Consider the following 56,989-nt stretch of genomic DNA (forward strand, 5'->3'; position numbering starts at 1 on the left):
CTTGTGCCGCTGGCCGCCACCGCCCCGGCGCTGATCCTGGTCGGCGCGCTGATGATGGCGCCGCTTGCCGAGATCGACTGGCACGATCCGGAGATCGCGCTGCCCGCCTTCCTGACGGTGGCGATGATCCCGCTGACCTTCTCCATCGCCAACGGGCTGGCGTTCGGCATCACCGCCTATGCGCTGATCAAGCTGCTGCGCGGCAAGATCACCAAGACCGACTGGCTGCTGCTGGTGCTGGCAGGGCTGTTCGTCGCGCGCTTCGTGTGGCTGTCGGCGGGATGACGCTCTCCACGGTTCACGGGCGGCGGGGCATGGTGACCGCGCCGCATCACCTGGCCAGCGAGGCAGGGCTGGCGGTGCTGAAGGACGGCGGCACGGCGGCGGAGGCGGCCGTGGCGGTCGCCGCGTGCCTGGCCGTAGTCTATCCGCACATGACCGGGATCGGCGGCGACAGCTTCTGGCTGGTGCGCGAGCCGGACGGGCGGGTCCATGCCGTCCACGGATGCGGCGCGGCGGCCGGGGCGGCGACGCTGGAGCGCTATGGCAGGCTGGGCGCGGTGCCGGCGCGCGGGCCGCTGGCGGCGAACACGGTGGCGGGCACGGTTTCCGCCTGGGAGGCGATGCTGGCGGGCGGCACGCTGCCGCTGGAGCGCATCCTGCGCGACGCGATCGGCCATGCCGCGGCGGGCGTGCCGGTGACGTGGAGCGGCGCCGACACGCTGGCCGCCAAGGGCGCGGAGCTGCGTGCCCAGCCGGGCGCCTGGGCCGCGACCTATGACGGCATGGGCGAGGGCGATATCCTGCGCCAGCCCGCGCTGGGCGACACGCTGCGCGCGCTGGCGCGCGAAGGGCTGGCGAGCTTCTACACCGGCAGCATCGCGGAGCGGATCGCGGAGGATTTCGCGGCGCTGGACGGGCTGGTGACCGCGGAAGACCTGGCCGCGCACCGGGCGGAACGGCCCGTGCCGCTGACCGCCGCGATCACCGGCGCGCGGCTGTGGAACAGCGCGCCGCCGACGCAGGGCGGATCATCGCTGCTGATCCTGGCGCTGTACGACCGGATCGCCGCGGAGGTGCCGGACGGGTTCGACCATGTCCACCGGCTGGTGGAAGCGACCAAGCAGGCGTTCCTGCGCCGCGAGCGCGACATCGACGATCCCGCTTTCAGCGCGGCCGATCCGCAGGCCACGCTGGACGACGCGCAGCTCCTGACGCAACTGGCCAACGCGATCGAGCCCGATTGCGCGCTGCGCTGGCCGCAGCCGCCCTCCGCCGGGGACACCTGCTGGTTCGCCGTGGCCGATGCGGAGGGGTGCGTGGTGAGCGCGATCCAGAGCGTCTATTTCGAATTCGGATCGGGCGTCACGCTGCCGCGGACAGGCATCACCTGGCAGAACCGCGGCAGCAGCTTCCGGCTGGCCGAAAGCGGATGGAACGCGCTGAAGCCGGGGCGGCGCCCCTTCCACACGCTCAACCCCGCGCTGGCGGAGTTCGCGGACGGGCGGGTGCTGGCCTATGGCACGATGGGCGGCGAGGGCCAGCCGCAGACCCAGGCGGCGGTCTTCACGCGCCACGCCCGCTACGGCATCGGCCTTCAGGAGGCGATCAGCGCGCCGCGCTGGCTGCTCGGGCGCACCTGGGGCGAGACGAGTACGACGCTGAAGATCGAGAAGGGCTTCGCGCCCGAGGTATACCGCCTGCTGCGCGCGGCGGGGCATGAGGTGGAGGTGCTGCCGCTCCATGCGCAGGCGATGGGCCATGCCGGCGCGATCGTCCGCCATCCGGACGGCGCGCTGGAGGGCGCCACCGATCCGCGCAGCGACGGCCGGGTGGCTGCGTGGTGAGCCATCCCCCCGGCGGCGGCGCGCGCGCGGTGGCGCGGTGCATCGCGCTGCGCGAACCGCCGTTCAGCGCCGAACCGGGCATGCTGTTCCGCGCCTATCTGACCCCTGCGCACGGCGCCGCGCTGGGCCGGCTGGCCGAATGGATGCGCGAGGCCGGGATGACCGTGCGGCTGGATGGCGCGGCCAATCTGATCGGCCGGTACGAGGGCTGGCGCGACATGCCGCCGCTGGTGATGGGCAGCCATATCGACAGCGTGCGCGACGGCGGCAGCTATGACGGGCCGCTGGGCATCATGCTGGCGATCGAGGCGGTGGAGGCGCTGGCGGCATCGGGCAAGCGCGCGCCCTTCCCCATCGAAATCTATGCCTTCGGCGACGAGGAGGGTTCGCGCTTTCCCGCGTCGATGCTCACCAGCCGCGCGGTGGCGGGCACGCTGGACGCGGCCGGGCTGGAGATGGCGGACCGCGAGGGCGTGACGCTGGCCGATGCGCTGCGCCAGGCCGGGGAGCGTTGGGAGATCGTCACGGGACGCGCGCCCTTCGGCGAGACGGCGCCCTTCGGCGATGCTGCGCAATATCTGGCCGCACGGCATCCCGGCGCGATCGCCTATCTGGAGGCGCATATCGAGCAGGGGCCGGTGCTGGAGGCCGCCGGGCTCGCCGTGGGCGTGGTCACCGGCATCGCCGCGCAGCTTCGCTACAACATCGCGGTGACGGGCATGGCGGGGCATGCGGGCACCACCACCATGCCCTTGCGCCGCGATGCGCTGGCCGCCGCGGCGGAGATGGTGCTGGCGGCCGAGCGGATTGCGCGGGAAGCCGCGTCGGACGTGGTGGCGACGGTGGGGCGGCTCAGCGCGCTGCCCGGCGCGCCCAACGTCATCCCGGGCCGGGTGGATTTCACGCTGGACGTCCGCTCGCTCGATCACGGGCGGCGCGATTCGGCGGCGGCGGCGATCCTGGACGCCTTCGCGGCGATTGCGGACCGGCGCGGCGTGGCGCTGGAAACCGGCCAGACCAATGACTTCGCCGCCAGTCCATGCGATCCTGCGCTGATGGACCTGCTCTCCGCATCGCTCGCCGCGGCGGGGCAGCCGGCGTTCCGTCTGCCCTCCGGCGCGGGGCACGACGCGATGAACATGGCCGCGCTTTGCCCCACCGCGATGCTGTTCCTGCGCTGTGCGGGCGGCATCAGCCACAACCCCGCCGAGCATGTCGATCCCGCCGACGCGGAGATCGCGCTACAGGTGATGCTCGGCTTCCTGGACCGTCTTGGAGAAACGCTTTGAACCCCGATCTGTTCGGCGAGATCGATCCGCCGCAGCGGCTGTTGATGGGCCCCGGCCCGGTGAACGCGCACCCCCGCGTGCTGCGCGCCATGTCCGCCGACATGCTGGGCCAGTTCGATCCCGAGATGACGGGATATATGGAGCAGGTGATGGCGCTCTACCGCCCCGTGTTCGGGACGGAGAACCGCTGGACCATGCTGATCGACGGCACCGCGCGCGCGGGGATCGAGGCGGCGCTGGTCAGCCTGGTTTCGCCGGGCGACACGATGCTGGTGGTCGATTTCGGCCGCTTCGGCCTGCTGCTGAAGGAAATCGGCGAGCGCGTCGGCGCGCGCGTGGAGATGCTGTCCGCCCCCTGGGGCGAGACGGTGCCGATGGAGGCGATCGCGCAGGCCATGGCGCGGACCGGGCCGAAGCTGGTCGCCTGCGTCCATGGCGATACCTCCACCACCATGGCGCAGCCGCTCGACGGGCTGGGCGCGCTTTGCCGCGACGCGGGCGCGCTGAGCTATGTCGACGCCACCGCCACCATCGGCGGGATGGAGATCGCGGCGGACCGCTGGGGCGTGGACGTGGTGACCGGGGGGCTCCAGAAATGCCTGGGCGGGCCATCCGGATCGGCGCCGATCACGATATCCGATCGCGCGGCCGAACATATCTTCGCGCGGCGCCATACCGAGCATGGCATCGCGCGCGCCGATCTGGCGCAGGGCAGCGGCATACGGATCGGATCCAACTATTTCGATCTGGCGATGGTGATGGACTATTGGAGCGAGAAGCGGCTTAATCACCATACCGAGGCGACGACGATGCTCTACGGAGCGCGCGAATGCGCCCGGATCGCACTCGGAGAGGGTCTGGAGGCGCGTTTCGCGCGTCACGCGGCGGCCGGCCGCGCGGTGGTCGCGGGCGCCCGCGCGATGGGGCTCACCGTGTTCGGCGACGATCGTTACCGCATGACCAACGTCACCGGCATCCTGATTCCCGCGGGCGTGGACGGCGAGGCGGTGCGGCGGCGGATGCGCGAGGATTTCGAGATCGAGATCGGCACCAGCTTCGGCCCGCTGCAGGGCAAGGTGTGGCGGATCGGCGCGATGGGATATAATGCGATGAAGCATAAGGTGCTGATCACGCTGGGCGCGCTGGAGGCCGTGCTGCGCGCGGAGGGCCACGCGACCCCGCCCGGCGCGGGCGTGGACGCCGCGCTGGAGGCATGGGGTTGAGGGGGCGGCTCCTTTCCTCCGTTCGCCACGGGCCTGTCGAAGGACGGCTCCGGCCCGCGCCGGTCGCAGGCATGGCGCTTCGACAAGCTCTGCACGAACGCTTTGGGATCGCCGAATGAGCCTTCCCCGCGATCTCGCCGGCTACGGCGCCAATCCGCCTGCCGCCCACTGGCCCGGCGGCGCGCGCGTGGCGGTGAACTTCGTCGTCAATTATGAGGAGGGCGCGGAAAACAGCGTCCTCAATGGCGACAAGGGCAGCGAGGGCTTCCTGTCCGACATGGTCGGCGCCGCCAGCCATCCGGCGCGGGCGATGGCGATGGAGAGCCTGTACGAATATGGCAGCCGCGCCGGCTTCTGGCGGCTGCACCGGCTGTTCGCGGAGCGGAACGTGCCCGTCACCGTGTTCGGCGTCGCCGCGGCGATGGAGGCGAACCCGGCGGCGGTGGAGGCGATGCTGACGGCCGGATGGGAGGTCGCGTCGCACGGATACCGCTGGATCGACTATCAATATGTGCCCGAGGAGGTGGAGCGCGAGCATATCGCCCGGGCGATCGCGGTCCACACCGGCCTGACCGGCAGCCGCCCGCTCGGCTGGTATCAGGGGCGCACTTCGCCCAACACGGCGCGGCTGGTGGCGGAGGAAGGCGGCTTTCTCTACGATGCGGACAGCTATGCCGACGACCTGCCCTATTGGGACCGGCGGCACGGACGGGCGCAGCTCATCGTCCCCTACAGCCTCGACACCAACGACATGAAGTTCGTCGCGCTGAACGGCTTTACGGAGGGGACGCAGTTCTTCCGCTACCTGGTCGACGCCTTCGAGCAGTTGCGCGAGGAGGGCGGGCGGATGATGTCGATCGGCCTGCACGGCCGCATCGCCGGGCGGCCCGCGCGCACCATCGCGGTGCAGATGTTCCTGGATCACGTGCTGCAATCGGGCGACGCCTGGGTGGCGCGGCGCATCGACATCGCGCGCCACTGGATGGAGGCGCACCCGGCATGACCCTGAACGATCCCGGGGTGGTGGCCGAGGTGACCGCCGCGTTCCACGAATATGAGCGCGCGCTGATGGCCGACGACATCGCGGCGATGGACCGGCTGTTCCACGAAAGCGAGGCGACCGTGCGCTATGGCGTGGGCGAGGTGCTGTACGGGATCGCGGCGATCCGCGAGTTCCGCAAGGGGCGCGGCGGTTCGCCGCAGCGGCGGCTGGGCCGGGTCGCCATCGCCGCCTATGGCCGCGACTTCGCCACCGCCAACGCCGAGTTCTTCCGCGAAGGCACGGACAGGCGCGGCCGCCAGAGCCAGAGCTGGGTGCGCTTCCCGGACGGATGGAAGGTCGTTTCCGCCCATGTCTCGATCGAGGGGAGCGGATCGTGAGCATGCGCGAGGCGCGGGAGAATTTCATCGAACGCCATGGCGCGCTGTTCGAGCACAGCCCCTGGGTGGTGGAGCGCGCGGCGGCGCGGCTGCCCTTCGACGATCTCTACGCCGGGCTGATGCAGGTGGTGCATGACGCGACGCCGGACGAGCAGCTCGCGCTGATCCGCGCGCATCCGGAACTAGCGGGCAAGGCCGCGATCGACGGCAGCCTGACCGAGGCGAGCGCCGCCGAACAGGCGAGCGCCGGGCTGGACCGCCTCACGTCCGGGGACTTCGCGCGGTTCCACGCGCTCAACGCCGCCTATGCCGAGCGCTTCGGCTTTCCGTTCATCATCTGCGTGCGGCTGACCGACAAGGCGGGCATCCTGGCGGCGATGGCGGCGCGGCTGCACAACGAACGCGACGCCGAGATCGCCGAAGCGCTGAAGCAGATCGGCGCGATCGTGCGCCTGCGGCTGGAGGCGATGGCATGACGCTGGCCGAACATAACGCCCGGGTGGCGCACGACCTGGCGTGCCTCAACTGGGGCGAGCCCGACTGGCTGGAGCCGCGCCCCGGCACCTATGACGCGATCATCGTCGGCGGCGGGCAGAGCGGGCTGGGGGCCGCATTCGGGCTGATGCGCGAGCGGATCGGCAACATCCTGGTGCTGGACGAAAACCCGGCGGGGTATGAAGGGCCGTGGGACACCTATGCCCGCATGGCCACGCTGCGCACGCCGAAGCACCTGACCGCGATCGACCTGGGGCTGGCCAGCCTCACCTTCCGCACATGGTGGGAGGCGCAGCACGGGGCCGAAGGCTGGGAGGCGATCGGCAAGATCCCGCGGCGCGACTGGATGGACTATCTGCGCTGGTATCGCGCGGTTCTGGCGCTGCCCGTGCGCAACGAGGCGCGGGTGTCGCTGGTCGAGCCGCTGGGCGGCGGCACGGGCTTCCGCGTGCATCTGGAGGGCGGCGATCCGCTGCTGGCGCGCAAGGTGATCCTGGCCACCGGCATCCAGGGCGGCGGCGATTGGCACACGCCCGGCTTCATCCGCGATGCGCTGCCGCGCCACCGTTATGCCCATACCAGCGAGCCGATCGATTTCGCCGCGCTGGCGGGCAGGCGGATCGCGGTGCTGGGGGGCGGCGCCTCCGCCTTCGACAATGCCGCCACCGCGCTGGCGGCCGGAGCGGCGGCGGTGGCGGTGCACGTCCGCCGGGCGGAGCTGCCGCAGGTCAACCCGATCCGCTTCATGGAAGGGTCCGGGCTGATCCCGCGCTATGCCGCGCTCGACGATGCGGCGAAATATGCGGCGATGGCGAGCTTCTTCACCCGCAACCAGCCGCCGACGGTGGATATGTTCGAGGCCGCTGCCGCCTATCCCGGCTTCGCGCTGCACCTGGGCAGCCCCTGGCTGTCGGTGGCGGAGAAGGACGGCGCGGTGGAGGTGGAGACGCCCAAGGGCCGCTTCGCCTATGATTTCCTGATCCTTTCCACCGGGCTGGTCACCGATCCCGCGCTGCGGCCGGAGCTGGCGCTGGTGCATGGCCGCATCGCGCGCTGGGCGGATCGCCATGCCCCGCCGCCGGAGATCGCCAATCCGCTGGTCTGCGCGCACCCCTATCTCGGCCCCGGGTTCGAGCTGCTGCCGCGCGATCCGGGCGATGCGGATGCGCTGCACGGGCTGTTCGCGTTCAACTATTCGGCGCTGATCAGCCTGGGGCTTTCGGCTTCGGCGCTGTCGGGGCTCAAGCATGCGCTGCCGCGGCTGGTGGCGGGCGTGGCGGACCAGCTATTCCGCGACGATGCGGCGGACATCCTGGCGCGCTATCATGGCTATGCCGAGCCGGAGTTCACCGCGCGCTGGACCCCCGCCGGCACGGGAGACGCGGCATGACATCGCTCAGCACCCATGTGCTCGACACCGCCCATGGCCGCCCCGCCGCGGGAATGGGGGTGCGGCTGTGGCGCGACGGCCGCCTGCTGTTCGCGGGCGAGACCAACGCCGACGGCCGCTGCCCCGCGCTGACCGAGGGGGCGGACTATGCCCCCGGCGGCTATCGCATCGAATTCGACGTCGCGGCCTATTTCCGCGCGCAGGGCGTGGCGCTGCCCGATCCGCCGTTCCTGGACGTGGTGGCGATCGCCTTCGGCATGGCGGAGGCGGACGGCCATTATCATGTGCCGCTGCTCGTCACGCCCTTCGGCTATTCGACCTACCGGGGGAGCTGAGTTGGCGGCATCCCCGATCACCTTCGCGCTGGACGGCACCACGGACATCCAGGCCGACGCGCCCGCCACGCGCACCGCGCTGGACCTGTTGCGCGAGCATCTGGGGCGACGGGGCACCAAGGAGGGCTGCGCCGAGGGCGATTGCGGCGCCTGCACCATCCTGCTCGGCGAGCTGGAGGGTGACGGGATCGCCTGGCGCGCGGTGAATTCCTGCATTCTGTTCGCGCCGATGCTCGACGGAAAGGCGGTGCTGACGGTCGAGAGCCTGGGGACGCCCGGCGCGCTGCATCCGGTGCAGCAGGCGATGGCGGACGGGCATGGATCGCAATGCGGCTTCTGCACGCCCGGCTTCGTCCTGTCGCTCTACGGCCGCAGCATCGGCGCGCGCGGTACCGAGGGGGCGGCGGTGCGCGACGTGATCGCGGGCAATTTGTGCCGTTGCACCGGATACGGCCCGATCCTGGCGGCGGCCGAGGCCACCCCGCCCGCCCCGCGCGACGACGCCGGCGCCATCGAATTGCTGCGCGGCATGACCCCAGCGGCCAAGGGCGAGAACTGGTTCAAGCCGCGGACCGCAGACGAACTCGCCGCGCTGCTGATCGCCCATCCGGACGCGCGGATCGTGGCGGGCGCGACGGACGTGGGGCTGTGGGTCACCAAGCAGTTGCGCGATCTGGGCACCGTGATCTTCATCGGCGACGTGGCCGATCTGCGCAGCATCGCGGAGGATGAGGGCGGGCTGACGCTGGGCGCGGGCGTGCGTTATTCGGACGCGCATGCGGCACTCGCCCGGCTGCATCCGGAGCTGGGAGAGCTGGTGCGGCGGATCGCGGGCGTGCAGGTGCGCAATTCGGGCACGATCGGCGGCAACATCGCCAACGGATCGCCCATCGGCGACATGCCCCCCGCGCTGATCGCGCTGGGCGCCACGCTGGTGCTGCGCCGGGGGGATGCGCGGCGGACGATGCCGCTGGAGGATTTCTTCCTGGAATATGGCCGGCAGGATCGCGCGCCGGGCGAGTTCGTGGAGCGCATCCACATCCCCCGCCCCGCCCCGGAAACGCTGGTGCGCATCGCCAAGCTTTCCAAGCGGTTCGACAGCGACATCTCCGCGCTGTGCGGCGCCTTCGCGCTGACGATTGCGGAGGGCCTGGTTACGCACGCCCGAGTGGCGTTCGGCGGGATGGCGGGAACGCCAAAGCGCGCCGCCGCGTGCGAGGCGGCGCTGACCGGGCAGCCCTGGTGCGAGGCGGCGGTCGAGTCCGCAGCCGCCGCGCTGGCGCAGGATTACCAGCCGCTGAGCGACCTGCGCGGATCGGCCGGATACCGCCTGGCCGCGGCCGCGAACCTGCTCCGCCGCATCTGGCACGAGACGCAGCATGGCGGTCCGGTGAGCGTGCTCGACGAGCGGCTGGATGGCTGACGCCGCGCCCCCGCCCGCCGGAGCGGTCCACGCCCCGCTGCGCCACGACAGCGCGGAGGGCCATGTCGCGGGCACCGCGCGCTATACCGACGACGTGCCGGAAACCGCGACGACGCAGCATCTGGCCTTTGGCCTGGCGGGCTGCGGCCATGCGCGGATCGTGAACATCGACCTGAGCCGGGTGCGTGCCGCGCCGCTGGTCACCGGCGTCTATACCGCGCGGGACATCCCCGGCATCAACGACGTCAGCCCCGTGGCAGGCGATGACCGGCTGCTGGCCGAGGACGAAATCCTCTATCCCGGCCAGCCGCTCTTCATCGTCGCGGCGATGACGCGCGACGCCGCCCGCGCCGCCGCCCGGCTGGCGGTGGTGGAGACCGGGCCGCTGCCCGCGATCGTCACCATCGCGGACGCGCGCGCGGCGGGATCGGTGATCGAGCCCGCCCAGCGCATGGCGCGCGGCGACGCCGCCGCCGCCATCGCCAACGCCCCCCGCCGCCTATCCGGCAGAGTATCCGTGGGCGGACAGGAGCATTTCTATCTCGAAGGCCAGATCGCGCTCGCCACGCCCGGCGACGACGGATCGATGCATGTGCTGAGCTCCACCCAGCATCCCAGCGAGGTGCAGCATCTGGTGGCCAAGGTGCTGGGCCTGCCCGATGCCAGGGTGACGGTGGAGGTCCGCCGGATGGGCGGCGCGTTCGGCGGCAAGGAGACCCAGGCCGCCGCCGTGGCCGCCGCCGCCGCGCTCGTCGCGCAACGGACCGGCCATCCCGCCAAGCTGCGGCTCGACCGCGACGACGACATGGCGATGACCGGCAAGCGCCATGATTTCGAGATCGGCTATGAGGCCGGCTTCGACGAGGAAGGGCGCATCGCCGGCATCCGCTTCGATCTCGCATCGCGCTGCGGCGCAACGGCGGACCTTTCGCCCGCGATCAACGACCGGGCGATGTTCCATGCCGACAATTGCTATTTCTATCCCGCCGTGGAGATCGTCAGCCACCGGCTGAAGACGCACACGGTTTCGAACACCGCGTTCCGCGGCTTCGGCGGGCCACAGGGGATGCTGGGCGCGGAACGGGTGATGGACGATATCGCCGCGCACCTGGGCCGCGATCCGCTCGATGTGCGCCGCGCCAACCTGTACGGCCCAGGGCGCGACGTGACGCCCTATCACATGACGGTCGCCGACAATGTGGCGCCCGATCTGATCGCCGAACTCGCCGCAGGCGCACGCTATGCCGAGCGGCGGGAGGCCGCCGCCGCGTTCAATGCTGCGCACAATATCCTGAAGAAAGGGCTGGCGCTGTCCCCGGTCAAGTTCGGCATCAGCTTCACCACCACGCACCTGAACCAGGCGGGCGCGCTGGTGCATGTCTATACCGACGGATCGGTCCACCTGAACCATGGCGGCACCGAGATGGGCCAGGGCCTGATGGTGAAGGTGGCACAGGTGGTGGCGGACGTGTTCGGCGTGGCTGTGGAGCACGTCGGCATCTCCGCCACGCGGACCGACAAGGTGCCCAACACATCGGCCACCGCCGCATCCTCCGGCGCGGACCTGAACGGCATGGCAGCGTTCCGCGCGGCCGACGCGATCCGCGCGCGGCTGGCGGAATTCGCGGCCGGGCGCTTCGGCGGGGCGGCGCAGGCGGTGCGCTTCACCCGCGACGGCGTGGAGGCGGGCGGCGAGCGCATCCCCTTCGCAGAGCTCTGCCGCATGGCCTATCTGGCGCGCGTGCCGCTGTCGGCCACCGGCTTCTATGCCACGCCCGGGATCGAATATGACCGCGCCAGCCACAGCGGGCGGCCGTTCCTCTACTTCGCCTATGGCGCCGCGCTGAGCGAGGTGGTGATCGACACGCTGACCGGCGAGCATCGCGTGCTGGCGGTGGACATCCTCCACGACGCGGGCCGCAGCCTGAACCCGGCGATCGACCTGGGCCAGGTGGAGGGCGGCTTCATCCAGGGCATGGGCTGGCTGACCACGGAGGAGCTGGTCTATGGACCCGAGGGGCAGATGCTGACCCACGCGCCCTCCACCTACAAGATCCCGACCGCGGGCGATCGGCCGCGCCGCATGGAGATCCGCCTGTGGGATCGCGGCCGCAACGCCGAGCCGACCATCCACCGCTCCAAGGCGGTGGGCGAGCCGCCGCTGATGCTGGCGATATCGGTGTTCAGCGCGCTGACCGACGCGGTGATGGCCGCGGCGCCCGGCCGCGGCCTGCCCGCGCTCGACGCCCCCGCGACGCCCGAGCGCATCCTGGCGGCGATCGCGGAGCTGCGGGGGCGTGCGCTTGCCTGACTGGCGCCGCCATGCCCGCGACGCGCTGGCGCACGGCCCGGCCGCGATGGTGACCGTGCTCGCCACCGAGGGATCGGCCCCGCGCGGCCCGGGTGCGCGGATGATCGTCACCGCCGGTGCCCAGTCCGGCAGCATCGGCGGCGGCGCGCTGGAGCATCAGGCGGCGGCGCAGGCGCGGACGATCCTGGGCCTGCCGCCGGGAAGCTGGCGCATCCAGGATTATCCGCTGGGGCCGCTGCTGGGGCAATGCTGCGGCGGGCGGGTGCGGCTGATGGTCGAGCGGCTGGCGGGGGTGCCGGAGGAAGACGGGCCGTTCGCGGTGAAACTGGGGGAGTTGCTGGACCGCTCCCCGGTCTCCGGCGATGGCCGGGTTCCGGCTTCCTGCGCGGGGATAGTGGAGCCGGGCCTTCGCCGGGGAACCGTGGAGGCCCGCGGGCCGCGCCCGGAAAAAGGCGACGGCTTCGTCGAGCCGGAGGAGACCGACACGCTGCCCGTGCTGATGTTCGGCGCGGGCCATGTCGGGCGCGCGGTGATGGCGCGTGCGGGCGGGCTGCCGCTCCACATCGGCTGGTATGATTCGCGCCCGGAGTTCACCGAAATTCCCGGCGCGGTGCTGGCGGACGAGGATGCGATGGCCGAATGCGCCGCCGCCGCCCCGGCGGAGGCCGCGGTGGTGATCCTGACGCACGACCATGCGCTCGACTATCGCCTGGCCGCCGCCGCGCTGCGCGGCCGGGCCGGCCATGTCGGGCTGATAGGATCGCGCACCAAGCGCGCACGCTTCCAGTCGCGCTTCGACGCGGAGGGGATCGACGCCGCGCGGCTGGCCTGCCCGATCGGGCTGCCGGGGGTGAAGGGCAAGGAACCGGAGGTAATCGCCATTTCGATCCTGGCGCAATTGCTGCAACTAAGGGACGCAGCATGAAGGCGTTTCGCGGCGAGATACTGCGCGTGCCCCATGATCCCGCGACGGCCGGGGCGGATGCGGTGCGCCACGATCCGGACGGGCTGCTGATCGTCGAGGACGGCATCGTCGCGGCGGTGGGCACCCACGCCGATCTGGCGCCGCGCTTTCCCGGCGTGCCGGTGACACCGCTGGACGGGCTGATCGTCCCGGGCTTCGTCGATTGCCATGTCCATTATCCGCAGACGGGCCGCATCGCATCGCATGGCGAGCAGCTCCTGCAATGGCTGGAACGCCACATCTTCCCGGCCGAGGCCGCCTTCGCCGATCGCGCGCATGCGGACGAGACCGCCGCCTTCTTCCTCGACGAGCTGCTGCGCAACGGCACCACGAGCGCGCTCGTCTTCGCCACCGTCCATGAAGGATCGGTCGACGCGCTGTTCGAAGCGGCGCTGGCGCGCGACATGCGGGTGACGTCGGGCAAGGTGCTGATGGACCTCGGCCCGCCCGGCCTGCGCGACACGCCCGCCAGCGGCCGCGCCGAGAGCGAGGCGCTGATCGCCCGGTGGCGGGGGCGCGGGCGGCTGGGCTATGCCGTCACCCCGCGCTTCGCGCTTACCTCCAGCGACGCACAGCTCGCCGAGACGGGCGCGCTGCTCGCCGCGCATCCGGATGCGATGCTGCACACCCATCTGTGCGAAAGCCATGGCGAGATCGCCGCGGTGGAGGCGCGGTTCGGCGGCGATTATCTGGGCGCCTATGAACGCTTTGGGCTGGTCGGGCCGCGATCGGTGTTCGCCCATTGCGTGCATATGAGCGACGACGCCTTCGCGCGCATGGCGGCGGCGGGCGCGGGGATCGCTTTCTGCCCCACCAGCAACCTGTTCCTGGGTTCGGGCCTGTTCGATCTGGCCGCGGTGGACCGCCATGGCGTGCGCACCGGCATCGGCACCGATGTGGGCGCGGGGACCAGCTTCTCGGTGCTCCATACGCTGGGCGAGGCCTATAAGGTCTGCCAGTTGCGCGGATGCAGCCTTGATCCCTTCCGCGCGCTGCACCTGGCCACCGCGGGCGGCGCGCGGGTGATGGGCATCGGCGATCACGTGGGCGGGCTGGAACCGGGACAGGAGGCGGATTTCGCCGTGCTCGATTGCGCCGCCACCCCGCTGCTGGCACGGCGCACGGCGGGGGCATCGCTCCACGACCGGCTGTTCGCGTTGCAGGTACTGGGCGACGATCGTGCGATCGCCAGCACCTGGCTGCGCGGCAGCCGCGCCTATAGCCGCAAAGAGAAATAGATGCTGCGCAAATTCCTGTCGGTCTTCGAACCCTTCATCCTCACGCTGGTGGGCACCGTGGTGCTGGCCTCGCTGCTGCCGCCGCGGGGAGCGATGGTGGCGGTGTTCGAGGGGATTGCCGACGCCGGCATCGTCCTGCTGTTCTTCCTTCACGGCGCCAAGCTCTCGCGCGAGGCGATCGTCGCTGGGGCAAGGAACTGGCGGCTGCACCTGGCGGTGTTCCTTTCCACCTATGCGCTGTTCCCGCTGCTGGGGCTGGGCGCGCAGGCCAGCGGCATCCTGCCGCCAGCGCTGGCGGCGGGGATGCTGTTCCTCACGCTGCTGCCCTCCACCGTGCAATCCTCGATCGCCTTCACCGCGATGGCGCGCGGCAATGTGGCGGCGGCGGTGTGCAGCGCCAGCTTCTCCAACCTGATCGGCATCTTCCTGACGCCCGCGCTGGTCGCGCTGCTGATGCGCAGCAACGGGATGACCGTGTCCTTCGCGTCGATCCAGACGATCCTGCTGCAACTGCTGCTGCCCTTCGCGCTGGGGCACCTGCTGCGCCCGGCGATCGGCGGATGGGTGGCGCGGCACAAGCAGCTTGTGACGATCGTCGATCGCGGTTCGATCCTGCTGGTGGTGTACACCGCGTTCGGCGCGGCTGTGGTGGCGGGCATCTGGCAACAGCTTTCGGCGGCGGACCTGGCGCTGGTGCTGCTGGTGTGCCTGGTGATCCTGGCGATCGTGCTGGGCGCCACCTGGGGCGTGGCGCGGGCGATGGGCCTGCCGCGCGAGGACGCCATCGTGCTGCTGTTCTGCGGGTCGAAGAAGAGCCTGGTTTCGGGCGTGCCGATGGCGGGCGTGCTGTTCCCGGCCGCGCAGGTCGGCATGGTGATCCTGCCGATGATGCTGTTCCACCAGCTTCAGCTCATCGCCTGCGCGCTGATCGCCCGGCGCCTGGCCCAGTCCGCCGCGCCAGCGGACTGAGTCCGGACCGGCCCTATTGCATTTGCCGCGATAGAGGCAGACCCTTTCCCTATCGGCACCCGCGCCGACTCGCCCTGAGCCGGCGCATATTGCCGAAGTGACGCGATTTCCGGCCAGCCGGACGTTGCCTTCCGGCTGCCTGGACATCGCCCTGGCAGGAGGTACGGCAATGAAAGGAACCAGCCACGGCACAAGAGCCATCGCGCTCGTCGGACCGGCGGGCGCGGGCAAGACCAGTCTGGCCGAGGCGCTGCTCTTCGCTTCCGGCGCGATCGCGCGCCAAGGGCAGGTGGCGGCCGGCACCAGCACCGGCGATGCGAGCCCCGAGGCGCGGGCGCGCGGCGGATCGACCGAGCTGAACCTGATGCGCCTCGATTTCATGGGCGAGGATTTCGTGATTGCCGACGCCCCCGGATCGCCGGGACTGGCGGAGGATGCCGCCGCCGCCGTGCTGGCCGCGGATCTGGCGCTGGTGGTGATCGATTCCGATCCCGCGCGCGCCGCGCTGGCCGAGCCGGTGCTGCGCTGGCTGGAGGGGCATCGCGTGCCCCATGCCGTATTCGTCAACAAGATCGATCAGGCGCGCGGCACGATCGAGGAGCTGCTGGAAGCGCTCCAGCCGATGAGCGCGGCGGCGCTGGTCGCGCGCCAGATCCCCATCCGGCGCGACGGCCAGGTGACCGGCTTCGTCGATCTCGCGCTCGAACGCGCCTTTCTCTACCAGTCCGGCCGCGCATCGCAGCAGGTGCCGATCGCGGCGGATCTGCGCGAGGCCGAGACCGCAGCGCGCTTCCACATGCTCGAACAGCTCGCCGATCATGACGACGCGCTGCTCGAACAGCTCATATCGGACGAGACGCCCAGCCTGGACACGGTCTGCGCCGATATCACGCGCGAGACCGGGGCCGGGCTGGTGGTGCCCGTGCTGTTCGGATCGGCGGTCAACGGCTTCGGCGTGCGCCGCCTGCTCAAGATGCTGCGCCACGACGCCCCCACCGCGGAGCAGACCGCCCGGCGGCTGGGCATCGAAGGGCCGGCGGCGCAGGTGGTGAAGATCCTCCACGGCTCGGGCGTGGGCCGGCTGGCCATCGCGCGCGTGTTCGGCGGAGCGCTGAACGAGGGTGCAGAGCTGACGGGCAACGCGGGCAAGGCGCGTTCGGGCGCGCTGTTCACGCTCCAGGGCGCCGCCACCGCCAAGGTGCCCCGGGCCGATCCGGGCGACATCGTGGGCATCGCCAAGGCCGACAGCGTGCATCCGGGCGAGCTGCTGGGGCTGGCGGGCAAGCCCGCGCGCGGCGGCGTGCTGATCGATCCGCCGGTCGCCAATTGCGCGCTGGCGATCGCCGCGCAGGACCATCGCGACGACGTGCGCCTCGCCACCGCGCTCGCCCGGCTGACCGAGGAGGACCCCGCGCTCGGCTGGCGCCAGGACGAGGCCGCGCGCGAGACGCTGTTGCTCGGCGCCAGCGAGGATCACCTCGCCATCGCGCTGGAGCGGCTGCGGCGGCGCTATGGCGTGGCGGTGGCGGTGCGCCCGCCGCGCGTCGCCTATCGCGAATCGATCCGCAGGCCGGCCACCCAGCGCGGGCGCCACAAGAAGCAATCGGGCGGCCACGGCCAATATGGCGATTGCGTGATCGAGATCCGCCCGCTGGAACGCGGCGAAGGCTTTCGCTTCGAAGACCGGATCACCGGCGGCGCGATCCCGAAACAATGGATTCCGGCGGTGGAGATGGGCGTGCGCGACGCGATGGCGCGCGGGCCGCTGGGCTTCCCGGTGGTGGACGTGGTGGTGACGCTGGTGGACGGATCGTTCCACAGCGTCGACAGCTCTGAGCTGGCGTTCCGCACCGCGGGGCGGATGGCGATGGCCGAGGCGCTGGCCGCCGCCGCGCCCTATCTGCTCGAACCGGTGGCCCAGGTGACGATCCGCGCGCCGGGCAGCGCCACTTCGCGCATCACCAGCGCGGTGGCCGGCCGGCGCGGCCAGATGCTGGGCTTCGCCGCCGCGCAGGGCTGGTCGCGCTGGGACGAGATCGCGCTGCTGCTGCCGGAGGCGGAGCTGCACGGGCTGGAGGCGGAGCTGCGCTCGCTCAGCCAGGGCATGGCGCGATATGAGGCGAAGTTCGACCATCTGGCCGAGGTCGCCGCCAAGCTGGCCCAGGAAATCGCGCGAAGGGAGCAGGCCGCGGCCTGACCCCGGTTACCTGCCCCGGGGGCAACCCCACCCCCCGGACAGGCCGGGGCGGACTGGAGTCGGTTTTTTACGGCACCAGCCCGCTCCGGCCGGACGCTACCCCGCCTGGGCTGCCCGTAGCGCGGGCTGGGCGGCGGCGATCGTGCAGCGCACCTCCAGCGCGTCGCCGAAGCGTGCCACCGCCTCCTCGCCCACCTGCATCTCGTGGACGCCGTTCACCGCGCCCGTGGATATCCATTGGCCGGGCTCCAGCGCGATGCCGCGCTCCGCCGCCAGCGCGAACAGGAAGGCGGCCGCGCCGAACGGCCCGTCCAACATGTCCTTCGCCATCGCCGGGCCGGTATCGCGCCCGTCGATCAGCAGCGTGACCGGCCAGCGCAGGAATTCGCATCCGCGCCAGTCAGGAACCGGCGGGCCGATCACCAGCCCATGGTTGTTGCCGAAATCGGATACGGTGACGGTCGGCCCGTCCTCGTTGATCCGCGCATAGGGCGAGCTTGCGATCTCGATGCCGACATGCACCGCGTCGATCAGCGCCACGGCCTCGGCATGGGTATAGCTGCGCTTGGCGGGATCGGGCCGCGCGCCGATGCGCAGCAGGAATTCCGCCTCCGCCGCGGCAAACCCGCCCACGAACACCGGCATCGCGGGCGCAGGCTCCGCGGTGACGACATGCCCGGCAAAGATCGGCCCGGCCAGCCGGTCCGACCCCAGGCGAGTCGCCAGCGGTTCGTGGATGCGCCCGACCTTCCAGCCTGCGACGGGCTCGCCCGCCAGCGTGATCGCGCGTGCCTGGATCGCATAGGCATCGCCGAGCGTCGCGGGGATCGCGCCGGGATAGGCGGCAATCGCACGCGCGTCGCGCCGCGCCGCCACAAATGCCTGCGCGATGCGCTCGCCCTCGTTCATCCCCGCCTCGTCACGTTCCATTGCGCCGTGCTTATGGGAAACCGGTGTCAGTAGCAAGCGTCCTCGCGAAAGCGGCGGCTTGCGCGATGGCGCGGGTGCGGTATGTCTCGCGGGACAATGCGCAAGCCCGCCCAGCCGACGATCAACGACGTCGCCCGCATCGCCGGCGTCTCCAAGAAGACGGTGAGCCGCGTCATCAACCGCTCGCCCCTGCTCAACGAGGATACGCGCCGCCGCGTGGAGCAGGTGATCGCGGAGCTGGGCTACACGCCCAATCCCCAGGCGCGCGCGCTGGCGCTGCGCCGCAACTTCCTGATCGGGCTGATCCACGACAATCCGAACGCGCAGATGGTGCTCAACGTCCAGCACGGCCTGCTGGAGGTGCTGCGCGATACCGAGTTCGAGCTGATCCTGCATCCGGTGGACCGCGGATCGCCGACGATGCTCGACGATATCCGCGCCTTCCTGGAGAAGCAGCGGCCCTATGGCGTGATGCTGTTGCCGCCGATCAGCGAGAATGATTCGCTGGCGGAGCTCTGCGCCGGGCTGGGCGTGCGCTATGTCCGCATGGGCTCCGCGCCGCTGGACGAGGCGGCGAACATGGTCGCGTCGAACGATCGCGAGGCGGTGCGCGGCGCGGTGGAGCATCTGATCGCCGCGGGGCACCGCCGGATCGGGCTGATCGCCGGGCCGCACGGCTTCCGCTCGGCGGTCGAGCGCCAGGCGGGCTATGAGGAGGCGATCGAGGCCGCCGGGCTGCCGCTCCAGCGCACGCTGATCGTGCATGGCGACTACCGGTTCGAATCGGGGATGCGCGCGGCGGAGCGGCTGCTCGACCTCGCACCGCGCCCCACCGCGGTGTTCAGCTCGAACGACGAGATGGCGGCGGGCGTGCTGCATGTCGCGCACCAGCGCGGACTCACCGTGCCGCAGGACCTGTCGATCGTCGGCTTCGACGATACGCCGATCGCCTCGCACATCTGGCCGCCGCTCACCACGGTGCGCTGGCCGATCGCGACGATGGCGCGCGCCGCCGCGCTGAAGCTGGTCGGCGGCGCGGGCGGCGCGCGGCCGGGCGAGGACGGCGAGGCGTCGCTGTTCGTCTCCACGCTGATCCGCCGCGCCTCGGTTGCGCCGCCGCCCGGCGCGGGATGAACGCCGCGGCGGGTTGAAAAGGCTCCTGACACCGGTTACCAGCCGGGACCGCGATACCCAGGGAGAGAGCGATGTTCGAGCGCACCTATTACGCCACCCATCCGGACATGATGGAGTGCGTCTCCAACGACGAGCTGCGCGACCGCTATCTGATCCAGGGGCTGTTCCGCACGGGCGAGTGCGTGCTCAACTATACCCATGCGGAGCGCTTCGTGATCGGCGGCGTCGCGGTGGGCGATGCCCCGGTGAAGCTGCCCGACCAGACCGAGCCTGCGTCGGCCGCCGGCCACCCCTTCCTGGAGCGCCGCGAGCTGGCGATCGTCAACGTGGGCAAGGTGGAGGGCACGGTGACCGTGGACGGCACCGCCTATACGCTGGGCAACAAGGACTGCCTCTACGTCACCATGGGCGCGAAGGAGGTGGTCTTCGCGGGCGCGGGCGCGCGCTTCTATCTCGCCTCCTGCCCCGCGCATAAGGCGTTCCAGACGCGCAAGCTCTCGATCGCCGACGCCAACGCGCTGGAGCGCGGCAGCCTGGCCGAATCGAACGAGCGGACCATCTTCCAGCTCGTCATCCCCGGCATCTGCGACAGCGCGCAGCTCGTGATGGGCCTCACGGTGCTGAAGGAAGGCAGCGTGTGGAACACCATGCCCCCGCACATCCACGAGCGCCGCAGCGAGATCTATTTCTATTTCGAGCTCGACGATCTGGAGAAGGATCGCGTGATGCACTTCATGGGCGAGGGCGAAGCGACCCGCCACATCGTGATGCAGAACGAAGAGGCGGTGATCAGCCCGCCCTGGTCGATCCACATGGGCGCGGGCACCAAGGCCTATGCCTTCATCTGGGCGATGGCGGGCGAGAACCAGGATTATACCGACATGAACGTGCTGGATATCTGCCAGCTCGCCTGAAGCTCCCCTCCCGCTTGCGGGAGGGGTTGGGGGAGGGAAGGTTCCCTCCCGCCAGACAGAGGGACAAGCCCTCCCCTGCCCCCTCCCGCAAGCGGGAGGGGAACGGGGCTGGAGAGGACACCAATGACCCAAGCCTTCGATCTCAGCGGAAAGGTGGCGCTGGTCACCGGGGCGAACACCGGAATCGGCCAGGGCATCGCGCTGGCGCTTGCCGCGGCGGGCGCGGACGTGGCCGCCGCGGGCCGCACGCCTGCCGCCGAAACCGTTGAAAAGGCCCGCGCCCTCGGCCGCCGGGCGGAGATCATCTCCGCCGATCTCTCCACGATCGAGCCTGTGGGCAGGGTTGTGGACGAATGCGTGGACAGGCTGGGGGCGATCGATATCCTGGTCAACAACGCCGGCATCATCCGCCGCGCCGACAGCCTGGAGTTCAGCGAGGCGGACTGGGACGCGGTGATCGACACCAACCTGAAATCGGTGTTCTTCCTCTGCCAGGCCGCGGGCCGCCGCATGGTCGCCCGGCACGAAGCCGAGGGCGTGCGCGGCAAGATCATCAACATCGCGTCGATGCTCAGCTTCCAGGGCGGAATCCGCGTGCCCAGCTATACCGCGTCCAAATCGGGCGTGGCGGGGCTAACCAAGCTGCTGGCGTGCGAATGGGCGGCGAAGGGGATCAACGTCAACGCGATCGCCCCCGGCTATATCGCGACCAACAATACCGAGGCGCTGCAGGCCGACGAGACGCGCAACCGCCAGATTCTGGAGCGCATTCCGGCGGCGCGCTGGGGATCGCCGGAGGATATGGGCGGCGCCGCCGTGTTCCTCGCCTCCTCCGCTTCCGATTATGTGCAGGGCCATGTCCTGGCGGTGGACGGGGGCTGGCTGGCGCGATGATCGCGCGGCGCGAGCTGATCGGCGGCGCGGCCGCGATGGGGGCGATGCTGATCGCCCCGCGCGCCTTCGCCCAATCCGCCGCGCCCGTCCGCACCAGCACCGGCAGCTTCCAGGGCACGATCGAGGACGGGCTGCGCGTGTTCCGCGGCATCCGCTATGGCATCGCCCGGCGCTTCCTGGCGCCGCAGCCCGCGCCCGCCCCGGCCGAGGTGCAGCCCGCCGACCGTTTCGCCCCGCCCTGCCCGCAGAACAGCGACCATGCGGGGTTGCAGGACGAGGACTGCCTGGCGCTCAACATCTGGACCGCCGATGCCCGTCCGGGCGCGAACAGGCCGGTGATGGTCTATATCCACGGCGGCGCCTATTCGACCGGCACGTCCACCGATCCGCTGTGCCACGGCCAGCACCTGGCGGCGCGGGGCGACGTGGTGGTTGTGACGGTGAACCACCGGCTCAACGTGCTGGGCTATCTCTATCTCGCCCGGTTCGATCCGCGCTTCGCCGACAGCGGCAACGCGGGCCAGCTCGACCTGATCCTGGCGCTGCAATGGGTGCGCGACAATATCGCGGCGTTCGGCGGCGATCCGCGCCGGGTGATGGTGTTCGGCCAGTCGGGCGGCGGCGCCAAGATCGCGACGATGATGGGCATGCCCGCCGCGAAGGGCCTGTTCCATCGCGCCGCGACGATGAGCGGGCAGCAGGTTACCGCCTCCGGCCCCCTGCACGCCACCGAGCGCGCCCGCGCCCTGCTGGCGAAGGCGAAGCTGCCCGAAAGCCGCGCGGGCGAGCTGGCCGATTTCGGCGTGGGCGAACTGATGGAGCTGCTGGCCGCCACCGAAGACCCCTATCTGGGCGGCGGCGTCTATATGGGGCCGGTGTTCGACATGAAGTGGCTCACCCGCCACCCATTCTGGCCCGATGCGCATCCCCAGTCGCGCCACATCCCGATGATCCTGGGCAATACGCGCGACGAGACGCGCGCCTTCCTTTCCCCCGATTCGCCCAAGGTGCAGGGGCTGGACTGGAGCAACATCGCCGATCGCATCGCGCCCGAGCTGCGCATCGACGCGCTGCCCGAATGGGTGGTGGCGGAATATCGCGCGCAGTTTCCGGACTGGTCGCCGATGGACGTCTTCTATGCCGCCACCACCGCGGGGCGGAGCTGGCGCGGCCAGGTGATCGAGGCGGAGGAGCGCGCGCGGGCCGGGGCGCCGGGCTGGGTTTATCAGCTCGATTTCGCATCGCGCACCGATCCCCGGCGCGGCGCGTTCCACACGATGGATATCCCGCTGGTGTTCGGCACGCTCGACGCGAAGGGATCGCAGACCGGCACGGGCGCCGATGCGCGCGCAGCGAGCAAGGCGATGCAGGACAGCTTCGTGTCGCTCGCGGCGCGGGGCGATCCCAACCATCGCGGCCTGCCCAAATGGCCGAAATACACGCTGCCCAGACGCGCGACGATGATGTTCGACACGGCAAGCCGCGTGGAGAACGACCCGCGCAAATGGCAGCGCGAGTTGTTCGCGCGGATACCCTATATCCAGCCGGGCACCTGAACCGCGGTGGCCGCCGGCCCGGACGGCGGCTGAAACCTATCGGCTCATGCGCCGGGCGCGCCCGCGGACTCACGCGGCCAGAACACGGCCCGCCAGACGATCGCCAGCGTTATCGCGATCTCGATTCCGCCCAGCGTCAGGTAGAAAGGCGGGGCGCCGCCCGCCATCGTCATCGCCATGATCGCGGTATAGGCGAGCCCGAGGACAAGGTTCAGCCAGCGCCCGACCGCCGCCGGGATCAGCAGCGCGCCCGCGATCATCAGCGCGGGAATCGCCATCATCAGCGAGACCGCGACCAGCACCTGGTCCGTCGCCAGGCCGAGCGGACCCATCCGCCCCGCGTTCATCGCCATCACCTTGCCCGGCATATAGAGGCCGAAATAGTCGCCATAGACATAGCAGAGCATGAGCGAGGCCCAGAGCGCGGACAGCGCCAGCTTCGCCGGCGGCCTGAAATCCTGAAGCGCTCCCCGTGATCCAGCCATACCAGTCCCCTGCCAATGTGTGCTATTCAGATAATACACATTGGCAGGCAAGGCAATCGCAGGAGGCCTGCGGGCGCGGTTACTGCCGCATCGCCTTGTCGCGATCGCTCAGCTTCTCCTGCACCGGCCCCTTCTGGCCCGGGTAGAGGCCCGATCGCGGCTCCATCGTATCGAGGTCCCAGTCCGCCTCGACGAAGGTCGCGCGCGTCTCCGCCTGCACGGGATAGCCGCCGACGCGCTTCTCGTCGTCGATGATCTCGCCGCGGCCCTCGGCCACGAAGAAGAGGACGCGGATGTCGTGATCGTCGCGGTCCCAGGGGCGGGCGCCGGCGTTGGCCAGCACATGCGTCTCCACGTCGCGCGCGGACAGCACCGGCAGGCCCGCTGGCCACACCACGGGCTTCTTCACCTCGATCAGCTTCGCGCGCGTCTCGCCATAGCGGCCGAACATCGGCAGCTTCTGCCCATGCTTGTCCACCGCGATATTGTCCTTGCCGTAATAGCGCAGGTCGCCGTCGCCGCCGAGCATCAGGAAGGGCAGGCCGGCATCGGTGGAAGGGCCGCCGCGCATCACATTGCCCACGGCCGAAAGCTCGCCGGTGACATAGTCATGCCCCGCCCATTCGAGCGCCATCAGGTTATAATGGATCGCGCGCTTGGCCGGGTCATAGATAACATTGTTGACCACCGCGGCCTGCACCCCGCCCTTCAGCAGCGGGCTGCGCTCGACATTATGGGCATAGACGTTGCGCCAGATCAGGATGCCGGTCGCATTGTCGTGGATCAGCGATCCCTTGCTGTGCTCGCCCTTGGGGTGGCTGGCGTCGGCCAGCCCCTCGGCCAGCAGGTTATAGCTGAAGGTGATGTTGTGCGACGTGCCCTGACGCCATTCCTCCACAGTGGCGCCGGTGAATCGCGGGCCGGAGGCGGAGAGATTCTCGTCAAGCGCCCAGGTCATGGTGCAATGATCGACGATCACGTTGTACGCCCCCACCGTGGAGAGCGCGTCGACTTCCCAGCCGCTCATCCTGGCCTGGCCGTCCACGCCGGGGCGGATGCGGATGTGGCGGATGATCACATCATGCGTCTTCACGTCGATCCCGCCGCGGATAAAGGTGATCCCGGGCGAAGGCGCGGTCTGACCGGCGATCGTCAGAAAGGGTTCGGTGATGGCCAGCGTGGTGCGGCCCATGTCGATCACGCCGCCGACCTCGAACACCACGATGCGCGGGCCCTTGGCCTCCACCGCGGCCTTGAACGATCCCGGCCCGTCGGCGGCCAGCGTGGTGACACGGATGATCCGCCCCCCGCGCCCGCCGGGCGTGACCGCGGCCCATCCCTGCGCACCGGCGAAGGCAGCGGCGCCCGGCACGGCGGCCTGCGGCGCCCCCGCGGGCGGCACGGACTGGGCGGCGGCGGGAAGCGCGAGCAACAGGCCGATCAGCGCGGCGGCGAGTCTCATTACCGGAACTCCTCTCCTACGCCCTTCTTGACATGCAGGGCGAGTCATCACAATGTCCTTATGACACCGGTTACTTCGAAGCAAAAGTCCGGTGTCGAGACCGCGGCAACGCGGCGGAATTCAGGGGAGGATGGATGATCCGGAGCCCGAATCGGCCCCTCCCCGTACCGAATCGTCCCTCGACAGGCCCATGGCGGACCTGTGGCGGGACCTTGATGGTTACCGGTGTCAGTCACGGCTGACGCGGCAATAGGGAGGAAAAAATGCGGAGGATGAATCGGACCGGGCTGCGGAGCGGCGCCAAGCTGCTGCTCGTGGCATCGACGCTGGCGCTGGCGGGGGCGGCGCAGGCACAGGCGCAGGACACGCCCGAAGACGTCACCGCCGAAGACCAGGGCAACGAAGAGATCGTCGTCACCGGCTTCCGCGCGTCGCTGGACGCCGCGCTCGACGTGAAGCGCACCTCGGTCTCGTCGGTCGATGCGATCGTGGCGGAGGACATCGCCAAGTTCCCCGACCAGAACCTGGCCGAATCGCTGCAGCGCATCCCCGGCATCTCGATCCAGCGCGACGGCGGCGAAGGGCGCGCGATCACCGTGCGCGGCCTGGGTTCGCAGTTCACCCGCGTCCGCGTGAACGGGCTGGAGACGATCGCCACCGCGACCGACGGCGCCAGCGCCAACCGCGACCGCGCGTTCGACTTCAACGTCTTCGCGTCCGAGCTGTTCAGCTCAATCGTCGTCCACAAGACCGCCGAGGCATCGCTCGACGAGGGTTCGCTGGGCGCGGTGGTAGACCTCAACACCGGCAATCCGCTGGGCGGCAAGGAGGGCTTCACGCTCGCGCTGTCCGGGCAGGCCAGCTACAACGACCTTTCCGACAACTGGGGGCCGCGCGTCGCCGGGCTGGTTTCGTGGAAGTCGCCGGACGGCAGCTTCGGCGTCGCCGTTTCCGCCGCCTATTCGAAGTCGGACACGCTGGAACTGGGCAACAACACCGTCCGCTGGGCGCAGGCCCGCTTCGACGCGGTGGACGGCACCAATTGCTGGACCACCCCCAATTCGGGCGGCACCTATGTCTCCAGCACCGCCTGCAACACGGCGGCGCTCTCGTTCCACCCGCGCATCCCGCGCTACGGCGAGGTGCGCCACGATCGCGAACGGCTGGGCATCACCGGCAGCATCCAGTGGTCGCCGACCGACGCCACGCGCATCTCGATCGACGGCCTCTATTCCAAATTCAGCGAAGTTCGCGAGGAGAAGTGGGGCGAAGTGCTGCTGCGGTCGAACGAGCGTTCGATCAACGTGGTCAATCCGGTCTATGATTCGAACAACAACATGATCGCGGCCACGCTGAACGATGCGTGGGTGCGCATGGAGCATTACTGGCGCGAATCGAGCACCGAATTCTACCAGCTCGGCGCGACCTGGGACCAGGACCTGAGCGACACGTTCCGCTTCACCGTGCTGGGCGGCTTCTCGCGTTCCAGCGCGGACATCCCGGTCGAGACGACGATCGTGTTCGACGATCGCGACGCCCAGGGCTACAGCTACGACTATCGCGAGAACAACGGCCGCTCGCCCAAGCTGACCTTCGGCACCAGCGTCACCGATCCGGCGAACTTCCAGCTCGCCGAGATCCGTGATCGCCCCTCGAACGTCACCAACAAGTTCCGCACCGGCCAGATCCGCACCGAATGGGACGTGACCGACGGCTTCACCGCCAAGGCGGGCGCGGTCTATCGCCGGTTCGACTATGATATCGTCGCCTTCACCCGCGATACCGCGGTGTGCGGCAACGGCGGTGTCGATCGCGTTCTCGGCACGATCACCTGCTCGGCATCTTCGGCGTTCGGCCCGGCCGCGGTCTACGGCTTCCCGGTCACCTCCGCGCTGGCCGAGCTGTTCACCATGGGCGACGCGGGCCAGCCCGCGGGCAACACCAATAGCTGGCTGATCCCGAACCTGGCGGCGACCACCGCCTTCACCAAGCTGTACGACCGCGTGGCCACGATCGACGCGGGCAACAACCGCGGCGTGACGGAGGAGACGAAGGGCGGATACCTGCAGGTCGATGCCAAGGGCACGCTGCTGGGCCTGGATTACGCGCTGAACGCGGGCGTCCGTTATGTGCGCACCGATCAGTCCTCCTATGGCCTGAACGGCGGCGTCAGCGTGACGATCGACCGCAGCTACGAAGACTGGCTGCCCTCGGCCAACCTGATGGTGAAGCTGGCCCCGGACCTGATCGTGCGCGCCGCGGTGGCCGACGTGATGACCCGCCCGTCGCTGGGCAACCTGACGCCGGGCGGCTCGGCCGACGGCTTCAACTACCGGGTCACCTTCGGCAACCCGAACCTCGATCCGTTCCGCGCCACGGCCTATGACGCATCGATCGAATGGTATTTCGCGCCGCAGTCGATCGCGTCGGTGGCGGTGTTCAAGAAGGACGTGGCCAGCTTCCCCGTCGGCGTGAACATCACCAACGCCACCTTCACCCAGACCGGCCTGCCGGCATCGGTGCTGGTGCCTTCGTCGCCCGCCGCGCTCAATCCCGCGCAGCAGTCGCAGCCGATCTGGACGATCTCGACCACCGGCAACGGCGCGGGTGCCAGCCTGAAGGGCATCGAGCTTTCGTTGCAGGCGCCGTTCAGCTTCCTGCCCGGGTTCCTGTCGAACTTCGGCGGCATCGTGAACGCCACCTTCGTCGACTCGAGCGCGACCTATGCGCAGAGCGGCCCGGCCACGACCCCGGGCGGATCGCTGGTTAGCGTCTCGCGCACCATCCCGCTCTACGGCCTGTCCAAGCGCGCCTACAACGGCACGCTCTATTATGAGGACAGCAAGTTCAGCGCGCGCGTGTCGCTCAGCTATCGCGGGCCTTATGTCGATGCGGGCTCGGGCACGGGCAACGTGTTCGAAGGCTATAATTCGATCACCAACGTCGATGCCTCGATCCGCTACAAGATCACCGACAATATCGAGGTTTCGGTGGAAGGCGTGAACCTGACCGATGCGTATCGCGATCGCTACACCGATCTCGATGCGAACCGGAATTACGAGTACAACCACTTCGGCCGCACCTTCCTGGTGGGGGCGCGCTTCAAGCTCTGAGGAAGACCGAAGCAATGGAACTGGACCGCCGCGCCCTGCTCGCGATCACCGCAGGCGCGGCGGTTCTGCGTCCGGGCCAGGCGGGGGCACAGACCGCGCCGCCCGCCAATGGCGGCGCGCTTCCCGCCGGATTGCCCCAGCCACACGAGAGCATCGATCTGTGGCCCGGCCCGGCGCCGGGCATGCCCGCGAACGCCCCCGCCGAGGTGGTGGACGAACGCAGCACCGATCCGCAGCTCACCGATCGCGCGCTGCGCAACGTGCGCGTGCCGCGGATGAGCGTGTTCCGCCCGCTGGTTCCCAATGGCGCGGCGGTGCTCGTCACGCCCGGCGGCGGATACAAATGGGTGGTGATCGACAAGGAAGGCTATGAGATCGGGCGCTGGCTTTCGGCGCGCGGCTTCACCGTCTTCGTACTCTTCTATCGCCTGCCCGGGGGCGGATGGGCGGCCGGGCCGGACGTGGCGCTGAGCGACGCCCAGCGCGCGATGCGGCTGATCCGCCATCGCGCGGCGGAATTCGCGATCGATCCCGAGCGGGTGGCCGCCATGGGATTTTCGGCGGGCGGGCATCTGTGCGCCGATCTGGCCACCCGCTGGGATGCCGCGACCTACCGGCCGGTGGACGCCGCCGATGCGCTGTCGGCACGGCCAATGCTGGCGGCGCCCATCTATCCCGTGGTCAGCATGACCGCGCCGGTGGCGCATGCCGGATCGCGTGCCGAGCTGATCGGCGCAGGCGCGGGGCCGGAACGCGAGGCGGCGCATTCGCCCGATCGCAACGCGCGCGCCGGCGGCCCGCCCGCCTTCATCGTCCATGCCGAGGACGACGATGCCGTGCCGGTGGAGAACAGCCTGATGCTGCGCGCGGCGTTGCGCGCCAGGGGCGTGCCGGTGGAAACGCACCTGTTCACCCATGGCGGCCACGGCTTCGGCCTGCGCCGCGTGGCGGGCAAGCCCGCCGCCGCCTGGCCCGACCTGTTCCTGGCCTGGGCAAAGACGCAGGGGCTGTATTGAGCGGCGCCTTCCGCGTCTTTTGACACCGGTATCATAGACGGCGATAACCCGGCCCATGGAGATGGATCGACGCAAGCTGATGCTGGCCGGCGGCGCCGCCGCGCTGGCCCCCGCCCTTCCCGCCGCCACCGGAGCCACGGGCCGCGGCAAGACCGCGCCGGACTGGCGGCGCGGCTTCGACAACCAGCGGATCGCCGATCTGGGCGACGGCCGTTTCCTGAACCCGCTGATCTCCGGAGACCGGCCCGATCCGGCCATCCTGAAGGACGGCGCGGATTATTACATGACCTTCTCCAGCTTCGATTCCTATCCGGGCCTGACGATCTGGCACAGCCGCGATCTGGTGAACTGGCAGCCGCGCGCCGCCGCGCTGACGCGCAACATCGGATCGGTGTGGGCGGTTAGCCTGGAAAAGCACGCCGGCCGCTATTTCCTCTACATCCCGGTGAAGGGCAGCCCCAACGGCACCTATGTGATCTGGGCCGATCATATCGACGGGCCGTGGAGCGATCCCGTCTATCTGGGCCTGCCCAACCATATCGATCCCTGCCATGCGGTGGGCGAGGACGGTTCGCGCTGGCTGTTCCTTTCGGGCGGAGACCGGGTGCGGCTGGCGAACGACGGCCTGTCGCTCGCCGGGCCGGTGGAGCATGTCTACGATCCCTGGCGCTATCCCGAGGATTGGATCGTCGAAGGTTTCGCGCCGGAGGGGCCGAAGATCCATCGTCACGGCGGCTGGTTCTACATGATCACCGCGGTGGGCGGCACGGCAGGCCCGCCGACCGGCCATATGGTGATCGCCGCGCGGTCGCGATCGATCCACGGCCCATGGGAGAATTGCCCGCGCAACCCGCTGGTGCGCACCGTCAGCGCGGCGGAGAAATGGTGGTCGCGCGGGCATGCTTCGCTGGTGGAGGCGCCGGACGGAAGCTGGTGGGCGGTCTATCACGGGTTCGAGAACGGCTATTGGACGCTCGGCCGCCAGACGCTGATGGACCCGGTCGAATGGACCGCGGACGGATGGTTCCGGATGAAGGGCGGCGACCTTTCGCAACCGGTCCGCAAGCCGCGCGGCGGCAGCGCGCTGCCCAATGGCCAGCCGCTGTCGGACGACTTCGCAGGACCGCTCGCGCTCGGCGGCAAATGGAACTTCTTCAAGCCCGCGCCGGGCGAGGCGGCGCGGGCCAGCGCAGGCGGCGGCGTGCTGGCGTTGCAGGCGCGCGGCACGGCGCCCTCGAACTCCTCGCCGCTGCTGCTGATCGCGGGCGACCAGGCCTATCAGTTCGAATGCGATATCGAGATCGACGCGGGCGGCACCGCCGGGCTGCTGCTCTTCTATGACGAACGGCTCTATTGCGGGCTGGGGTTCGACGCGGAGCGCTTCGTCACCCACCAGTACGGCATCGAGCGCGCGCGCCCGGCCAACCCGCACGGGCGGCGGATGCGGATGCGCGTCACCAACGACCGGCACATCGTCTCCTTCCACACCTCCGGCGACGGCGGGGCGAGCTGGCGCAAGTTCGATCGCGGGATGGAGGTTTCGGGATACCACCACAATGTTCGCGGCGGCTTCCTGATGCTGCGCCCCGGCCTCTATTCGGCCGGCGGGGGCACCGCGCGCTTCCGCGACTTCCGCTTCCACGCGCTTTAGGTTTCGTGCGGCGGCGGGAGCGGGTCGGCGCCGCTTCGGCAATCCCGAAAAATGGCGCGCAAGTCCCAGCGACTACTCCGCGTTGCTGCAGCGCGAGATACGGGACTTCCCCATTGGGAAGTCTCCCAAGCGCGAACCTCCTGCGATTGGTCCACGGGGGCGGGGTCAAATCAACAGGAGGCTTTCATGCGTACCCCTTTGCTCATCGCCCTCGCCGCCGCTGGCGCGGCGGCCGCGATCCCCGCCCAGGCGCAGGAGGCCGGTGACTGGCTCGTCCGCGCCCGCGCGATCGCCGTGGTGCCCAACGAGGATGCGGGTGCGGTTCTGCCGTCGTTCCCCACCGGCACGGTGAGCGTCGAGAACGATGTGGTTCCCGAGCTCGACTTCACCTATTTCATCAGCAAGAACATCAGCGCCGAGCTGATCCTGGCGACCAGCAAGCACAATGTGATCGGCGCGGGCGCGCTTTCGGGCCTGGGCGAAGTCGCCGATAGCTGGGTGCTGCCGCCGACGCTGACGCTGCAGTATCGTCCGCTGCCCGAGGGCAAGGTGCATCCCTATGTCGGTGCCGGCCTGAACTACACCATCTTCTACAACACCGATGCCAGCAGCTCGCTGGTGACCGCGATCGGCGCGACCGATGTGAAGATGAAGGACAGCTTCGGCCCGGCCGCGCAGATCGGCGTGGACATCGACCTCACCGACCGCGTGTCGCTGAATCTCGACGCCAAGTGGATCGACATGGACACCACGACCACGCTGACCACCGGCGCGCTGGTGAACAAGGTCGACGTGAGCATCGATCCGTTCGTGCTGGGCGTGGGCGTCGGCATCCGCTTCTGACGCATCCCGTTCCCTGAAAGGGCGGCGGCGCACCTCCGGGCTGCGCCGCCGCCTTTTTCGTTTTCCAGGGCCGCCGCGGTCAGGGCACCAGCACGGCCGCCCCCTCCAGCCGTCCGGCGCGCAGATCGTCCAGCGCGGCATTGGCGTCGTCGAGCGCATAGACGCGCGTCGTGGTGCGCACCGGTACGCGGCGGGCCATTTCGAAGAAGGCGGCGCCGTCCGCGCGCGTCAGGTTCGCGACCGAGAGGATCGCTCGCTCGCCCCAAAGGTCGGCATAGGGGAATCCGGGGATGTCGCTCATGTGGATGCCGGCGCAGACCACCCGGCCGCCCTTGCGCACCGCGCGCAGCGCCAGCGGCACCAGCGCGCCATCGGCCGCGAACAGGATCGCGGCGTCCACCTCCTCGGGCGGCGGCAGGTCCGATCCGCCGGCAGAGGTGCAGCCCAGCGCCAGCGCGAAGCCCTGGCTGGCCGCATCGCCGGGCCGCGTCAGCGCATGCACGCGCCGCCCCTGCCACAGCGCCACCTGCGCGATGATGTGCGCCGCCGCGCCGAAGCCGTAGAGCGCGATGCTCTCCGCCTCCCCCTGCCCCTCCAGCGCCATGGCCAGCGCGCGATAGCCGATCAGCCCGGCGCACAGCAGCGGCGCGGCGGCGACATCGCCGAACTCCGGCGGCAGGGGCAGGCAGAAGCGCGCGTCGGCCAGCACATGGCTGGCATAGCCGCCATCGCGCGTGGCTCCGGTGAACACCGGCAGGTCGCACAGATTCTCGCGCCCCATGCGGCAATAGCGGCACTGGCCGCAGCTTCCGCCCAGCCATGGCACGCCCAGCCGGTCGCCGGGCGCCACGCCGGTCACGCCCGGCCCCGCCGCCAGCACCCGGCCGACGATCTCATGCCCCGGCACGATCGGATAGCGCGCCGCCACCTCGCCGTCCGCCACGTGCAGATCGGTGCGGCAGACGCCGCAGGCCAGGACCTGGAGCAGCAGCTCGCCCGGCCCCGGCGCGCCATATTCGCGCGCCACCCGCCGCAACGGCGCGCCCGGCCGCTCGAACACCATCGCATGTCCCTGGATCATCGCGCGATCCTGCACGGGCGCAACCAGATACGGAATAGGGGAGTTTGCGATCCGGGCGCCGCTACGTAGCCTACCCGATGGCGCAGGCGGCCCCCTGCCCTAAAGTGCCGCCGCAGCCACGGAGGAGCCCCATGTCCGCCGAACGCCCCGCGCCCGATGGCGCCGTCGCCTATCTGGAACATTTCGCCGCCTGGCAGGAGGCGGCCGCGTCCATACCCTTCCTGCTGATGGCGGGATGGTGCGATGCCTTCGCCGCCTTCGCCACACCGCACCGGCACGTCCATGCGGCACCCGCCGAGGACCACCAGCTCGCCGTGCCCGACACGATCGAGGAGGAGGGCGAGCGGGCGCTGTTCGCCTGAAGGCCGCGACGATGGAGCCCTGGCCGCATCCCGGCGCCGCGCGCGCGGACGCCGCACCCGGCGAGGTGCTCGGCTTCCTCGAATCGGGCGGGCTTCCCGGCGGCGGGCGCGTGCGGCGGATCGATACCCATGCGGCGCATGTCCTGCTGGCCGGCGAGCGCGCGTGGAAGCTCAAGCGGCCGATCGATCTCGGCTATCTCGATTTCTCCACGCCCGAACGGCGCCGGGCCGCGCTCGCCGCCGAGCTTTCGCTCAACCGACGCACCGCGCCCGGCCTGTACCTGGGGCTCCACCCGGTCACGCGCGGCGCGGACGGCGCGCTCATGATCGGCGGCGCGGGCGAGCCGGTGGACTGGCTGCTGGAGATGCTGCGCTTCCCCGACGATGCGCTGCTCGATCAGCGCGCGCGGCGCGGGCTGATCGACGCGGCGCTGATGGGCCGGCTGGCGGAGCGGCTCCATGCCTTCCACGCCGATGCGGAGGTGGCGCTCACGCCCGGCGGGGCCGAGCGGATCGGCGCGGTGATCGCGGGCAACGCCGCCAGCTTCGCCGCCTGCGCGGGCGCCTTCGATCCGGGTGCGGTCGCGGACCTGCTCGATCGCCAGCGCGCGCAGCTCGCCCGCCACGCGGCGCTGCTCGACGCGCGCGCCGCTGCCGGGCGGGTGCGTCACTGTCACGGCGACCTGCACCTCGCCAATATCGCGCTGATCGATGGCGAGCCGGTGCCGTTCGACTGCCTGGAGTTCGACGAGGCGCTGGCGACCACCGACATACTCTATGACCTGGCCTTCGCGCTGATGGACCTGTGGCACCGGGGCCTGCACGCCGAGGCCAATGCGCTGTTCAACCGCTATCTGGACCTTTCGGCCTTGGACGAGGACGGGGTGGCGGCGATGCCGCTGTTCCTGTCGATCCGTGCCGCGGTGCGCGCGCATGTCGCGGCGGCACGCGCGGCGGGCGGCGGCGGCGCGGCGGCGCTGGCCGAGGCGCGCGACTATCTGAGGCTCGCGCGCGAACTGCTCGATCCGGTGCCGCCGCTGCTGGTGGCGATCGGCGGGCGATCGGGCACGGGCAAGTCCACGCTGGCGCGCGCGATCGGCGGCAGCATCGGCATCGCGCCCGGCGCGCGCGTCCTGCGCAGCGACGTGCTGCGCAAGCGGCTGGCCGGGCTGGCGCCGGAGATCCGCATGGCGGGCGAAGCCTATTCTCCCGAGGCGGGCGCGCGCGTCTATGCCGCGCTGGAGGTGGCGGCGGGCGCAGCGCTGGCGGCGGGAAGCAGCGCGATCGCCGACGCCGCCTTCCTGAAGCCCGGCGAGCGCGACGCGGTCCGCGCGGCGGCCGAAGCCGCCGGTGCCTGCTTCGCCGGATTGTGGCTGGAGGCCGGAATCGGCACGCGGCTGGCGCGGGTGGCCGCACGCAGCGGCGACGCATCCGATGCCGATGGCCGCGTCGTCCGCATGCAGGCACGCCAGGCCACCGGGCCGGTCCGCGGCTGGATCAGGCTGGCGGCCGGCGGTCCGGTCGCGCAGATCGCCGCCGCCGCGCTGCGCCGGATCGCCCGGATCGCCCCCGCATCGCTCGGGCGGAGCGGGTAGGGCCGGTGCCGCATGGACCGATCACCCGCTATCCCAGGCTGCGCCAGATCATATAGGCCGCCACCGCGAAGATCAGCAGCGCGAACACCCGGTTGAGCGCGCCCTTGGCCGCCAGCCGCCCGGCCAGCGCGGTGCCGCCCGTCACCCCCGCGACCCCGCCCGCGATGAAGGCGGCCGCCAGCAGCCAATCGACATAGCCGGACAGCGCATAGTTGAACGCGGTGGTGAGCCCGAAAGCGGTGACCGCGACCAGCGAGGTGCCGACCGCGTTGATCATCGGCATGCCCGTTGACGCGACCAGCCCGGGCACGATCAGGAACCCGCCGCCGATCCCGAAGAATCCCGAAAACACCCCTGTGCCCAGCCCGAAGCCCAGCACGCGCGGCGCGTTCGTGCGGTTGCACTGCACGTCCGGCCGGTCCGCATCGGGGCGCTTGCGCAGCATCATCGCGCCCACCGCGATCATCAACAGCGCGAACAGCAGCAGCAGGCGCTGACCGTCCACCGCCTTGCCCAGCGTCGATCCCAGGAAGGCGCCGACTACACCGGCCGCCGCATACATGCCGCCGCAGCGCCATTTCACCGTGCCGGCGCGGGCATGGCCGATCAACCCGGCGGCGGCATTGGCGGCCACCGCGAGCGCGCTGGTCCCGATCGCCGCATGCGGGCTGTTCACCCCCACCAGATAGACGATCAGCGGCACCGCCAGGATCGATCCGCCGCCGCCGACCAGTCCCAGCGTGAAGCCCACCAGCGCGCCAGAACCGGCACCCAGCAGATACTGGACCGGTTCGAGCATGGTCAGCCCTGCCGCGCCGCCCGGGCGCGTGCCTCGATCCGCGGCACCAGCGGCGTCAGATCATAGCCGCAGGCCGCCGCCTGATGCAGAATCTCGTCCGTGGTCAGCTTGCCCGCCTGCGACAGCGCCCAGAGCGAGGTGGCGCGCATGCCGGACTTGCAGAACGCCAGCACCGGCTTTTCGCAGCCGCCCATCGCCGCGCAGAAGGCGTCGACCTGCGCGTCGCCGAACTGACCCGGCACGACGGGAATGTGATGATAGTCGAGCCCCGCCGCGCGCGCCTCCGCCTCCAGCTCGGCGCTGTCGGGCTGGCCCGGCTCCTCGCCGTCCGGCCGGTTGTTGATGATCGCGCCATAGCCCGCCGCCCTCGCCGCGGCGATCCCGGCGGGGGGAAGCTGGGTGGAAACGCCGATGCCCGGCGCGAGCGGCTTGTGATTCATGGTCTTGCCTCTGGATGCTTCGGTTGGGTTGGTTCAGATCGCGTCGATGGGCAGCTTCAGGTAGCGCGTGCCGTTGGCCTCCGGCTCGGGCAGGCGGCCGCCGCGCATGTTCACCTGCACCGACGGCAGGATCAGCCGCGGCATATCCAGCGTGCGATCGCGCGCGGTGCGCATCGCGACGAATTCGCCCTCGCTCACGCCGTCACGGACATGGATGTTGCCGTCGCGCTCGGCGCCCACCGTCGTCTCCCAGGCGAAGACGTCACGGCCCGGCGCCTTATAGTCGTGGCACAGGAACAGCCGTGCGCCGCGCGGAAGCGACAGCAGCCGCCGGATCGAGCGATAGAGCTGCCCGGCGTCGCCGCCGGGGAAATCCGCCCGCGCCGTGCCGTAATCGGGCATGAAGATCGTATCGCCCGCGAACACCGCGTCGCCGATCACATAGGCCAGGTCCGCCGGCGTGTGGCCCGGCACGTGCAGCACCGCCGCCTCCAGCCCGCCGATGGTGAAACAGTCGCCATCGTCGAACAGCCGGTCGAACTGCGATCCGTCACGCGCGAAATCGGGACCGGCGTTGAACAGCGCCCCGAAGGTCCGCTGCACCGCCGTGATCGCCCGCCCGATCGCGATCTGCCCGCCCAGCCGCTGCTGAAGCCAGGGCGCGGCGGAGAGATGGTCGGCATGGGCGTGCGTTTCGAGCAGCCAATCGATCGTCAGGCCTTCCGCCACGACATGATCGGCGATCGCCTGGGCGGAGGCATGCGAGGTGCGGCCCGACGCCGGATCGAAATCGAGTACCGGATCGATGATCGCGGCGCGGCGCGTGGCCGGATCGTGGACCACATAGCTGGCGGTGAAGGTCGCCTCGTCGAAAAAGGCGCGCACCACGGGCTGGCGGCCGGGATCGGCACGGGCGGCATCCACCACGGCGGCGGCTCGGCTCAGCGGCGCGTCCTGAACGGACTGGCCGGCTTTCCCGGGGGCGTCGATGGTCTGCTGGGTCATCGTCAATAGCGTCCGAACAATGCGTTGAGCCGGTAGGCCGCGGCCACCCGCTCGGCACGGGCGCGCAGCAGCGCAAGCCGGGCGCCCACCGCGTCCCGCTCGGCATCGAGCAGGTCGATCTGCGGCTTCTGGCCCACCGCCACCTCGTCGCGCAGGTTGCGCACGGTCTCCTCGGCGGCGGCGCTCTGCTCGGCGGCGGCGCGCTCGATGGCGGCGCTGGCGTTCACCGCGGCGTGCGCGGCGGTCACCGCGGCGCGCACCTGCCCCGTCGCGTCGGTCAGGCGGGCACGGGCGGCGCGGACGTTGGCGCCCGCCTCGGCGATCTGGCCGCGGGTGCGGCCGCCGTCGAAGAACTGCCAGCGCGCGCGCAGGCCCACCGCGGCGCTGTCGCCGCGATAGCCGGGGAAGAACTGGTCGCGCACGCTCGATGCCTCGGCGAAGGCGCCGACCGTGGGCATGCGTTCGGCGCGCGCGCCGCGTTCGCCCGCCTCTGCCGCCTCCAGCGCGCGGCGGGCCGCGGCGATCGCCGGGCTGTTCGCCTCCGCGGTCAGGATCGCGTCGTCGAGCAGCAGCGGCACCGCCGGCGGCTCGGGGAGCGGCGCAAGCCGCCCCGGATCGCGGCCGATCAGCCGGGCCAGCTCGGCCCGCGCGGCCAGAGCGCCGCCCTCGGCCGCCGCCAGCCCGGCGCGCGCCTCGGCCAGCCGGACGTTGGCCTGAGAAACATCGGTGCGGGGGGCATCCCCCACCTCGAACCGGTCCTGCGCGTGGCGGGCCAGTTCGGCGGTGGTCGCGACCAGGCGTTCGAGGAGCTCCCGCTGCCCCTCGGCGACGAGCACGGCGCCATAGGCCTGGGCCACCCGCGCGGCCGTCTCCGCCCGCGCCGCGTCGCGCATCGCCGCCGCGGCCTGCTCGCCCGCGCGCGCCCGGTCGCTCGCGGCGCCCAGGCGGCCGCCGGTGAACAGCGGCTGCTCGATCGTCGCCTGCACGGCGCGCGGCACGACATCGTCGGCCTGCAAGCCGAAGAATCCGCCCGGATCGAGCCGCCCGACCGCCACCGATCCGGTGAGGGTGATGCTCGGCAGCCCCGCCGCCCGCGCCTGATCCACCCGCGCGCCTGCCGCCTCCGCCTCGGCATCGGCCGCCATCAGCCCGGGCGCGTGCGACTGGGCCTCGGCGATCGCCTGATCGAGCGTGAGCAGCGCCTGGGCCTGCGCCGGCGCGACGAGCGCGGGGACACAGAGCAGCGCGGGAAGGAGCGCGGACGCGCGGCGCATCAGTCGAACGCCTTGCCCGGCCGCGCGCCCAGCGCCTTGAACAGCATCGCCGCCGGACAGAAGCCGGTGAACGCCGCCTGGATCATGTTGAGCCCGGCGAAGGCCGAAAGCGCGATCCACCACGGATGCACCCACAGCGACAACGCGATCCCGGCAAGCACCACGCAGCCGGCAAAGACGAATACGGCACGATCGACGTTCATGGCTTCAGGCTCCTTGATTTCCGGGATTGCTGGTTCGCGTGGGGCGGATCTTCAGCTTGCCCACGCCCATCACCTTCAGCGCCAGCTTCTCATAGAAGGGCTCGGCCTGGCCGTGCTTCACCTTGTAGAGAAAATAGCGTTCGAACAGCACCTTGGCCTTGTGGACCCATTTGCCCTGCCCGGCCCAGTTGACATTGCGCGGCGGAATCTGCGGCTGGGCGATGAAGGCCACGCCGCCATCGCCGAAATCGGCGAGGCAGATCGCGTTCCAGCTCGGCTCGTGGCTCGGCTCGCGGCCCTCGATCTGCTCGGCGATATTCTCCACGATCGCGGCCATCATGCTTTCGATCATGAAGCCGGTCTTGGGCACGCCCACCGGAACCGGCGTGGGGCCGGTGGGCGGGATCGCGACGCAGACGCCGAGCGAATAGACGTTGGCGAAGGCCGGGTTGCGCTGATGGCGATCGGCCAGGATGAAGCCGCGCGGGTTGCTGAGGCCTTCGATCCCGCTGACCGCCGCCACGCCCTTGAACGCGGGCAGGATCATCGAGAATTTGAAGGGCAGCGCATGCGCCTTCGCCACCGATCCGTCTGCGGCGATCTCCTCCACGTGCATCGTGCCGTCCTCGACCTTGCCGATGCGCGCGCTGGTGATCCATTTGATGTCGCGATCGCGCATGCGGCTTTCGAGCATCGATTTGGTGTCGCCCACGCCGTCCAGGCCCAGATGGCCGATATAGGGCTCGGCGGTGACGAAGGTCATCGGCACCCGGTCGCGGATGCGGCGGCGGCGCAGCTCGGTGTCCACGATCATCGCGAATTCATAGGCGGGGCCATAGCAGGACGCGCCCTGCGCGGCGCCGATGATCACCGGGCCGGGGTTCTCGACGAACCGGTCGAACGCATCCGCGGCGGCCTGGGCATGGCGGCCGGTGCATACCGATTGGGTGAAGCCGCCTTCCGGACCCAGCCCCTCGATCTCCTCGAAGGCGAGGTGCGGGCCGGTGGCGATGACCAGATAGTCATAGTCCATGCTGGTGCCGTCGTTCAGCTCGATGCGGTTTTCGCCCGGCACGACGCGCTTCGCCCCCGCCGCCGAAAAGCCGATCCCCTGGCGCGCGAACACCGGGGGCAGATGGACCTGGATATCCTCCACGTCGCGCCAGCGGACCGCGACCCAGGGGTTGGAGGGAACGAAGGTATAGGTCTCGCTGTCCGACAGCGCGACGACCTCCGCCCGGTTCTTCAGCCGCTCGCGCAACGCAAAGGCGGTCAGCGTTCCGCCCAGGCCGGCCCCGAGCACCACGATCTTCGGTCTTGCCACGGCATCCTCCCGATTCGATGGGGTTGCTTATATGCGTATCTTCGTTATATACGCAAGTACAAAGATTCGCATGTGAGCGAGTGCGCCGAAGTGGAGACATGCATGCAAGGTGTTGGGGCAAGCCATTGGGAAAGGTCCTACGCGGGAACCTCCGGATTCCCGGGCATGGCACACGCGGATAGTCCGGCGGCTTCGCGGCGGGCCGGGGCACGCCTCAGGGAGGGATTGGCGATGCTTCGCAAGACGACCGGGTTGGCCGCCGCGCTGTTCCTCGCCGCATGCGGACAGGGCGAGCAGGCCGCCCCCGCTCCCGCCGCCGCCCAGGGCGAGCGGCTGACCGTGCAGCTAAGCCAGGTGGCGCAGCAGAAGCCGCTCGCCGCGGAGATCGCCACGCGCGACCAGGCGGAGGCGCTGGTGCGCATTCCCGGAACGCTGGTCGATCTGCGCGTGCGCGAGGGCGATATGGTGACGCGCGGCCAGCGCATCGGCACCGTCACCGACAGCAGGCTCGGCTATGAGACCGCCGCCTATGGCGCCCAGGCCGCCGCCGCTTCGGCCCAGGCCGACGCCGCCCGCGCGGAGCTGGCGCGCATCGAATATCTCTTCAAGCGCGGCGTCTATGCCCAGGCGCGGCTCGATCAGGCGCGCGCCGCCGCGCGATCGGCCGATGCCCAGGTGCGCGCCGCGCGCGAGCAGCAATCCGCCAGCGCCGCCACCGCTGGCCAGGGCGCGATCATCGCGCCGGCCACCGGCCGCGTGCTGCGCGCCGACGTGCCCCAGGGTTCGGTGGTGGCGCCCGGCATGTCGGTGGCCACCGTCACCTCCGGCCCGCCGATCCTGCGGCTGGACGTCCCCCAGTCGCTCGCGCGCAGCCTGCGCCCCGGCGCGGTGGTGACCGTGCAGGACGAATCGCCGCTGGGCGGGAAGCAGGGCACGATCGTGCAGCTCTACCCGGCCGTTGCGGGCGGCCGCGTGCGCGCGGACGTGGAGGTGCCGGGGCTCACCACCGATCTGGTCGGCATGCGGGTCAGCGTGCTGGTGGATACCGGCAGCCGCCCGGGCATCACCATCCCGCGCCGCTTCGTCTCGACGCGCTTCGGCATCGATTATGTCGACGTGCTGGCGAAGGACGGCAGCGCCGCGTCGGTGCCCGTGCAGACCGCCCCCGGCGCCGGCGGCAGCGTCGAGATCCTGTCCGGCCTGAAGCCCGGCGACGTGATCCTGGCCGGAAAGGCCGCGCGATGAAGCTGGGGCTGTCGGGCGGGCTCACCCGCGCCACCATCCAGTCGCCGCTGACGCCGCTGTTCCTGCTCGCGGCGATCGCGCTGGGGCTGCTCGCGCTGGTTTCGATCCCGCGCGAGGAAGAACCGCAGATCAGCGTGCCGATGATCGACGTGCGCGTCGCCGCCCCCGGCCTTTCCGCCGCCGACGCGGTCGAGCTGGTCGGCAAGCCGCTGGAAACGATCGTCCGCTCCGTCGACGGCGTCGAGCATGTCTACACCCAGGCCGAGGATGACGGCGTGCTGGTGACGGCGCGCTTCCTGGTCGGATCGGACCAGGACGACGCGGCGGTGCGCATCCATGAAAAGCTGCGCGCCAACTGGGATCGCATCCCGGTGGGCATCCCCGATCCGATCGTCACCGTGCGCGGCATCAACGACGTGCCGATCGTGGTGCTCACCCTCTCGCCAAAGCCGGGCGAGGCCGCCCGCTGGAACAACGCGGCGCTGCGCGACATGGCCGAACGGCTGCGCAGCGAGATCGCGAAGGTGGACGATGTCGGCCTGACCTTCATCACCGGCGGCGCCGCGGAGCAGATCCGCATCGCGCCCGATCCCGCGCGGCTGGCGCTGCACGGCGTTCCGCTGGGGGCGCTGGCGGAGGCGGTGGGCCAGGCCAACCGCGCCTTCGCCGCCGGCACCGCGCGCGAGGAGGGCAAGGCGCTGACCGTCGCCGCCGGCCGCACGCTGGCCACCGCGGGCGACGTGGGCATGCTGACGGTGAACGGCAGCGGCGGCGCCCCGGTCTATGTCCGCGACGTCGCCACCGTGACGCAGCAGCCGCGCGAGGACCAGTCCCAGGTCGCCCGCTGGGTGCGCGACGGCAACGCATGGAGCGCCGCCCCCGCGGTGAGCATCGCCGTGGCCAAGCGCGCGGGGGCCAACGCGGTCACCGTTTCCGAAGCGGTGCTGCACAAGGCGGAAAGCCTGAAGGGCAGCCTGATCCCCGCGGGCCTCACCATGGCGGTGACGCGCAACTATGGCGAGACGGCCAACGAAAAGGCCAATGAGCTGCTGTTTCACCTGGGGCTCGCCACCGTGTCGATCGTCATCCTGATCGGCTTCGCGATCGGCTGGCGCGAGGCGGGGGTGACCGCGATCGTGATCCCCACCACGATCCTGCTCACGCTCTTCGCATCGAACCTGATGGGCTATACGATCAACCGCGTCAGCCTGTTCGCGCTGATCTTCTCGATCGGCATCCTTGTCGACGACGCGATCGTGATGATCGAGAATATCGCCCGCCACTGGGCGATGGCCGACGGGCGCAGCCGCAGCCAGGCCGCGATCGACGCGGTGGCGGAGGTGGGCAACCCCACCGTGATCGCCACGCTCACCGTGGTCGCCGCACTGCTGCCGATGCTGTTCGTTTCCGGGCTGATGGGGCCGTATATGGCGCCGATCCCGGTCAACGCATCGGCGGCGATGATCTTCTCCTTCTTCGTCGCGGTGGTGATCGCGCCGTGGCTGATGATCCGCTTCGCCCGCCAGACGCTGGATGGCGGCCATGGGCACGGCGCGGAGTCCGGCGGCGGGCGGCTGGGCGCGATCTATGCGCGGGTGGCCGGGCGCGTGATCGCCACGCGGCGCAGCGCCTGGCTGTTCCTGGGCGGCGTGGGCGTGGCGACGCTGCTCGCCTGTTCGATGTTCTATTTCGAGCTGGTGACGGTGAAGCTGCTGCCCTTCGACAACAAGTCGGAGGTGCAGGTGGTGATCGACCTGCCCGAGGGCACCAGCCTGGAGGATACAGGCCGCACCGCCGAACAGGTCGCCGCGGTGGCCCGCACGCTGCCCGAGGCTTCGGCGATGGAACTGTACGCGGGCACTTCCGCCCCGTTCAACTTCAACGGACTGGTCCGCCACTATTTCCTGCGCGACCGCGCGGAGCAGGGCGACGTGATGATCACGCTGCTGCCCAAGGGCGAGCGCGGCCGTTCGAGCCACCAGATCGCGCTCGACCTGCGCGAGAAGCTGAAGGCCGCGGTGCCGCTGGCCCCCGGCGGATCGCTGAAGGTGGTGGAGACGCCCCCCGGCCCGCCCGTGCTGGCGACGCTGCTGGCCGAAGTCTATGGCCCCGACGCCGCCACCCGCCGCGCCACCGCGGCCGAGCTGGAGCGGCTGTTCAAGTCGGTGCCCTATATCGTCGATGTCGACACCAGCTATGGCCAGCCGCGCCCGCGCCTGCGCCTGGTGCCCGATCGCGAGAAGCTCGATTACTACGGCCTGTCGGAGCGGGAGGCCTATGACTCGGTGGGCATGCTGCTCGGCTCGCGCACGGTGGGCTATGCGCCGCGCGGCGACGGGCGGACCCCGCTGCCGATCACCGTCGAGCTGCCGCAATCCGCGCGCCGCTGGGACGCCGCGCTCGCCGCCACCCCGGTCGCGGTATCGCGCGGGGCGGGTGGCGGACGCCTGGTCGAGCTGGGCGAGCTGTTCGACGCGGGCCGGGAGTCCGGCAGCCACGCGATCTTCCGCCGCAACGGCCGCGCCGCCGACATGGTCACCGCCGAACTGGCGGGCGCCTATGAGGCTCCCGTTTACGGCATGATCGCGGTGCAGAAGGCGATCGACGCGAACGACTGGGCCGCCAAGGGCCTGACGAAGCCCGTCGTCAGCCTGCACGGCCAGCCCGAGGACGAGAGCAGGCCCACGCTGTTGTGGGACGGCGAGTGGGAGATCACCTGGGTCACCTTCCGCGACATGGGCGCGGCGTTCGGCGCGGCGTTGCTGGGGATCTATTTCCTGGTGGTCGCTCAGTTCCGCAGCTTCCGGCTGCCGCTGGTGATCCTGACGCCGATCCCGCTCACGCTGGTCGGCATCGTGATCGGCCACATGCTGTTCGGCGCGCCCTTCACCGCCACATCGATGATCGGCTTCATCGCGCTGGCGGGGATCATCGTGCGCAACTCGATCCTGCTGGTGGACTTCATCCGCCATGCCCAAGGCGAGGGGAAGCCGCTGCGCGCGGTGCTGATCGAAGCGGGATCGATCCGGTTCAAGCCGATCCTTCTCACCGCGCTTGCGGCGATGATCGGCGCGGCGGTGATCCTTACCGATCCGATCTTCCAGGGGCTGGCGATCTCGCTGCTGTTCGGGCTCGCATCATCCACGCTGCTCACCGTGCTCGTCATCCCCGCCATCTATGTCGTGCTGCGCGATGACGGCCGCCTTGAAACGGAGGCGAAAGCTGCATAGCTGCCTATCTGTGAAAGAAGAGATGTTGGGCGCGCTCGATCGCGCGTCGGAATTCTTGAAGGCTCTGTCGGGGCGCAGCCGGCTGATGATCCTGTGCCACCTGTGGGATGGGGAGAAGTCGGTCGGCGAGCTCGTGCGCCTTACGGGCGCGCGGGATACCGCGGTGTCGCAACAGCTCGCGCTGCTGCGCAAGGACGGCATCGTCGCCGCCCGGCGCGACGGCCAGACGCTCTATTACTCGATCGCCGACGAAGGCGCCGCGCGCGTGCTGGAAACGCTCCACGCCGTCTTCTGCCCCGCCGACGCCGCCAAGCCCTCCCCGCCCGTGGTGGACGCGCGGGGGGGATAACGCCGCGCAGAGAGCGTCACCCGGCGAACCTGGCGCCCCATGCAGCGTCCCCAAAGACCCCTGGACGTCCGGTCGGGAAGGCGCGGACCGGCCGGTGCCGCATGCGGCCAAGCGAAGATGGCCGCAATGTCCCCCACAACCGATTTCCGCGTCACCTGGCGCCCTGCTGGTGATCGCAGCGGCCATCGCCCTGCACCGCCAGGTCCGCCGCGCACGAACGCACGCCGCCCCAGCCGCGCCGACAGATTCCACGAAAAGGTGATGGTGCCCACAGACGGAGCGCCATCGAACCAAAACAGGGACTCGAACCCGGTCCCTATCAAGGACTCGAACGAACTTTTCCGCACCCTCGACCAGTGGAATGACATTCTCGACGGCCTCAAGAAATCGAAGGCGGTGGAAGCCCTCGGTCTGTTGCCTCAGAGCAAAGCACGTTCAACGCCGCCTGTTCGCCGTCGCCGGAAGATTGGCGGTGCAAAATGACCAAACATCCGCTGCACCCCGTCTCACTCCGCATGACCTTCGAGGAAAAGGCCAATCTCGAAAAGGCGGCGGCTGGTATGCCGCTGTCGGCCTATATCCGCTGGAAGCTATTCGATCCGACCTCGCCGCCGCCACAGCGGCGCGGGGCATTTCCGGTGAAGGATTTTCGGGCACTGGCCCAACTCCTCGCGATGCTGGGGCAATCGCGACTCGCGAACAATATGAACCAGCTTGCCAAGGCCGCCAATTCAGGAAGCCTGCCGGTGACGCCCGAAACGGAGGAAGCGCTGCTCAATGCGGTCCGCGAGGTAGCATTTATGCGTGCCCTGTTGATTCAGGCACTCGACGTGGATGTCGTGCCATGATCCTCAAAGGTTCACAGCGCAGCGGCGGCAAGCAGCTCGGCCTCCATCTGCTCAAGACCGAAGAAAATGAGCATGTCGAGATTCACGAAGTGTCGGGGTTCATCTCCGACACGGTGATGGGCGCGATGAACGAAGCTTATGCGCTCGCGCGCGGCACGAAATGCAGCCAGTATCTCTTCTCGCTCTCGCTCAGCCCTCCCGCATCGGAATCCGTGCGGGTCGAAACTTTCGAGAAGGCTCTCGCTGATATCGAAGAACGGCTCGGCCTAACCGGCCAGCCGCGCGTCGTCGTGTTCCACGAGAAGGAGGGGCGTCGCCATTGCCATGCCGTCTGGTCGCGCATCGACGCTCAAACCATGACGGCGAGGGAACTGCCCTTCTTCAAGAACAAGCTCAACGAGATCGGCAAGCAGCTCTATCTCGAAAATGGCTGGGCGATGCCGAAGGGCTTTGAAAGCCCGAAGCTGCGTGATCCTCGCAACTTCTCCTTGGACGAATGGCAGCAAGCAAAACGCGCGGGTATCGATCCGCGCGAACTCAAATCCGCCGTGCAGGATTGCTGGAAGCGCGCTGATAGCGTCTCGGCCTTCGCGTCCGCGCTCGAAGAGCGCGGCCTGTTTCTCGCACGCGGTGATCGTCGCGGGTTCGTTGCCATCACGATCGATGGCGATGTGTTCGCGATTTCCCGTATGATCGACGGCAAAGCCAAAGATGTTGCCGCGCGGCTCGGTGATCCTGCGCGCCTGCCGTCAGTCGATGATGCCCGCGCGCGCATCGCAATCGAGATTGCCCCTCGCCTCTCGCGCTATATCGCGGAAGCCAAACGCATTGCCCGCGTCAATATGGAACCCCTGATAGCCAAGCGCGAAGCGCTCAAGGTTCAGCATCAAGCTGAACGCCAAGCCACGGATCGGAAGATCGCGAACCGTTGGAACGATGAGCAACGCGCCCGCGCCGCCCGCATACGCAAGGGCATTGCGGGTGCATGGGATTTTCTGACTGGGAAGTATTTCAGAACGCGAAAGCAGAATGAGATGGAAACCAAATTTGCGCGCGAGCGCGATAGCTATGAGCGGCACGCTCTGATCCTTGAGCAGCTAAAGGATCGCCAAGCCCTTCAAGACCTGATCGGCGAAAACCGCCGCAAGGAGGCCGAGCGAATTCTCACCCTCTATCGCGATGCCGCCACATACCGGCGTATGCAGACCGGCGAACGCGACAAGGATCGAGGCCGTGGTTCCGTCGCTCTTCGCCCGAAACGGGATCGCGGTTTGGATTTGGGTTAGGAACTGACCTTTTTGCGAAGCTGGCCGAGAACTGACGCCAGATTCTGCCCGTCGCGCTTCAACTTCGCGAGCACCGTATTCGCTTCTCCTTGCTCCATCACGAGAGTGCCTCGCTCTGCCTGTCTCGCTCGAATGGAGAGGCTACGGATGAGCAATATCCATTGGCCGCTATGATCGACCGATACCTTTGCAACGCCGTGACATAGCAAGGCGCGAAACGCCTCATGGCTGGCGCGATACTGCGAAAGTTCCGCGTGAGCAGCCTTACCCTTATCTGCGAACGGGCCGTCTGCGCCTATCGCGGCAGCCAAATCCTCGAATCTCTGACCGATCAGATGGCGAAGTCGAACCTTCTGGCCCTCTTCCTTCACCGCGCCCAAGACGAGCAGCGTTTCTGTCACGGACATTTCGACCGTGGAGAAATGGTGCATACATGCGCCGCGCCAAGCGTTTACCTCAGCGAATATATCATCCCAGCTTTTGCCGTGGGTAAGCAGCGTAGAGTTACTGGCAATAGCGTCCATTTACCCGAGATAGCGGGTAATAATTAAATCGCTGATAACTCAAACTATGCCGCATTCCGCAACTGCACGATCCGCTGAAACTCGGACAGCAACTCAGGATGATACCGTGCAAGGTGATGAACCACCCGCACATTCTCGATCAGTCGGCACAGATATCCGGTAGCCAGAACGAGATCGAGGTGATCGGTGCCGTAGCTCTGCTCGATCATGCGAAACTCGCGGTCGATGTTCGTCGCCTCACGCTCCATATGCTCGATCTGCTCATCACTGAGGCCACGCACCGTCTTCTTCTTGTCGCTGACGAGCTGGTGTTGCGGTGTCGCCGCCACGAGCGATTTCGCATAGGGCCATGAAAACTTGTTCATGGCCATCATGGTTTCAGCGGCTTCAAGCTGACGCATGGGGCGCATCTTTTTCAGCTCACTGAACGTGTTGATAGGCACCATCCGGTCTTGCAGCAGCTTTGCCACTTCCTCGCATATGCCGTCGAGCAACCGACGCTTTTGTCGAATGCTCGATATGTTGACGTTGAGGGCGCGGGCGAGCCGCTCCTCCGAGACGCCCTTTTCAAGCGCCTTCAGGATCATCTTGTGCTCCTGCACGATGGCCATGCGGCTGATGCGCTTATTGTAGGTGATCGCCTCGTCATCGGTGGCGATGAGGCACACGACATCCTTGTCGCCGCGCTCTTTCAGAATTTCGATCCGGATATGGCCGTCAAGCAGCCGGTAGCGATCATCCTTGCCTTTGATCCTGACCACGACCGGCGGTTCGATGATACCGACCTCGCGGATGGACGCTTCGATCTGTCCATATTTGATGGATTTCTTGATCGCAGGCGTCATCGCGCGCAGCATTTCGATGTCACCGAGTGGAATGCGCAGGCTCGTCGTCTCGAAGGCGAGCTTGATCTTCCGGTTTCGTGGGCTTCCGGTCATTGGAGATTGATCCTGACATTCTGAATGCGCTCCGAGAGCCGGTTCGGCATCGATGCCAAGCCTTCATCTTCGAGAAGCGCGATGAAGCTCTCGTCATTCGAGAGTTGGCTCAATGCTTCGACGATGAACACAAGGCGGTTGCGAGTCGCCTCGGTCTTGCGGATCATCAGACGCTTGCGCTCGGTGTCCTCCTGAAAGGCTTTCACCAAATCCTCAGGCGTGGCCGCCGATCCTTTCTCGACAAGCCGATTGAGCTTTGCGGCTTTGCCTGATCGTTTCCGCACCTCGACCAAGCGGCGCGCTGCAATGAGCGCGCGACCGCGCAGGAGCTTGTCCTCATAGGCTTTATGAAGCGCCGCCTGCACGCCCTGATCGTCGGCCTCGCAGATTTCCAGCGCGACGGATATGGGAAGATATCCGGCTTCCACGGCAGCGACGAGCCGCCGCTCCCCGCGCGCAAGCAATTTCCCGACGCTCCAGACGTAATTCGCGGAAAGTCCGGTCTTCTCGGCGATCTCATTGTCGGAATAGCCGCGCTCGCGCATCCCGACGATGTCTTGCAGCAGGTCAACGGCCTGATGCTGACGGCGCGCGCAATTCTCAACGAGGCTCGCGACCATGCAGTCTTCGGTGTCGGCTGACACGATCAAGGCTGGCACCTCGGTCTGTCCCAACTCGCGGAATGCTTCGAGCCGCCCTTGTCCGCAGACAAGATCGTAGAGCGGGCCATCCGCTCCCTGCCGCGATGTTACGGTGATCGGGCGCTTGAGACCGATCTCGGCGATATTCTCAACGATGCCCTTGAATATCTTTTTGCTGCGAAGGCGCGGATTGACGATGGTGATCCGGTCAATCGGGATCATCTCGACGCGCTGTGCGGGGCGCGCCATCGTCACGCCGCCTTCCGGAACGGCGCACGCTCGGCAAGCGTGAAGAAGCCGTCCAAGGATTCAAAGCGGAAGGCGTCGAGCGACAATCCGTTGTGATCGGCAAGCCGCAGGACGCCTTCGGCGAGCGTCATGCGCGGCAGAATATAATAGTCATGTGCGTGCATATTCTCTTCGTCCATTCTGACGCAGATGGTGATGTCGGGGCGAAGGCTCTCGTCGAGCCGGATTTTCCAGCGGCGGCTGCCGCCGCGGGTGAGCTTACACCGAGCAATCACGATGGATGCGGTGATCTCTTCATTGATGAGAAGCGTGTCGTTTTCGAGATTCTGGATCGCCGTGCCGCCTGCTGCGCGCACGCCTTCGATTACGTCCTTCACGATGGACGGATGCATCCGCCGCAGCGCCCGATTGATTTCGAGATAGCGGTAATCATGGTCGGGAACGTATCCGACCAAGGAATAGGCGCGGAGCAGACTGCCAAAGCGCGATTGATAGGCGCTGCTCGACGGACCGTCTTCGTACTCGTCGATGATAAGGCCGGACAGAGAACCGTTCTTCGCGAGAATGTCCGCCAGCAAAGCCAGCATCTCTTCATCGGAGAGGCGCTGCGACCGCTGATCGATGACGAGCCGCGCGGCATCGAAGAGTGGCTGTGGCACGATGGCAGGAAACGCGGAATCGTGCCTGATCCATTCCGATGGATCGTTGCGCACATGCTTGGTTTTCAGCTTGAAGGATGTGCGGCCCCAGACATTGTGACCCACATATTTCTCGTTGATGAGAATCTGGTGGACCGCGCCACGCGACCACGGGCGCTCAAGGTCCGACATGATCCCTTGTGCGTTGAGCCAGTCGGCGATCTGCCGTTCCGAGCGCTGATCCTCAACGAACTGGCGATAGATTTCACGGACAAGGGCGACCTCTTCGTCCGGCCCCTCGACCAGCACGACCCGATCCGTTGCGATGCTCTTATGCTCACCGCGATCAAGCAAGCCCTTCTGATTGCCGTGCTCATCGACAAGCATCCGGCGCAAGCCGAATCCCGGTGGTCCGCCTTGACGATAGCCGAGCGTGATGAGGCGGCATTGCCCCTTGAACACCTTGATCGACAGCTCGCGGCTATATTCACCGGCCATCACCTGCTTGACCGTCGTTACGATGGATGAACCCATCGATCCGTCATTCTCGACCTGCTCGGCGCAATAATGAATGGAGATGCCCGCGCTCTTGCACAGCCACACATAGTGCGATGCTTCATTGGGGTCTTGAAAGCGGCCCCAGCGGCTCACGTCATAGACAAGGATCGCTTCAAAATCAGCGTTGCCGCTCTGTATGTCGGATAGAAGCTGCTGGAATGAATCGCGTCCGTCGATGCGAAGGCCACTCTTCCCCTCGTCGGCATAGGTGCGGACGATCTCAAATCCGCGTCGCGCGGCATAGGCTCTGATCTCGGCGGATTGGTTATCGGTCGAGTATTTCTGATGTTCGGTGGACATACGGACATATTCGGCTGCCCGTTTGAGCGGCTTTTCACCTGACTGGCCGTCTTCTCCTGTCCTCCACTCAATAACCATTGATACGCCTTGGTGTTGATCGAACGCTTTCCTGTCGGCTGCTGTCGCCCTCCTAACAGCAAAGGAGAGGTAACATGTTTCCAAAGAAGGGAAGTTCATTTCCAATCGGTCGCGTTGGTCTGACCGAGACCGAGTTTGCGCAAGTGATCGCATCGGCCTTGAAGGTCGAATTCGGATCGGCGCGCAACGGGACCAAGATTATCACCCAATGGACGGGCGTTAGTCAGCGCACGGCCAAAAACTGGCTGAGCGGTAAAAATGCCCCCAGCGGCGTTCACCTCGTCATGCTGGCGAGGGAGTCCAATGCCGTCCTGAAAGCGCTGATGCTCATGGCCGAACGCCCTGAGATGTCACTCGGGGCGAGCCTTCTGTCCCTCAAGCGATTGCTGGCCGAAACGATGGCCGCATTGGATCAGATGATGTGACGCAATCTCGGATCGGCTCTAACGGGCCGATCCTCGGCCACGTTAGGAGTTGTGATCCCGTCGCTCGCGACCCATATAGCGCATATCGCGCACAAACGACTCCACGGCGCGCCATGCTATCTGAATTTACTGCATTTTCTGGCAAATATGGTGTAATTGCTTGTTAGAAATATCTATGTTATTATCTAACAAGAAGGAGGCGCTAAAATGTCCGCCGTAGCCGATAAAATCATCAAGCGAGTGCGCGGCAAGGGACGCGGATGGGCGTTTACGCCCAAGGATTTCCTCGACCTCGGCACCCGCGCTTCTATCGACATGGCCCTCACCCGCCTCGTGCAAGCGGGCCAGATTCGGCGCATCGGGCGCGGCCTTTATGATTACCCCAAGCTGCATGACAAGCTCGGCGCGCTCACGCCCGATGCCGATAGCATCGCTCAGGCCGTCGCGACGCAAAGCGGTGACAGGCTATCCGCCTCCGGCGCGCAATCCGCCAATCGCCTCGGCATTTCCACACAGGTGCCCGCGAAGGCAAGCTATGCGACCAGCGGACAAACGCGCGTGAAGAAAGTGGCGGGCCGCACGATCGCGCTCAAGCGATCTCGCGCACCGATACTCGATGACGCATCACAGGATGCCAATGCGGTTCTGCAACTGCTCGCGCATGTCGGCAAAGCGAACATCGACGACGATCTTATCCATCGCCTCGCCTCGCAGCTTGATGATCGCGATTTGAAGGCTCTCAGAAAAGCCCAGCCGCTCATGCCAGGCTGGATGAGCGATGCGGTGCACAAGATAGGCTTGGTGCGACATGGATGAGTTTGCTCGTAGAGCCGACGATGATCGTCTCGCCTTCATCAATGAGGCGGCGGCGCGGCGCGATGTCACGCCGATCATCATCGAGAAGGATTTCTGGGTTTGCTGGACGCTACGCCGGTTGATGGAAGTGCCGGTCCTGCGCGACCACCTCACCTTCAAGGGCGGCACGTCGCTATCGAAAGCCTATGGCATTATCGAACGCTTCTCGGAGGATATCGATCTCACCATCGGACGCGATGCGCCATTGGTCAGCGAGACATTGCCGCCAATGGAAGACGGAATCAGCGGCAAGGAACGCGAGCGCCGCACCAAGGCGCTCAAGGCAGCGGCGCAATCCTATGTGCAGACCATCGCCCTGCCGGAACTCGCAAAAGCTATCGAAGCATCGCTCGGCACGACCGAAGACTGGACAGTGCGGATCGATCCCGATGACCGCGATGCGCAGACGATCCTGTTCGAATATCCCAAGCTGCTTGAGTATAGCATTGGCGGATGGGGCCGCAGCTACGGCCAAAGCTATGGAACAGTGACTGACGGTTACATTAAACCGCGCATCAAGCTCGAATTCGGGGCACGCGGCGAAACCGAACCTTCGGAAAGCAGAACGATCACGCCCTATCTCGCTGCGGAGTTTCCGGGCGAACTGCCGAATGCCGAGGTTCAGGTTTCCACCTTGTCCGTGCTGCGCAGCTTTTGGGAAAAGGTCACAATCCTTCATGCGCTCCATCACGGCACGAAGCTGCTGCCGGAGATGTCCCGCCACTATTACGACACCATGATGCTGGCGGCGAAGGGCATTGATGACGAGGCCAAGGAACGCCCCGATCTTCTCGCCAAGGTCGTGCTCAACAAAAGCCTGATGTTCGCGGACAACAAGGCGTCATATGGCACGGCGATGATCGGCTCGCTCCGCCTCGTTCCAACCGACGAGCTGCGCGCGCGCCTCGCGGGTGACTATGCTGCCATGTCGGAAATGTTCATGGCACCGCCGCCCTCATTCGATGACCTGATGGTGGCGATTGCGGCACTGGAAACGAAGCTCAACGGATAACTCGCGCTCAAAAGTGGACGCGGCCTCGGCGATCCTCAACGGGGCCGTTCAAAACCAATGGATGATTGCCGCGAGATTATCCCTGCTGCCGGCAGCACACGAAAGAAAGTGACGGCGCCAAGGAAACCTCTCAGCCGACGTTTTTCTTCCTATGACGGCTTAGGGGACCGCCATCTGTGTGCCACCGACATCGCCCGATGGGCGATCAAGGACCGGGACACGCGCCACCGAATGATGGAGGTGGCGGTGGTGTCGGTGCGGTGCAATTCGATTTGGAGCCGCCGCCGCTGCCGTTGCAACTCCATGTCCAAGGACCGATGCCAGCAACCGCGCTCGCGGTTCCCGCTGAACAGAGGCCCGAGACAGGGGCCGACGCGGTCGGCATATTGTTCGATGGGCCGCACGCGCCATGGATGATCGCTTGCGACGAACAGCCCGACGCGGTGCCGCCGTTCGCGCCCGAACAGTTCCATGTGTAAGGACCGGTGCCCGCAACGGCGGTCGCAGCGCCAGCGGAGCATAGACCGCTAGTCGGTGCCGACGCGGAATATTGCCCATCTGCCGGGCCGCACACGCCGTTGACGACAAGATTGGCGGAACAGCTTACATTGTTACCCCCGTTGATACCGTTGCAATTCCAGTCGAACGGACCTGCACCAACGACGGCGGTCGCATTGCCCGTCGCACAAAGGCCCGATGTCGGCTTGGTATAGACGTTGCTGCCGTTCGCGGGTCCGCACGATCCGTGGACCTTCTGCGGCGCATTGCAAATCGCGGTCGTGCCGCCGTTGATACCATTGCAATTCCAGTTCCAAGTATAGCTGGAATTGGTGACGGCGGTGGCGCTGCCCGCAGAGCATAGGCCCGACGATGGCGATGTCGGGGTGCTGACACCATTGGCGGTGCCGCACACGCCATTGATGGATTTATTGGCCGTACAGGACGCATTGGCTCCGCCGTTGACGCCATTGCATGTCCATGCCCACGGCCCCGCTCCCGATACGGCGGTCGGCGATCCGACCGAACAGAGATTGGTCGCAGGCGCGGTATAGAAATTGCCATTATGCGATGGTCCGCATTGCGCGTCTTGACGAAGCGGCGCGGAACAGGATGCATTGGTTCCGCCATTCGATCCGGCGCAGGTCCATGTAAACGGACCCGATCCCGATACCGCCGAGGCTGTTCCCGGTGAACAGAGTCCCGATGACGGCGCGGTATAAGCGCCGACGCCATTTGCCGACCCGCACGATGCGTTGACGCGAAGCGGAGCGGAACATGACGCATTGGTTCCGCCATTCACGCCATTGCAATTCCACGACCACGGGCCTGCCCCGCTGACCGCTGTTGCCGTGCCCGACGAGCAAAGATTGGAGGATGGTGCGGATGTCACCCCGACGCCGTTTGCCGATCCGCACACACCATTTTGCATCAGCGGCGCCGAACAGGATGCGTTCGTGCCGCCATTTGCGCCATTACAATTCCACGCCCAAGGGCCGGTTCCTGAAACGGCGGTTGCCGTTCCCGATGAACAAAGGTTGGAACTTGGCGCGCTCATGGTGCCGACGGTGTCGGCGCTGCCGCAGGTTCCATTGACCGCGCAAAGCGGGTTCGCCTTCGAACAGCTTGCATTCGACCCGCCGCCCGAACCATTGCAAGTCCATGTGCGGGTCGTGCCGCAGCCAGTCGCGCCATTATCGCCCGCGACCGAACCGGACGAGCAAGCGCCTGCCGTAGCGCTACACACGCCATTGACGACGCACACCGGGTTGGCCTTGGAACAGCTTGCATTGGAGCCACCGCCCGACCCGTTACAGGTCCAGCTTCGGGTCGTTCCACAAGCGGTCGCGCCGTTGTCGCCCGATGGCGATCCTGCCGAGCAGGCACCGGCCGTCGCGCTACATGCGCCATTTACCGCGCAGACCGGGTTCGCATTCGAGCAACCGGCGTTCGATCCGCCGCCTGACCCATTGCATGACCATGTGCGCGTCGTGCCGCAGCCCGTCGCGCCATTGTCACCGGACACCGAACCAGCCGAACATGTTCCGGCCGAACCGCCGCAGGCGCCGTTCACCGCGCAGGCCGCGTTGCTATAGGAACAACTGGCGTTTGATCCGCCGCCCGAGCCGTTGCAAGTCCAAGTGCGGGTTGTGCCGCAAGAGGTCAGGCCATTGTCGCCCGAGACCGATCCCGCTGAACAGGCTCCGGGACCACCGCACGCGCCGTTGACGGCCGCCGCGCACGCGATGCCGGACACGGTGACTGGAGACGCGCTGTCCGCCGTTGCGCCGTTGCCAAGCTGACCCGAGCCGCCCTTGCCCCAGCATTTGATCGTCCCGTCGCCAAGCGCTGCGCACGTGTGATAATTGCCCGCCGCAACAGCTTCCACGCCCGAAAGGCCCGATGCGAGACCGGGAGTTTCGGCGACGGTGATGGTTCCGCGACCAAGCTGGCCCGAAAAATTGCTACCCCAGCAATTAACGGTGCCGTTATTTAGGAGGGCGCAGGCATGATAGCCGCCGACCGTGACGCCAACCGCGTTCGATATGCCGATGACATTGACCGGCACGCTGCTGTTGGTACTCGATGTCCCGTCGCCGAGCTTCTTATTGCCGTTCTCACCCCAGCATTTGACGCCGCCAGAGGCCATGACGGCGCAGGCGCTGTATCCGTTGATCGATATATCGACGACGCCGCTAGAAAGTCCGACCACATTCTTCGGCGTCGCGCTATGCGCATATTGCGTTCCGGCTCCTAGCTGGCCGTAATAGTCATTCCCCCAGCATTTGACCGCGCCACCAGTGGTCAAAGCGCAGCTATTTGCGCCGCCCGATGCGATCTTCTGCACACCGCTCGTAAGCCCCGAGACATTGACGGGCACATTGCTGCCCGTTCCCATCGCGCCGCCGTTGCCCAACTGGCCCGAGCCATGCTGGCCCCAGCATTTGACCCCGCCTCCGGTCGTCAATGCGCATGTATGGTTCTCGCCCGCCGCGATGGCTTGGACGCCGCTCGATAAGCCGCTTACATAGTTTGCGGGCGATGTCTGCATGAAGGTCGAGGTACCGTCGCCAAGCTCGCCGCCGCTTCCGACGCCCCAGCATTTGACTCCGCCGGTGGAGAGGATCGCGCAGGTATGACTGCTACCCCCGGAGACGGCCTGCACGCCGCTCGAAAGGGTCAGAACATCAACGGGTGTGGAACTGGAAGTGGTGCTCCCATTACCAAGCTGGCCACCGATCATGCTTCCATTCGATCCCCAGCATTTGAGGGCACCGCCGGTCGTGATCGCGCAGCTATGATCCCAGCCATAACCGATCTTGTTGCAACTCGCGCTCCATGCCGATCCCGACGCGACAAGGAAAAGCAACGCACTGACGACGGATAGAAGCTTAGCGGTGGATCGACACATTCATTCTCCTGACTGTTAGCGGGATTGAGCGGGCGCGATGCAATCGACCGCGCTCGGTTGGGCGGCCTCGCCGCAGGACCATTGCCACGCCTGCCCCACCTTCTTCACCGAAGATGGGGAACCGCAGGTGCAAAGGCCCGTGGCCGGTTTTGAGGAATGGAGTTTTTGCGTGGCGGGACCGCAAGTGCCGGACAGGCCATAACCTGCCTTGCAACCTGAACAGGTCGCAAATTTAGGATCGGCTTCCGCTTTCCACTGCCCCGTCTTCGCATCACAGGTCAGATCGCGCGCATCGATCCAGCCACGCGAAAAGCCTATGCCATCTTCCGCATAAGCTCCGACCTTCGTGCTGGAAATTGTATCGCCCGAACAGGAACAGCCATCGACCGTCCAGACGACGCCGTAGAGATTTCCAGAATCACAGAGGCCATTTGCAAGCGAAAGGGGGGGGGTATGCTATGGAAAATACAAAAAGAAGAACCATCTGAGCGGTTCGACCGAATAGAAATGAGAAGTAGTTACAACATGATTCCATGAATCCCCCAAGGTTCAAGAATCATACTACCATCGATTGGTTAATTTATTCAATAGGTCGATCAATAGACAATCATTGATCGAAATATGCGCTCAAAAGAGCGCATATTGACGGGACGCGATCTCGGCGTTGCGCCATTTATGTGTATTCGTAACCTCGGCGATCCATGCTTCGACATAAGCCTCGGGGCCGCCCACGTGATCGACATGTGAGCGCATAAGGAAGTGCGAGCGGTAGCCGGTTTCGGTGATCGGAAGCGGTGCGCGTGCTGGCTGGATGCTTTCGATTTCGAGATGCGCCATGCTCTGCCCATCGTCAAAAATGAGGTGGTCAGCGTTCCAGCGTATTTCGATCTCGATGCCGTTCCAGTTTTTGTGAATGATTGCGTAGTCGGTTTTCATGCCTGCCTCCTTTGCGTTTGGGTTCGTCCGGTGGACGGGGAGGCAGATCGGCGGGTGCGGCACGGGCGCGTGTCACCCCAAGGAACGAAGGGGAAAACGGGAAACACGGGAGCGATAGCGAATGGATCGGGCAACCCGTTGACGCGCGACCGGCACCCGCCATTCTCACCGGCATCATCAACGGATGATCCCAGACGCAAGGCGGACATGAAAAAGCGCCGACAAGCGGCGCTTCATCACAAAAGGCATTGGATAATCGAAAGGCCGCTATGCGGCCTCCCGTTGTTCGGTGTCGGCAAGACGGGTCAGGAACTCGGTCGCCTTGT

General features: G+C 68.0%; 51 protein-coding genes and 1 pseudogene (2 of these 52 only partly in view). 35 read left to right on the forward strand and 17 right to left on the reverse strand.

The genetic code is table 11. From position 1 onward, the window contains the following. The 15 genes from OM513_RS15225 to OM513_RS15295 form a co-directional block, all read left to right on the forward strand. Positions 1–285, forward strand: partial view of an NCS2 family permease gene (locus tag OM513_RS15225; RefSeq protein WP_264945410.1) — the 3' end only. It extends 1,050 nt beyond the left edge of the window; 285 of the gene's 1,335 nt are visible here — the last part of the coding sequence; its start codon lies off the left edge, out of view; its stop codon occupies positions 283–285. Next, on the forward strand, positions 282–1,847 hold the full coding sequence (locus tag OM513_RS15230) for a gamma-glutamyltransferase family protein (protein WP_264945411.1): 1,566 nt from the start codon (positions 282–284) through the stop codon (positions 1,845–1,847). Before OM513_RS15225 ends, OM513_RS15230 begins: the two co-directional genes overlap by 4 nt. Next, complete coding sequence (locus OM513_RS15235) at positions 1,841–3,136, forward strand: allantoate amidohydrolase (protein WP_264945413.1); 1,296 nt, start codon at positions 1,841–1,843, stop codon at positions 3,134–3,136. Before OM513_RS15230 ends, OM513_RS15235 begins: the two co-directional genes overlap by 7 nt. 44 nt (positions 3,137–3,180) lie before the next feature. Further along, complete coding sequence (locus OM513_RS15240) at positions 3,181–4,359, forward strand: pyridoxal-phosphate-dependent aminotransferase family protein (protein ID WP_264945552.1); 1,179 nt, start codon at positions 3,181–3,183, stop codon at positions 4,357–4,359. Between the two features lie 115 nt (positions 4,360–4,474). Then, positions 4,475–5,362, forward strand: a complete 888-nt coding sequence (puuE, locus tag OM513_RS15245; protein ID WP_264945415.1) for an allantoinase PuuE — start codon at positions 4,475–4,477, stop codon at positions 5,360–5,362. Next, complete coding sequence (hpxZ, locus tag OM513_RS15250; RefSeq protein WP_264945416.1) at positions 5,359–5,739, forward strand: oxalurate catabolism protein HpxZ; 381 nt, start codon at positions 5,359–5,361, stop codon at positions 5,737–5,739. Before puuE ends, hpxZ begins: the two co-directional genes overlap by 4 nt. 2 nt (positions 5,740–5,741) lie before the next feature. After that, positions 5,742–6,215, forward strand: coding sequence for a 2-oxo-4-hydroxy-4-carboxy-5-ureidoimidazoline decarboxylase (gene uraD, locus OM513_RS15255; protein ID WP_264945553.1), 474 nt, complete (start codon positions 5,742–5,744; stop codon positions 6,213–6,215). Beyond that, on the forward strand, positions 6,212–7,624 hold the full coding sequence (locus OM513_RS15260; protein ID WP_264945418.1) for an NAD(P)-binding domain-containing protein: 1,413 nt from the start codon (positions 6,212–6,214) through the stop codon (positions 7,622–7,624). The genes uraD and OM513_RS15260 overlap by 4 nt, the downstream gene beginning before the upstream one ends. Continuing rightward, a complete protein-coding gene (uraH, locus tag OM513_RS15265; RefSeq protein WP_264945419.1) occupies positions 7,621–7,959 on the forward strand; it encodes a hydroxyisourate hydrolase in 339 nt (112 codons plus the stop codon). Before OM513_RS15260 ends, uraH begins: the two co-directional genes overlap by 4 nt. Before the next feature lies 1 nt (position 7,960). Beyond that, positions 7,961–9,382 (forward strand): xanthine dehydrogenase small subunit, encoded by a 1,422-nt coding sequence (gene xdhA, locus OM513_RS15270; protein WP_264945421.1) that lies wholly within the window; start codon positions 7,961–7,963, stop codon positions 9,380–9,382. After that, positions 9,375–11,693 carry a xanthine dehydrogenase molybdopterin binding subunit gene (xdhB, locus tag OM513_RS15275; protein WP_264945423.1) on the forward strand — a complete coding sequence of 773 codons (2,319 nt, stop codon included), beginning with the start codon at positions 9,375–9,377 and terminating at the stop codon, positions 11,691–11,693. Before xdhA ends, xdhB begins: the two co-directional genes overlap by 8 nt. Continuing rightward, positions 11,686–12,618, forward strand: coding sequence for a xanthine dehydrogenase accessory protein XdhC (gene xdhC / locus OM513_RS15280; protein WP_264945425.1), 933 nt, complete (start codon positions 11,686–11,688; stop codon positions 12,616–12,618). Before xdhB ends, xdhC begins: the two co-directional genes overlap by 8 nt. Then, positions 12,615–13,895, forward strand: coding sequence for a guanine deaminase (guaD, locus tag OM513_RS15285; protein WP_264945426.1), 1,281 nt, complete (start codon positions 12,615–12,617; stop codon positions 13,893–13,895). Before xdhC ends, guaD begins: the two co-directional genes overlap by 4 nt. Beyond that, a complete protein-coding gene (locus OM513_RS15290) occupies positions 13,896–14,864 on the forward strand; it encodes a bile acid:sodium symporter family protein (RefSeq protein ID WP_264945427.1) in 969 nt (322 codons plus the stop codon). Between the two features lie 169 nt (positions 14,865–15,033). Then, positions 15,034–17,061 carry an elongation factor G gene (locus tag OM513_RS15295; protein ID WP_264945428.1) on the forward strand — a complete coding sequence of 676 codons (2,028 nt, stop codon included), beginning with the start codon at positions 15,034–15,036 and terminating at the stop codon, positions 17,059–17,061. Positions 17,062–17,157: 96 nt separating this feature from the next. On the opposite strand, the gene OM513_RS15300 is transcribed toward OM513_RS15295, so the two are convergent. Continuing rightward, positions 17,158–17,991: a 2-keto-4-pentenoate hydratase gene (locus tag OM513_RS15300; protein WP_264945429.1), complete on the reverse strand. Its 834-nt coding sequence runs from the start codon at positions 17,989–17,991 to the stop codon at positions 17,158–17,160. Positions 17,992–18,087: 96 nt separating this feature from the next. Between OM513_RS15300 and OM513_RS15305 the strand changes: the two genes are divergently transcribed. The 4 genes from OM513_RS15305 (at position 18,088) to OM513_RS15320 (ending at position 22,489) form a co-directional block, all read left to right on the forward strand. Next, complete coding sequence (locus tag OM513_RS15305; protein WP_264945430.1) at positions 18,088–19,125, forward strand: LacI family DNA-binding transcriptional regulator; 1,038 nt, start codon at positions 18,088–18,090, stop codon at positions 19,123–19,125. A gap of 71 nt (positions 19,126–19,196) precedes the next feature. Then, entirely contained in the window at positions 19,197–20,039 is an 843-nt protein-coding gene (kduI, locus tag OM513_RS15310; RefSeq protein WP_264945431.1) for a 5-dehydro-4-deoxy-D-glucuronate isomerase, read from the forward strand. 123 nt (positions 20,040–20,162) lie between these two features. Continuing rightward, positions 20,163–20,933, forward strand: a complete 771-nt coding sequence (gene kduD, locus OM513_RS15315; RefSeq protein WP_264945433.1) for a 2-dehydro-3-deoxy-D-gluconate 5-dehydrogenase KduD — start codon at positions 20,163–20,165, stop codon at positions 20,931–20,933. After that, positions 20,930–22,489 (forward strand): carboxylesterase/lipase family protein, encoded by a 1,560-nt coding sequence (locus OM513_RS15320; protein ID WP_264945434.1) that lies wholly within the window; start codon positions 20,930–20,932, stop codon positions 22,487–22,489. Before kduD ends, OM513_RS15320 begins: the two co-directional genes overlap by 4 nt. A 44-nt stretch (positions 22,490–22,533) precedes the next feature. Here the strand turns inward: OM513_RS15320 and OM513_RS15325 are convergent, their stop codons facing one another. Beyond that, the gene (locus OM513_RS15325; protein WP_264945436.1) at positions 22,534–22,974 is read right to left on the reverse strand and encodes a DUF6326 family protein; all 441 of its coding nucleotides are present in this window, start codon (positions 22,972–22,974) and stop codon (positions 22,534–22,536) included. A gap of 79 nt (positions 22,975–23,053) precedes the next feature. Then, positions 23,054–24,436 carry a pectate lyase family protein gene (locus OM513_RS15330; RefSeq protein ID WP_264945438.1) on the reverse strand — a complete coding sequence of 461 codons (1,383 nt, stop codon included), beginning with the start codon at positions 24,434–24,436 and terminating at the stop codon, positions 23,054–23,056. A gap of 272 nt (positions 24,437–24,708) precedes the next feature. Here OM513_RS15330 and OM513_RS15335 point away from each other — a divergent pair, with 272 nt between their 5' ends. From OM513_RS15335 to OM513_RS15350, 4 genes are all read left to right on the forward strand, one after another. Beyond that, on the forward strand, positions 24,709–27,549 hold the full coding sequence (locus OM513_RS15335) for a TonB-dependent receptor (RefSeq protein ID WP_380916356.1): 2,841 nt from the start codon (positions 24,709–24,711) through the stop codon (positions 27,547–27,549). A 14-nt stretch (positions 27,550–27,563) separates the two neighbouring features. Further along, positions 27,564–28,565 (forward strand): alpha/beta hydrolase, encoded by a 1,002-nt coding sequence (locus OM513_RS15340; RefSeq protein WP_264945440.1) that lies wholly within the window; start codon positions 27,564–27,566, stop codon positions 28,563–28,565. Between the two features lie 61 nt (positions 28,566–28,626). After that, the gene (locus OM513_RS15345; RefSeq protein WP_380916355.1) at positions 28,627–30,216 is read left to right on the forward strand and encodes a family 43 glycosylhydrolase; all 1,590 of its coding nucleotides are present in this window, start codon (positions 28,627–28,629) and stop codon (positions 30,214–30,216) included. Positions 30,217–30,402: 186 nt separating this feature from the next. Further along, the gene (locus OM513_RS15350) at positions 30,403–31,059 is read left to right on the forward strand and encodes an OmpW/AlkL family protein (protein WP_264945442.1); all 657 of its coding nucleotides are present in this window, start codon (positions 30,403–30,405) and stop codon (positions 31,057–31,059) included. 79 nt (positions 31,060–31,138) lie between these two features. Here the strand turns inward: OM513_RS15350 and OM513_RS15355 are convergent, their stop codons facing one another. Further along, on the reverse strand, positions 31,139–32,140 hold the full coding sequence (locus OM513_RS15355) for a zinc-dependent alcohol dehydrogenase family protein (protein ID WP_380916350.1): 1,002 nt from the start codon (positions 32,138–32,140) through the stop codon (positions 31,139–31,141). A 131-nt stretch (positions 32,141–32,271) separates the two neighbouring features. Here OM513_RS15355 and OM513_RS15360 point away from each other — a divergent pair, with 131 nt between their 5' ends. Together OM513_RS15360 and OM513_RS15365 are read left to right on the forward strand one after the other, a co-directional pair. Further along, positions 32,272–32,502, forward strand: a complete 231-nt coding sequence (locus OM513_RS15360; protein WP_264945443.1) for a hypothetical protein — start codon at positions 32,272–32,274, stop codon at positions 32,500–32,502. Between the two features lie 11 nt (positions 32,503–32,513). Beyond that, positions 32,514–34,097: a bifunctional aminoglycoside phosphotransferase/ATP-binding protein gene (locus OM513_RS15365; RefSeq protein ID WP_264945444.1), complete on the forward strand. Its 1,584-nt coding sequence runs from the start codon at positions 32,514–32,516 to the stop codon at positions 34,095–34,097. Between the two features lie 28 nt (positions 34,098–34,125). Here OM513_RS15365 and OM513_RS15370 read toward each other — a convergent pair whose 3' ends face one another. The 6 genes from OM513_RS15370 to OM513_RS15395 are packed head-to-tail and all read right to left on the reverse strand — an operon-like array spanning position 34,126 to position 39,142. Continuing rightward, the gene (locus OM513_RS15370) at positions 34,126–34,896 is read right to left on the reverse strand and encodes a sulfite exporter TauE/SafE family protein (protein WP_264945445.1); all 771 of its coding nucleotides are present in this window, start codon (positions 34,894–34,896) and stop codon (positions 34,126–34,128) included. Positions 34,897–34,898: 2 nt separating this feature from the next. After that, positions 34,899–35,336: a TIGR01244 family sulfur transferase gene (locus OM513_RS15375; RefSeq protein WP_264945446.1), complete on the reverse strand. Its 438-nt coding sequence runs from the start codon at positions 35,334–35,336 to the stop codon at positions 34,899–34,901. Between the two features lie 33 nt (positions 35,337–35,369). Next, positions 35,370–36,341: an MBL fold metallo-hydrolase gene (locus OM513_RS15380; RefSeq protein ID WP_264945447.1), complete on the reverse strand. Its 972-nt coding sequence runs from the start codon at positions 36,339–36,341 to the stop codon at positions 35,370–35,372. Between the two features lie 2 nt (positions 36,342–36,343). Further along, complete coding sequence (locus tag OM513_RS15385; protein WP_264945449.1) at positions 36,344–37,615, reverse strand: TolC family protein; 1,272 nt, start codon at positions 37,613–37,615, stop codon at positions 36,344–36,346. Then, positions 37,615–37,818 carry a YgaP family membrane protein gene (locus OM513_RS15390; RefSeq protein ID WP_264945450.1) on the reverse strand — a complete coding sequence of 68 codons (204 nt, stop codon included), beginning with the start codon at positions 37,816–37,818 and terminating at the stop codon, positions 37,615–37,617. The genes OM513_RS15385 and OM513_RS15390 overlap by 1 nt, the downstream gene beginning before the upstream one ends. Before the next feature lie 4 nt (positions 37,819–37,822). Further along, positions 37,823–39,142, reverse strand: coding sequence for an NAD(P)/FAD-dependent oxidoreductase (locus OM513_RS15395; RefSeq protein ID WP_264945451.1), 1,320 nt, complete (start codon positions 39,140–39,142; stop codon positions 37,823–37,825). Between the two features lie 231 nt (positions 39,143–39,373). Here OM513_RS15395 and OM513_RS15400 point away from each other — a divergent pair, with 231 nt between their 5' ends. The 6 genes from OM513_RS15400 (at position 39,374) to OM513_RS15425 (ending at position 46,100) form a co-directional block, all read left to right on the forward strand. After that, complete coding sequence (locus OM513_RS15400) at positions 39,374–40,387, forward strand: efflux RND transporter periplasmic adaptor subunit (RefSeq protein ID WP_264945452.1); 1,014 nt, start codon at positions 39,374–39,376, stop codon at positions 40,385–40,387. Next, the gene (locus tag OM513_RS15405; RefSeq protein ID WP_264945453.1) at positions 40,384–43,617 is read left to right on the forward strand and encodes an efflux RND transporter permease subunit; all 3,234 of its coding nucleotides are present in this window, start codon (positions 40,384–40,386) and stop codon (positions 43,615–43,617) included. The genes OM513_RS15400 and OM513_RS15405 overlap by 4 nt, the downstream gene beginning before the upstream one ends. 10 nt (positions 43,618–43,627) lie before the next feature. After that, entirely contained in the window at positions 43,628–43,966 is a 339-nt protein-coding gene (locus OM513_RS15410) for an ArsR/SmtB family transcription factor (RefSeq protein ID WP_264945455.1), read from the forward strand. A gap of 126 nt (positions 43,967–44,092) precedes the next feature. Next, positions 44,093–44,449, forward strand: coding sequence for a hypothetical protein (locus OM513_RS15415; protein WP_264945456.1), 357 nt, complete (start codon positions 44,093–44,095; stop codon positions 44,447–44,449). Positions 44,450–44,481: 32 nt separating this feature from the next. Further along, the gene (locus tag OM513_RS15420; RefSeq protein ID WP_264945457.1) at positions 44,482–44,814 is read left to right on the forward strand and encodes a hypothetical protein; all 333 of its coding nucleotides are present in this window, start codon (positions 44,482–44,484) and stop codon (positions 44,812–44,814) included. After that, positions 44,811–46,100, forward strand: coding sequence for a relaxase/mobilization nuclease domain-containing protein (locus tag OM513_RS15425; protein WP_264945459.1), 1,290 nt, complete (start codon positions 44,811–44,813; stop codon positions 46,098–46,100). Before OM513_RS15420 ends, OM513_RS15425 begins: the two co-directional genes overlap by 4 nt. Here the strand turns inward: OM513_RS15425 and OM513_RS15430 are convergent. Genes OM513_RS15430 through OM513_RS15445 form a run of 4 tightly spaced genes read right to left on the reverse strand, consistent with a single transcriptional unit; the run spans position 46,097 to position 50,026 of the window. Continuing rightward, a complete protein-coding gene (locus tag OM513_RS15430) occupies positions 46,097–46,624 on the reverse strand; it encodes a hypothetical protein (RefSeq protein WP_264945460.1) in 528 nt (175 codons plus the stop codon). The two genes, OM513_RS15425 and OM513_RS15430, sit on opposite strands and share 4 nt — an antisense overlap. A 44-nt stretch (positions 46,625–46,668) precedes the next feature. Then, entirely contained in the window at positions 46,669–47,562 is an 894-nt protein-coding gene (locus tag OM513_RS15435) for a plasmid partitioning protein RepB C-terminal domain-containing protein (RefSeq protein ID WP_264945461.1), read from the reverse strand. Then, the gene (locus OM513_RS15440) at positions 47,559–48,452 is read right to left on the reverse strand and encodes a plasmid partitioning protein RepB C-terminal domain-containing protein (RefSeq protein WP_264945463.1); all 894 of its coding nucleotides are present in this window, start codon (positions 48,450–48,452) and stop codon (positions 47,559–47,561) included. The genes OM513_RS15435 and OM513_RS15440 overlap by 4 nt, the downstream gene beginning before the upstream one ends. Before the next feature lie 2 nt (positions 48,453–48,454). Then, positions 48,455–50,026, reverse strand: coding sequence for a recombinase family protein (locus OM513_RS15445; protein WP_264945464.1), 1,572 nt, complete (start codon positions 50,024–50,026; stop codon positions 48,455–48,457). Between the two features lie 74 nt (positions 50,027–50,100). Here OM513_RS15445 and OM513_RS15450 point away from each other — a divergent pair, with 74 nt between their 5' ends. From OM513_RS15450 to OM513_RS15465, 4 genes are all read left to right on the forward strand, one after another. After that, a complete protein-coding gene (locus tag OM513_RS15450; protein WP_264945465.1) occupies positions 50,101–50,451 on the forward strand; it encodes a hypothetical protein in 351 nt (116 codons plus the stop codon). Between the two features lie 207 nt (positions 50,452–50,658). After that, entirely contained in the window at positions 50,659–51,267 is a 609-nt protein-coding gene (locus OM513_RS15455) for a type IV toxin-antitoxin system AbiEi family antitoxin domain-containing protein (protein WP_264945467.1), read from the forward strand. Then, on the forward strand, positions 51,260–52,318 hold the full coding sequence (locus OM513_RS15460) for a nucleotidyl transferase AbiEii/AbiGii toxin family protein (protein ID WP_264945469.1): 1,059 nt from the start codon (positions 51,260–51,262) through the stop codon (positions 52,316–52,318). The genes OM513_RS15455 and OM513_RS15460 overlap by 8 nt, the downstream gene beginning before the upstream one ends. A 1,304-nt stretch (positions 52,319–53,622) precedes the next feature. Then, positions 53,623–54,411 carry a hypothetical protein gene (locus OM513_RS15465; protein ID WP_264945470.1) on the forward strand — a complete coding sequence of 263 codons (789 nt, stop codon included), beginning with the start codon at positions 53,623–53,625 and terminating at the stop codon, positions 54,409–54,411. A gap of 173 nt (positions 54,412–54,584) precedes the next feature. Here the strand turns inward: OM513_RS15465 and OM513_RS20840 are convergent. The 3 genes and pseudogenes from OM513_RS20840 to OM513_RS15480 all read right to left on the reverse strand — a co-directional run. Next, a pseudogene (locus OM513_RS20840) lies at positions 54,585–55,727 on the reverse strand (RCC1 domain-containing protein); the annotation flags it as partial. Between the two features lie 627 nt (positions 55,728–56,354). Then, positions 56,355–56,663 carry a hypothetical protein gene (locus OM513_RS15475; RefSeq protein ID WP_264945472.1) on the reverse strand — a complete coding sequence of 103 codons (309 nt, stop codon included), beginning with the start codon at positions 56,661–56,663 and terminating at the stop codon, positions 56,355–56,357. Positions 56,664–56,930: 267 nt separating this feature from the next. Beyond that, positions 56,931–56,989: the end of an ArdC family protein gene (locus OM513_RS15480; RefSeq protein WP_264945474.1), read on the reverse strand. It continues 862 nt past the right edge of the window; the window shows 59 of its 921 coding nt (coding positions 863–921); the start codon falls outside the window, past its right edge; the stop codon is at positions 56,931–56,933.

This window comes from Sphingomonas canadensis (genome assembly GCF_026013525.1).
Lineage (GTDB): Bacteria > Pseudomonadota > Alphaproteobacteria > Sphingomonadales > Sphingomonadaceae > Sphingomonas > Sphingomonas canadensis.

Excerpts from the sequence above, each read along its gene's own strand:
- uraH (WP_264945419.1), top strand. The coding sequence starts at position 7,621 with ATGACATCGCTCAGCACCCATGTGCTCGACACCGCCCATGGCCGCCCC.
- OM513_RS15370 (WP_264945445.1), bottom strand. The coding sequence starts at position 34,896 with ATGCTCGAACCGGTCCAGTATCTGCTGGGTGCCGGTTCTGGCGCGCTG.
- OM513_RS15340 (WP_264945440.1), top strand. The coding sequence starts at position 27,564 with ATGGAACTGGACCGCCGCGCCCTGCTCGCGATCACCGCAGGCGCGGCG.
- puuE (WP_264945415.1), top strand. The coding sequence starts at position 4,475 with ATGAGCCTTCCCCGCGATCTCGCCGGCTACGGCGCCAATCCGCCTGCC.
- OM513_RS15440 (WP_264945463.1), bottom strand. The coding sequence starts at position 48,452 with ATGGCGCGCCCCGCACAGCGCGTCGAGATGATCCCGATTGACCGGATC.
- OM513_RS15290 (WP_264945427.1), top strand. The coding sequence starts at position 13,896 with ATGCTGCGCAAATTCCTGTCGGTCTTCGAACCCTTCATCCTCACGCTG.
- OM513_RS15330 (WP_264945438.1), bottom strand. The coding sequence starts at position 24,436 with ATGAGACTCGCCGCCGCGCTGATCGGCCTGTTGCTCGCGCTTCCCGCC.
- OM513_RS15230 (WP_264945411.1), top strand. The coding sequence starts at position 282 with ATGACGCTCTCCACGGTTCACGGGCGGCGGGGCATGGTGACCGCGCCG.
- OM513_RS15445 (WP_264945464.1), bottom strand. The coding sequence starts at position 50,026 with ATGGTTATTGAGTGGAGGACAGGAGAAGACGGCCAGTCAGGTGAAAAG.
- kduI (WP_264945431.1), top strand. The coding sequence starts at position 19,197 with ATGTTCGAGCGCACCTATTACGCCACCCATCCGGACATGATGGAGTGC.
- OM513_RS15240 (WP_264945552.1), top strand. The coding sequence starts at position 3,181 with ATGGGCCCCGGCCCGGTGAACGCGCACCCCCGCGTGCTGCGCGCCATG.
- guaD (WP_264945426.1), top strand. The coding sequence starts at position 12,615 with ATGAAGGCGTTTCGCGGCGAGATACTGCGCGTGCCCCATGATCCCGCG.
- OM513_RS15420 (WP_264945457.1), top strand. The coding sequence starts at position 44,482 with ATGACCTTCGAGGAAAAGGCCAATCTCGAAAAGGCGGCGGCTGGTATG.
- OM513_RS15425 (WP_264945459.1), top strand. The coding sequence starts at position 44,811 with ATGATCCTCAAAGGTTCACAGCGCAGCGGCGGCAAGCAGCTCGGCCTC.
- OM513_RS15335 (WP_380916356.1), top strand. The coding sequence starts at position 24,709 with ATGAATCGGACCGGGCTGCGGAGCGGCGCCAAGCTGCTGCTCGTGGCA.
- OM513_RS15415 (WP_264945456.1), top strand. The coding sequence starts at position 44,093 with ATGTCCCCCACAACCGATTTCCGCGTCACCTGGCGCCCTGCTGGTGAT.
- OM513_RS15475 (WP_264945472.1), bottom strand. The coding sequence starts at position 56,663 with ATGAAAACCGACTACGCAATCATTCACAAAAACTGGAACGGCATCGAG.
- OM513_RS15320 (WP_264945434.1), top strand. The coding sequence starts at position 20,930 with ATGATCGCGCGGCGCGAGCTGATCGGCGGCGCGGCCGCGATGGGGGCG.
- hpxZ (WP_264945416.1), top strand. The coding sequence starts at position 5,359 with ATGACCCTGAACGATCCCGGGGTGGTGGCCGAGGTGACCGCCGCGTTC.
- kduD (WP_264945433.1), top strand. The coding sequence starts at position 20,163 with ATGACCCAAGCCTTCGATCTCAGCGGAAAGGTGGCGCTGGTCACCGGG.
- OM513_RS15375 (WP_264945446.1), bottom strand. The coding sequence starts at position 35,336 with ATGAATCACAAGCCGCTCGCGCCGGGCATCGGCGTTTCCACCCAGCTT.
- OM513_RS15350 (WP_264945442.1), top strand. The coding sequence starts at position 30,403 with ATGCGTACCCCTTTGCTCATCGCCCTCGCCGCCGCTGGCGCGGCGGCC.
- OM513_RS15295 (WP_264945428.1), top strand. The coding sequence starts at position 15,034 with ATGAAAGGAACCAGCCACGGCACAAGAGCCATCGCGCTCGTCGGACCG.
- uraD (WP_264945553.1), top strand. The coding sequence starts at position 5,742 with ATGCGCGAGGCGCGGGAGAATTTCATCGAACGCCATGGCGCGCTGTTC.
- OM513_RS15300 (WP_264945429.1), bottom strand. The coding sequence starts at position 17,991 with ATGGAACGTGACGAGGCGGGGATGAACGAGGGCGAGCGCATCGCGCAG.
- OM513_RS15380 (WP_264945447.1), bottom strand. The coding sequence starts at position 36,341 with ATGACCCAGCAGACCATCGACGCCCCCGGGAAAGCCGGCCAGTCCGTT.
- OM513_RS15400 (WP_264945452.1), top strand. The coding sequence starts at position 39,374 with ATGCTTCGCAAGACGACCGGGTTGGCCGCCGCGCTGTTCCTCGCCGCA.
- OM513_RS15355 (WP_380916350.1), bottom strand. The coding sequence starts at position 32,140 with ATGATCCAGGGACATGCGATGGTGTTCGAGCGGCCGGGCGCGCCGTTG.
- OM513_RS15360 (WP_264945443.1), top strand. The coding sequence starts at position 32,272 with ATGTCCGCCGAACGCCCCGCGCCCGATGGCGCCGTCGCCTATCTGGAA.
- OM513_RS15260 (WP_264945418.1), top strand. The coding sequence starts at position 6,212 with ATGACGCTGGCCGAACATAACGCCCGGGTGGCGCACGACCTGGCGTGC.
- OM513_RS15325 (WP_264945436.1), bottom strand. The coding sequence starts at position 22,974 with ATGGCTGGATCACGGGGAGCGCTTCAGGATTTCAGGCCGCCGGCGAAG.
- OM513_RS15305 (WP_264945430.1), top strand. The coding sequence starts at position 18,088 with ATGCGCAAGCCCGCCCAGCCGACGATCAACGACGTCGCCCGCATCGCC.
- OM513_RS15365 (WP_264945444.1), top strand. The coding sequence starts at position 32,514 with ATGGAGCCCTGGCCGCATCCCGGCGCCGCGCGCGCGGACGCCGCACCC.
- OM513_RS15430 (WP_264945460.1), bottom strand. The coding sequence starts at position 46,624 with ATGGACGCTATTGCCAGTAACTCTACGCTGCTTACCCACGGCAAAAGC.
- OM513_RS15390 (WP_264945450.1), bottom strand. The coding sequence starts at position 37,818 with ATGAACGTCGATCGTGCCGTATTCGTCTTTGCCGGCTGCGTGGTGCTT.
- OM513_RS15345 (WP_380916355.1), top strand. The coding sequence starts at position 28,627 with ATGGATCGACGCAAGCTGATGCTGGCCGGCGGCGCCGCCGCGCTGGCC.
- OM513_RS15435 (WP_264945461.1), bottom strand. The coding sequence starts at position 47,562 with ATGACCGGAAGCCCACGAAACCGGAAGATCAAGCTCGCCTTCGAGACG.
- xdhB (WP_264945423.1), top strand. The coding sequence starts at position 9,375 with ATGGCTGACGCCGCGCCCCCGCCCGCCGGAGCGGTCCACGCCCCGCTG.
- OM513_RS15450 (WP_264945465.1), top strand. The coding sequence starts at position 50,101 with ATGTTTCCAAAGAAGGGAAGTTCATTTCCAATCGGTCGCGTTGGTCTG.
- OM513_RS15385 (WP_264945449.1), bottom strand. The coding sequence starts at position 37,615 with ATGCGCCGCGCGTCCGCGCTCCTTCCCGCGCTGCTCTGTGTCCCCGCG.
- OM513_RS15405 (WP_264945453.1), top strand. The coding sequence starts at position 40,384 with ATGAAGCTGGGGCTGTCGGGCGGGCTCACCCGCGCCACCATCCAGTCG.
- OM513_RS15460 (WP_264945469.1), top strand. The coding sequence starts at position 51,260 with ATGGATGAGTTTGCTCGTAGAGCCGACGATGATCGTCTCGCCTTCATC.
- OM513_RS15455 (WP_264945467.1), top strand. The coding sequence starts at position 50,659 with ATGTCCGCCGTAGCCGATAAAATCATCAAGCGAGTGCGCGGCAAGGGA.